At 40.3% G+C, this 57,010-nt stretch carries 60 protein-coding genes (1 of these 60 cut by a window edge); 41 read left to right on the top strand and 19 right to left on the bottom strand.

The annotated features are described in order from the left end of the window. On the bottom strand, positions 1-279 hold the start of the coding sequence (gene porW / locus DUT71_RS18250) for a type IX secretion system periplasmic lipoprotein PorW/SprE (protein WP_113663982.1). The gene continues 2,727 nt to the left of window position 1, outside the view; the window shows 279 of its 3,006 coding nt (coding positions 1-279); it begins with the start codon at positions 277-279; its stop codon lies off the left edge, out of view. 106 nt (positions 280-385) lie between these two features. Here porW and DUT71_RS18245 point away from each other — a divergent pair, with 106 nt between their 5' ends. From DUT71_RS18245 to DUT71_RS18185, 13 genes are all read left to right on the top strand, one after another. Continuing rightward, the gene (locus DUT71_RS18245; protein ID WP_113663981.1) at positions 386-604 is read left to right on the top strand and encodes an AtpZ/AtpI family protein; all 219 of its coding nucleotides are present in this window, start codon (positions 386-388) and stop codon (positions 602-604) included. Positions 605-645: 41 nt separating this feature from the next. Further along, positions 646-1,026 carry a hypothetical protein gene (locus DUT71_RS18240; RefSeq protein WP_113663980.1) on the top strand — a complete coding sequence of 127 codons (381 nt, stop codon included), beginning with the start codon at positions 646-648 and terminating at the stop codon, positions 1,024-1,026. A gap of 38 nt (positions 1,027-1,064) precedes the next feature. Next, positions 1,065-2,222 carry a F0F1 ATP synthase subunit A gene (gene atpB, locus DUT71_RS18235; RefSeq protein ID WP_317048856.1) on the top strand — a complete coding sequence of 386 codons (1,158 nt, stop codon included), beginning with the start codon at positions 1,065-1,067 and terminating at the stop codon, positions 2,220-2,222. 41 nt (positions 2,223-2,263) lie between these two features. Continuing rightward, positions 2,264-2,470, top strand: coding sequence for an ATP synthase F0 subunit C (atpE, locus tag DUT71_RS18230; RefSeq protein WP_010601523.1), 207 nt, complete (start codon positions 2,264-2,266; stop codon positions 2,468-2,470). Positions 2,471-2,567: 97 nt separating this feature from the next. Beyond that, positions 2,568-3,062, top strand: coding sequence for a F0F1 ATP synthase subunit B (locus tag DUT71_RS18225; RefSeq protein WP_113648462.1), 495 nt, complete (start codon positions 2,568-2,570; stop codon positions 3,060-3,062). Positions 3,063-3,153: 91 nt separating this feature from the next. Next, positions 3,154-3,690, top strand: a complete 537-nt coding sequence (gene atpH / locus DUT71_RS18220) for an ATP synthase F1 subunit delta (protein WP_113663978.1) — start codon at positions 3,154-3,156, stop codon at positions 3,688-3,690. Between the two features lie 223 nt (positions 3,691-3,913). Continuing rightward, positions 3,914-5,488, top strand: a complete 1,575-nt coding sequence (gene atpA / locus DUT71_RS18215; RefSeq protein WP_113663977.1) for a F0F1 ATP synthase subunit alpha — start codon at positions 3,914-3,916, stop codon at positions 5,486-5,488. Between the two features lie 140 nt (positions 5,489-5,628). Continuing rightward, complete coding sequence (atpG, locus tag DUT71_RS18210; RefSeq protein ID WP_113663976.1) at positions 5,629-6,510, top strand: ATP synthase F1 subunit gamma; 882 nt, start codon at positions 5,629-5,631, stop codon at positions 6,508-6,510. A gap of 160 nt (positions 6,511-6,670) precedes the next feature. After that, positions 6,671-7,447, top strand: coding sequence for a 5'-nucleotidase, lipoprotein e(P4) family (locus tag DUT71_RS18205; RefSeq protein ID WP_113663975.1), 777 nt, complete (start codon positions 6,671-6,673; stop codon positions 7,445-7,447). Positions 7,448-7,510: 63 nt separating this feature from the next. Continuing rightward, positions 7,511-7,723, top strand: coding sequence for a hypothetical protein (locus DUT71_RS18200; RefSeq protein ID WP_113663974.1), 213 nt, complete (start codon positions 7,511-7,513; stop codon positions 7,721-7,723). 242 nt (positions 7,724-7,965) lie between these two features. Continuing rightward, entirely contained in the window at positions 7,966-8,838 is an 873-nt protein-coding gene (locus DUT71_RS18195) for a DUF4349 domain-containing protein (protein ID WP_240186983.1), read from the top strand. A 639-nt stretch (positions 8,839-9,477) separates the two neighbouring features. Then, complete coding sequence (locus DUT71_RS18190) at positions 9,478-10,929, top strand: M28 family peptidase (protein WP_113663973.1); 1,452 nt, start codon at positions 9,478-9,480, stop codon at positions 10,927-10,929. An 85-nt stretch (positions 10,930-11,014) separates the two neighbouring features. Beyond that, entirely contained in the window at positions 11,015-11,404 is a 390-nt protein-coding gene (locus tag DUT71_RS18185) for a thiol-disulfide oxidoreductase DCC family protein (protein ID WP_162796111.1), read from the top strand. 2 nt (positions 11,405-11,406) lie between these two features. Here the strand turns inward: DUT71_RS18185 and DUT71_RS18180 are convergent, their stop codons facing one another. From DUT71_RS18180 to recJ, 4 genes are all read right to left on the bottom strand, one after another. After that, positions 11,407-11,835: a CBS domain-containing protein gene (locus DUT71_RS18180; protein WP_113663971.1), complete on the bottom strand. Its 429-nt coding sequence runs from the start codon at positions 11,833-11,835 to the stop codon at positions 11,407-11,409. A 69-nt stretch (positions 11,836-11,904) separates the two neighbouring features. Continuing rightward, the gene (locus tag DUT71_RS18175) at positions 11,905-13,413 is read right to left on the bottom strand and encodes a GH3 auxin-responsive promoter family protein (protein WP_113663970.1); all 1,509 of its coding nucleotides are present in this window, start codon (positions 13,411-13,413) and stop codon (positions 11,905-11,907) included. 9 nt (positions 13,414-13,422) lie between these two features. After that, the gene (gene lptB / locus DUT71_RS18170; protein ID WP_113663969.1) at positions 13,423-14,157 is read right to left on the bottom strand and encodes an LPS export ABC transporter ATP-binding protein; all 735 of its coding nucleotides are present in this window, start codon (positions 14,155-14,157) and stop codon (positions 13,423-13,425) included. Positions 14,158-14,232: 75 nt separating this feature from the next. Then, positions 14,233-15,936 (bottom strand): single-stranded-DNA-specific exonuclease RecJ, encoded by a 1,704-nt coding sequence (gene recJ, locus DUT71_RS18165; protein WP_113664008.1) that lies wholly within the window; start codon positions 15,934-15,936, stop codon positions 14,233-14,235. Positions 15,937-16,047: 111 nt separating this feature from the next. On the opposite strand from recJ, the gene DUT71_RS18160 reads away from it, so the two are divergent. Further along, the gene (locus DUT71_RS18160) at positions 16,048-16,818 is read left to right on the top strand and encodes an MBL fold metallo-hydrolase (protein ID WP_394341151.1); all 771 of its coding nucleotides are present in this window, start codon (positions 16,048-16,050) and stop codon (positions 16,816-16,818) included. Here DUT71_RS18160 and DUT71_RS18155 read toward each other — a convergent pair. Further along, complete coding sequence (locus tag DUT71_RS18155) at positions 16,815-17,222, bottom strand: response regulator (RefSeq protein ID WP_113663968.1); 408 nt, start codon at positions 17,220-17,222, stop codon at positions 16,815-16,817. The two genes, DUT71_RS18160 and DUT71_RS18155, sit on opposite strands and share 4 nt — an antisense overlap. 139 nt (positions 17,223-17,361) lie before the next feature. Continuing rightward, positions 17,362-17,958: a YceI family protein gene (locus DUT71_RS18150; RefSeq protein ID WP_113663967.1), complete on the bottom strand. Its 597-nt coding sequence runs from the start codon at positions 17,956-17,958 to the stop codon at positions 17,362-17,364. Between the two features lie 317 nt (positions 17,959-18,275). On the opposite strand from DUT71_RS18150, the gene mutL reads away from it, so the two are divergent. The 8 genes from mutL (at position 18,276) to DUT71_RS18110 (ending at position 27,450) form a co-directional block, all read left to right on the top strand. Beyond that, entirely contained in the window at positions 18,276-20,123 is a 1,848-nt protein-coding gene (gene mutL / locus DUT71_RS18145) for a DNA mismatch repair endonuclease MutL (RefSeq protein ID WP_113663966.1), read from the top strand. Between the two features lie 2 nt (positions 20,124-20,125). Next, the gene (locus tag DUT71_RS18140) at positions 20,126-20,857 is read left to right on the top strand and encodes a rhomboid family intramembrane serine protease (protein ID WP_113663965.1); all 732 of its coding nucleotides are present in this window, start codon (positions 20,126-20,128) and stop codon (positions 20,855-20,857) included. Beyond that, complete coding sequence (locus DUT71_RS18135; RefSeq protein ID WP_113663964.1) at positions 20,850-21,668, top strand: rhomboid family protein; 819 nt, start codon at positions 20,850-20,852, stop codon at positions 21,666-21,668. The genes DUT71_RS18140 and DUT71_RS18135 overlap by 8 nt, the downstream gene beginning before the upstream one ends. After that, entirely contained in the window at positions 21,668-22,801 is a 1,134-nt protein-coding gene (locus tag DUT71_RS18130; protein WP_113663963.1) for an endonuclease/exonuclease/phosphatase family protein, read from the top strand. Before DUT71_RS18135 ends, DUT71_RS18130 begins: the two co-directional genes overlap by 1 nt. Positions 22,802-22,827: 26 nt before the next feature. Next, complete coding sequence (cysS, locus tag DUT71_RS18125) at positions 22,828-24,288, top strand: cysteine--tRNA ligase (protein WP_113663962.1); 1,461 nt, start codon at positions 22,828-22,830, stop codon at positions 24,286-24,288. Between the two features lie 54 nt (positions 24,289-24,342). Next, positions 24,343-25,332 carry a M28 family peptidase gene (locus tag DUT71_RS18120; protein WP_113663961.1) on the top strand — a complete coding sequence of 330 codons (990 nt, stop codon included), beginning with the start codon at positions 24,343-24,345 and terminating at the stop codon, positions 25,330-25,332. A gap of 109 nt (positions 25,333-25,441) precedes the next feature. Further along, positions 25,442-26,302 (top strand): nuclear transport factor 2 family protein, encoded by an 861-nt coding sequence (locus DUT71_RS18115; protein WP_240186982.1) that lies wholly within the window; start codon positions 25,442-25,444, stop codon positions 26,300-26,302. Positions 26,303-26,562: 260 nt separating this feature from the next. After that, a complete protein-coding gene (locus DUT71_RS18110; RefSeq protein WP_113663959.1) occupies positions 26,563-27,450 on the top strand; it encodes a glycerophosphodiester phosphodiesterase family protein in 888 nt (295 codons plus the stop codon). A 119-nt stretch (positions 27,451-27,569) separates the two neighbouring features. Here the strand turns inward: DUT71_RS18110 and DUT71_RS18105 are convergent, their stop codons facing one another. Further along, the gene (locus tag DUT71_RS18105) at positions 27,570-27,779 is read right to left on the bottom strand and encodes a heavy-metal-associated domain-containing protein (protein ID WP_113663958.1); all 210 of its coding nucleotides are present in this window, start codon (positions 27,777-27,779) and stop codon (positions 27,570-27,572) included. A gap of 49 nt (positions 27,780-27,828) precedes the next feature. Continuing rightward, the gene (locus tag DUT71_RS18100; protein WP_113663957.1) at positions 27,829-30,252 is read right to left on the bottom strand and encodes a heavy metal translocating P-type ATPase; all 2,424 of its coding nucleotides are present in this window, start codon (positions 30,250-30,252) and stop codon (positions 27,829-27,831) included. A gap of 176 nt (positions 30,253-30,428) precedes the next feature. Here DUT71_RS18100 and DUT71_RS18095 point away from each other — a divergent pair, with 176 nt between their 5' ends. From DUT71_RS18095 to DUT71_RS18080, 4 genes are all read left to right on the top strand, one after another. Further along, entirely contained in the window at positions 30,429-30,539 is a 111-nt protein-coding gene (locus DUT71_RS18095) for a phenylalanyl-tRNA synthetase subunit alpha (RefSeq protein WP_113663956.1), read from the top strand. A 124-nt stretch (positions 30,540-30,663) separates the two neighbouring features. Then, positions 30,664-32,094, top strand: a complete 1,431-nt coding sequence (gene rlmD / locus DUT71_RS18090; RefSeq protein ID WP_113663955.1) for a 23S rRNA (uracil(1939)-C(5))-methyltransferase RlmD — start codon at positions 30,664-30,666, stop codon at positions 32,092-32,094. A 1-nt stretch (position 32,095) separates the two neighbouring features. After that, positions 32,096-32,644 carry a hypothetical protein gene (locus DUT71_RS18085; protein WP_113663954.1) on the top strand — a complete coding sequence of 183 codons (549 nt, stop codon included), beginning with the start codon at positions 32,096-32,098 and terminating at the stop codon, positions 32,642-32,644. A 3-nt stretch (positions 32,645-32,647) separates the two neighbouring features. Beyond that, positions 32,648-33,058, top strand: a complete 411-nt coding sequence (locus tag DUT71_RS18080; RefSeq protein ID WP_113663953.1) for a hypothetical protein — start codon at positions 32,648-32,650, stop codon at positions 33,056-33,058. Between the two features lie 116 nt (positions 33,059-33,174). Here the strand turns inward: DUT71_RS18080 and DUT71_RS18075 are convergent, their stop codons facing one another. After that, positions 33,175-33,897, bottom strand: a complete 723-nt coding sequence (locus tag DUT71_RS18075; protein ID WP_113663952.1) for a head GIN domain-containing protein — start codon at positions 33,895-33,897, stop codon at positions 33,175-33,177. A gap of 125 nt (positions 33,898-34,022) precedes the next feature. Between DUT71_RS18075 and DUT71_RS18070 the strand changes: the two genes are divergently transcribed. Then, positions 34,023-34,532, top strand: coding sequence for a phosphoribosyltransferase family protein (locus DUT71_RS18070; protein WP_113664006.1), 510 nt, complete (start codon positions 34,023-34,025; stop codon positions 34,530-34,532). Positions 34,533-34,786: 254 nt separating this feature from the next. On the opposite strand, the gene DUT71_RS18065 is transcribed toward DUT71_RS18070, so the two are convergent. Next, on the bottom strand, positions 34,787-35,743 hold the full coding sequence (locus tag DUT71_RS18065; protein ID WP_113663951.1) for a Fic family protein: 957 nt from the start codon (positions 35,741-35,743) through the stop codon (positions 34,787-34,789). A gap of 93 nt (positions 35,744-35,836) precedes the next feature. Here DUT71_RS18065 and DUT71_RS18060 point away from each other — a divergent pair, with 93 nt between their 5' ends. The 3 genes from DUT71_RS18060 to DUT71_RS18050 all read left to right on the top strand — a co-directional run bounded on the left by DUT71_RS18060 (position 35,837) and on the right by DUT71_RS18050 (position 38,479). Continuing rightward, the gene (locus tag DUT71_RS18060) at positions 35,837-36,685 is read left to right on the top strand and encodes a 4-hydroxy-3-methylbut-2-enyl diphosphate reductase (RefSeq protein WP_113663950.1); all 849 of its coding nucleotides are present in this window, start codon (positions 35,837-35,839) and stop codon (positions 36,683-36,685) included. Between the two features lie 172 nt (positions 36,686-36,857). Then, entirely contained in the window at positions 36,858-37,868 is a 1,011-nt protein-coding gene (gene hemH, locus DUT71_RS18055) for a ferrochelatase (protein WP_113663949.1), read from the top strand. Then, on the top strand, positions 37,868-38,479 hold the full coding sequence (locus DUT71_RS18050) for an HAD family hydrolase (protein WP_113663948.1): 612 nt from the start codon (positions 37,868-37,870) through the stop codon (positions 38,477-38,479). Before hemH ends, DUT71_RS18050 begins: the two co-directional genes overlap by 1 nt. Here DUT71_RS18050 and DUT71_RS18045 read toward each other — a convergent pair. Continuing rightward, positions 38,476-39,687 carry a 3-deoxy-D-manno-octulosonic acid transferase gene (locus DUT71_RS18045; RefSeq protein WP_113663947.1) on the bottom strand — a complete coding sequence of 404 codons (1,212 nt, stop codon included), beginning with the start codon at positions 39,685-39,687 and terminating at the stop codon, positions 38,476-38,478. The genes DUT71_RS18050 and DUT71_RS18045 overlap by 4 nt on opposite strands. Before the next feature lie 64 nt (positions 39,688-39,751). Between DUT71_RS18045 and DUT71_RS18040 the strand changes: the two genes are divergently transcribed. The 5 genes from DUT71_RS18040 (at position 39,752) to DUT71_RS18020 (ending at position 44,431) form a co-directional block, all read left to right on the top strand. Beyond that, a complete protein-coding gene (locus DUT71_RS18040; RefSeq protein ID WP_113663946.1) occupies positions 39,752-41,062 on the top strand; it encodes a UDP-glucose dehydrogenase family protein in 1,311 nt (436 codons plus the stop codon). Then, a complete protein-coding gene (locus tag DUT71_RS18035; protein WP_113663945.1) occupies positions 41,062-42,051 on the top strand; it encodes a UDP-glucuronic acid decarboxylase family protein in 990 nt (329 codons plus the stop codon). Before DUT71_RS18040 ends, DUT71_RS18035 begins: the two co-directional genes overlap by 1 nt. Positions 42,052-42,055: 4 nt before the next feature. Continuing rightward, complete coding sequence (gene galE, locus DUT71_RS18030; protein WP_113663944.1) at positions 42,056-43,072, top strand: UDP-glucose 4-epimerase GalE; 1,017 nt, start codon at positions 42,056-42,058, stop codon at positions 43,070-43,072. A gap of 5 nt (positions 43,073-43,077) precedes the next feature. Beyond that, positions 43,078-43,647, top strand: coding sequence for a hypothetical protein (locus tag DUT71_RS18025; RefSeq protein WP_113663943.1), 570 nt, complete (start codon positions 43,078-43,080; stop codon positions 43,645-43,647). Positions 43,648-43,723: 76 nt separating this feature from the next. Continuing rightward, complete coding sequence (locus DUT71_RS18020; protein WP_240186981.1) at positions 43,724-44,431, top strand: tyrosine-protein phosphatase; 708 nt, start codon at positions 43,724-43,726, stop codon at positions 44,429-44,431. Between the two features lie 129 nt (positions 44,432-44,560). Here the strand turns inward: DUT71_RS18020 and DUT71_RS18015 are convergent, their stop codons facing one another. Further along, on the bottom strand, positions 44,561-45,793 hold the full coding sequence (locus DUT71_RS18015; protein ID WP_113663941.1) for an ABC transporter permease: 1,233 nt from the start codon (positions 45,791-45,793) through the stop codon (positions 44,561-44,563). A 150-nt stretch (positions 45,794-45,943) separates the two neighbouring features. Beyond that, positions 45,944-46,297, bottom strand: coding sequence for a HesB/IscA family protein (locus DUT71_RS18010; protein WP_113663940.1), 354 nt, complete (start codon positions 46,295-46,297; stop codon positions 45,944-45,946). Positions 46,298-46,390: 93 nt separating this feature from the next. On the opposite strand from DUT71_RS18010, the gene DUT71_RS18005 reads away from it, so the two are divergent. From DUT71_RS18005 to dnaA, 3 genes are all read left to right on the top strand, one after another. Continuing rightward, complete coding sequence (locus DUT71_RS18005) at positions 46,391-46,924, top strand: DUF7935 family protein (protein ID WP_113663939.1); 534 nt, start codon at positions 46,391-46,393, stop codon at positions 46,922-46,924. A 101-nt stretch (positions 46,925-47,025) separates the two neighbouring features. Then, positions 47,026-48,570: an acyl-CoA mutase large subunit family protein gene (locus DUT71_RS18000; protein WP_113663938.1), complete on the top strand. Its 1,545-nt coding sequence runs from the start codon at positions 47,026-47,028 to the stop codon at positions 48,568-48,570. Positions 48,571-48,764: 194 nt separating this feature from the next. Next, on the top strand, positions 48,765-50,195 hold the full coding sequence (gene dnaA / locus DUT71_RS17995; RefSeq protein ID WP_113648507.1) for a chromosomal replication initiator protein DnaA: 1,431 nt from the start codon (positions 48,765-48,767) through the stop codon (positions 50,193-50,195). 180 nt (positions 50,196-50,375) lie between these two features. Here dnaA and DUT71_RS17990 read toward each other — a convergent pair whose 3' ends face one another. The 5 genes from DUT71_RS17990 to DUT71_RS17970 form a co-directional block, all read right to left on the bottom strand. Next, entirely contained in the window at positions 50,376-50,930 is a 555-nt protein-coding gene (locus DUT71_RS17990) for an NUDIX hydrolase (RefSeq protein WP_205313991.1), read from the bottom strand. Between the two features lie 114 nt (positions 50,931-51,044). After that, positions 51,045-51,431: a hypothetical protein gene (locus tag DUT71_RS17985; RefSeq protein WP_113663937.1), complete on the bottom strand. Its 387-nt coding sequence runs from the start codon at positions 51,429-51,431 to the stop codon at positions 51,045-51,047. Positions 51,432-51,508: 77 nt separating this feature from the next. Next, on the bottom strand, positions 51,509-52,285 hold the full coding sequence (locus DUT71_RS17980; protein ID WP_113663936.1) for a TPM domain-containing protein: 777 nt from the start codon (positions 52,283-52,285) through the stop codon (positions 51,509-51,511). 41 nt (positions 52,286-52,326) lie between these two features. Next, entirely contained in the window at positions 52,327-52,764 is a 438-nt protein-coding gene (locus DUT71_RS17975) for a TPM domain-containing protein (protein ID WP_113663935.1), read from the bottom strand. Between the two features lie 80 nt (positions 52,765-52,844). Next, a complete protein-coding gene (locus DUT71_RS17970; protein WP_113663934.1) occupies positions 52,845-53,426 on the bottom strand; it encodes a LemA family protein in 582 nt (193 codons plus the stop codon). 181 nt (positions 53,427-53,607) lie between these two features. Here DUT71_RS17970 and DUT71_RS17965 point away from each other — a divergent pair, with 181 nt between their 5' ends. Genes DUT71_RS17965 through DUT71_RS17955 form a run of 3 tightly spaced genes read left to right on the top strand, consistent with a single transcriptional unit; the run spans position 53,608 to position 56,510 of the window. Next, positions 53,608-55,155 (top strand): NAD(P)/FAD-dependent oxidoreductase, encoded by a 1,548-nt coding sequence (locus DUT71_RS17965; protein ID WP_113663933.1) that lies wholly within the window; start codon positions 53,608-53,610, stop codon positions 55,153-55,155. A gap of 54 nt (positions 55,156-55,209) precedes the next feature. Next, the gene (locus DUT71_RS17960; RefSeq protein WP_113664004.1) at positions 55,210-55,569 is read left to right on the top strand and encodes a CoA-binding protein; all 360 of its coding nucleotides are present in this window, start codon (positions 55,210-55,212) and stop codon (positions 55,567-55,569) included. A 5-nt stretch (positions 55,570-55,574) separates the two neighbouring features. Beyond that, entirely contained in the window at positions 55,575-56,510 is a 936-nt protein-coding gene (locus DUT71_RS17955) for a glycosyltransferase family 47 protein (protein ID WP_113663932.1), read from the top strand. Positions 56,511-57,010 lie beyond the last annotated feature (500 nt).

Here is a 57,010-nt window from a genome sequence, read left to right as displayed (position 1 = left end):
AAGCTCCTTAATTTTATTGCCGGCGGTAGTCGCATCGGCAACGGCCGGGGCATAATAAAGTGGTAAAAAACTACTGAAATTATCTGCCCTGCTCTGATTAATGCCTTCTAAATATTCTTCCAACAAAACATTAGAATTATAAATAAGGTTATATCTTGCAGACAGATTTTGGAGTTTTCTGTTGACAAGCGTGTCTTTTTGAGAAGAGCAGCTTATGATGAGTGCGAGCGTTAAACAGCCCAATAAGGCTCCGTAGCCATGTTTTTTGTAGGAGTTCAATTGGTTTTTGAGTTATTTATATTATAACAAAATATTCGCAAAAATATTTTATTCGGCAATATAATCTTAATATTTGAAATGTAATTTACCAAATGTTAGCCAAACTATGGGAGAGGAGAAAGATAAAACCGCATTTAGCTATGCCAAATATACAGGCCTGGCTTTCCAAATGATGGCCACCATTGGAGTGTTTGCTTTTGTTGGCTATAAAATAGATGAACATCAGGGCGAGGAAAATTTTCTTTTTACCGCCATACTGGGTATAGTTGGGGTTGCTGCTTCGCTATATCAAGTCGTGCGATCGTTAAATAAGAACAAATCGTAAATAATAAGGCCAATGATTAACTTTGTCCCAAAAGAAACATTTTGAGCTTAAGAAAATTTATTGTTGCCTACTTTATTTATACATCAGTACTTGCCGGAGTAGCGATATTGCTGAAGAGTTTGTTGCCGGGCATTATTGCTGGTCAGTTTTGGCTAGTTTTTGGATTTTTGGCCGGGCTAACCTTAATTGCCTATCTGTTGGCTCATTTTGGCATCGAAAGAAATCCGCAAATTGGTGTTTTTGCAATTTTAGGCTCCGTAATCCTCAAAATGTTATTCGCTATGGCTTTTGTGCTGATTTACAGCTTGAAACAAGCCAAGGGCGATCTGGCTTTTGCCCTCAATTTTTTTTCTTTATATTTATTGTTTAGCCTCTTTGAAATATTAGGTTTGTTACGTAACTTGCGCCACCAAAATAAATAGTAAAAATCTGCGAGTAAATGGATTATAACCGAGTTTTTGTGTCAAAAGTTAAGAGGCTAATTGTTGTTTTTACGCTTTTTTCTGTGTTTTTAGGTTTTAGAACTGCTGCTTTTGCACAAGCTGATAGCGTGGCCGCTCAAGGTCATGAAGTGAGTGCCCCTGCGGCACACGACCAGGCACATGGAAAAGAAGAAAAGGGATTTGATATTACTTCGTTTATTTTCCACCACATTAGTGATAGCCACTTTTTTACCATTTGGGGACATGGCGACCATGGTTTGACCCTTCACTTGCCCGTAATTCTTTGGACTGACAACGGTTTGGTAACCTTTAGCTCATCTGCTTTTCAATTTGATGATGCTGGTAAAGTTGTGGTTGAAAAAAATGGTCAGCGTTTTGCCATTGCCCATAATAAAATTTACTACGCAAATGCTACTGCAGATGCTCACGGTTCTTATGTTTCGCACGTAACGGATGAAAAAGGGGAAGAGAAAGTGACCAATGCACGTCCTTTGGATTTTTCGGTGACCAAAAATGTATTCAGTATGTTGCTGTCAATTGTAGTATTGGTAATCATTTTTACTACGGTTGCAGCAGGCTATAAAAAGAGAGCTGGCAAAGCGCCAAAAGGTATTCAGTCTTTCTTGGAGCCTATCATTCTTTTTGTACGGGATGATATCGCCAGGCCAAACTTAGGCCATAAATATGCTGCTTTCATGCCGTATTTATTGTCGGTGTTTTTCTTCATCTGGTTAAACAATATGTTAGGTTTGGTCCCTTTCTTTCCGGGAGGTGCCAACGTAACAGGTAACATTGCTTTAACTGTGGTTTTGGCTGCTGCTACCTTCTTAATCACTACCTTTAAAGCAAATAAATATTACTGGGGACACATTTTAAACCCTCCAGTGCCATGGTGGTTAAAACCATTGATGATCCCTGTAGAAATTTTCGGTATGTTTACTAAGCCTATCGCACTAGCGATTCGTTTGTTCGCAAACATTACAGCTGGGCATATCTTGGTAATGTCTTTACTATGCTTGATTTTTATCTTTAACTCAATCGCTGTAGCGCCAGCATCAATTTTCTTTGCGGTATTCATCGGTTTGATCGAGTTCTTGGTAGCATTTATCCAAGCATTTATATTCACTATTCTATCGGCGCTATTTATTGGTATGGCGGTAGAAGAGCACCATTAATTAGAACATAATTGTTAAACAATAATAAATAAATCAGAAAAATGACTGGAACATTAGCTGCAATCGGCGCAGGCTTAGCTGCAATTGGCGCTGGATTAGGTATCGGTAAAATCGGTGGATCTGCAATGGAATCAATTGCTCGTCAACCAGAAGCCGCTTCAAAAATTCAAACTGCTATGCTTATCGCTGCTGCTTTTATCGAGGCGGTTGCTTTATTCGCGGTAGTAGTTTCTTTGATCGCAAAATAATCAAAGAAAGATTTTAAGATAAGCACCTTTTCGGGGTTGCCGCTAAGGTGCTTATTTAAAAGAAAGTTTAACAAAGAAAAAATATTATATATATACAATGGATTTATTAGTTCCTGAAATTGGTTTATTGGCGTGGAATACTATTTCTTTCCTGGTGTTGGTGTTTTTATTGGGCAAGTTTGCCTGGAAACCAATCATGAAAGGTATTCACGATCGTGAAAAAAGCATTGATGAAGCTTTAAATAAAGCTGAACTAGCTAGACAAGAGATGGCTCGTTTAAGTTCTCAGAACGAAGAGTTGATGAAACAAGCTCGTGAAGAACGTGACCAAATTTTGAAAGAAGCTAAAACATTAAAAGATAGCATCGTTAACGAGGCAAAAACGCAAGCGCAAACTGAAGGGGCGAAATTGATCGAGAAAGCTCGTATCGAAATTGAAAACCAAAAGAAAGCCGCTTTGGCAGAATTGAAAGGCCAAGTTTCGGCATTGTCGTTGGATATTGCAGAGCGTGTATTGCGTAGCCAATTAGATGACAAAGCGAAGCAACAAGAGTTGGTGAACAATTTGTTAAAGGACGTTGAATTAAACTAAGTTATAAGTATAACGTTTTAAGTTTTAGGTTTTAGTGCTTAATGTTTTAAGCAACTTATAACTTACCACTTACAACTTACAACTACAATATATGTCAAGTAAAGCAGGAGCTAGATACGCGAAATCATTGTTAGACCTTTCTAAGGAGCAAAATGCCGTAGAAGAGGTGAAGAATGATATGGTGTTTTTTGAAAAAGTGGTGGATGACAATTCGGAGTTAGAGGCGATCCTTAAAAACCCGATTGTACCTTCGGATAAGAAGCAAGGCATTTTGGATGGTATTTTTGCTGGAAAAGTGCATGCCATTACCCAAAGCTTCTTTAAATTGGTAGTGAACAAAGGTCGTTCAGCGATCTTGTTTGATACGGCTAAACAGTTTGTACAACAATATAACACCATTAACGGTATTGTAACTGCTGAAGTGACTTCGGCAAGCCCACTTACTGATGCGAACAGAGCAGAGGTGGTTAGCCTTGTGAAAAAAGAATTGAATGCTAGCCAAGTGCTGATTAAGGAAAAGGTAAACGCTGATTTGATTGGGGGCTTTATCCTTAAAGTAGGTGACAAGCAATTTGATGCGAGCATTGCCAGTGGCTTAACCAAACTGAAAAAGGAGTTTGCTAATTAGATTTTAGTGTTCAATAGTTAGTATTTAGACAGGAAACTTTGAAGGATACTGAACTAAACTAAGAACTACAGCAGCATTAATATAAACCCGATTGAAACGAAAATCCTGTTTGTCATCCTGAGCTTGTCGAAGGATAAAACAGATTGAAGTGTAAAGCGGGACTGAAATAACAAAAGAGTAAGAGATTACATTTTACAAAAAGATATCAAAATAACATAAAATTATGGTAGAGGTAAGACCAGACGAAGTTTCGGCAATTATCAGACAGCAATTGGCCGGCTTCAAATCAGAAGCTGAACTTGAAGAAGTTGGTACTGTATTGCAAGTGGGCGATGGTATTGCTCGTGTTTACGGCTTAACTAAAGTTCAAAGTGGCGAGCTTGTTGAGTTTGCTAACGGCTTGCAAGGAATTGTATTGAACCTTGAGGAAGATAACGTGGGTGTGGTATTGTTAGGCCCATCAGACGAGATCAAAGAAGGTGATACCATTAAACGTACTAAAAAAATCGCGTCTATTAAAGTTGGCGAAGGCATGTTAGGTCGTGTGGTAAACACTTTAGGTGAGCCCATTGACGGTAAGGGACCTATTGCTGGCGAAACATTTGAGATGCCTTTAGAGCGTAAAGCTCCTGGGGTAATCTATCGTCAACCGGTAAACGAGCCTCTACAAACTGGTATCAAAGCTATCGATGCGATGATCCCAATTGGTCGTGGCCAGCGTGAGTTGGTGATTGGCGACCGTCAGATTGGTAAAACTGCGGTTTGTATCGATACCATCATCAACCAAAAAGAATTTTACGAAGCAGGTCAACCTGTATTTTGTATCTACGTAGCTTGCGGCCAAAAAGCAAGTACTGTAGCTAACATTGTACGTACTTTGGAAGAAAACGGTGCAATGCCATATACGGTAGTGGTTTCGGCTAGTGCATCTGAGCCAGCTCCATTGCAGTTCTATGCGCCTTTTGCTGGTGCTGCTATTGGCGAGTTCTTCCGTGATACTGGCCGTCCGGCGTTAATCGTTTATGATGATTTGTCTAAACAGGCCGTGGCTTACCGTGAGGTATCTTTATTGTTGAAACGCCCTCCGGGCCGTGAGGCTTACCCAGGTGACGTTTTCTACTTACACTCACGTTTGTTGGAGAGAGCTGCGAAAATCAACGCTAACGATGATATCGCTAAAAACATGAACGATTTGCCAGAATCAATTAAACACTTGGTAAAAGGTGGTGGTTCATTAACGGCATTGCCAATTATCGAAACTCAAGCTGGAGACGTTTCTGCATATATCCCTACTAACGTAATTTCAATTACCGATGGTCAGATTTTCTTGGAGTCGAACTTGTTCAACTCAGGTATCCGTCCGGCAATTAACGTAGGTATCTCGGTATCACGTGTAGGCGGTAACGCACAAATCAAATCCATGAAAAAGGTTGCTGGTACTTTGAAATTAGACCAAGCACAATACCGTGAGTTAGAGGCTTTCTCTAAATTCGGGTCTGATTTAGATGCGGCTACCAAATCTGTATTGGATAAAGGTGCTCGTAACGTAGAGATGTTGAAACAAGCTCAATTCTCTCCATTTACGGTAGAGAAACAAGTGGCTATTGTTTATGCAGGTACTAAAAACTTGATGCGTAACGTGCCGATCAACAAGGTAAAAGAATTTGAAGCCGATTATCTACAAGCATTGGAGTTACGTCATCCAGAAACTTTAGCAGCCTTAAAAGCTGGTAAATTTGATGACCAAATTACCGGTGTATTGGAAACGGTAGCAAAAGAAATTTCAAGTAAATATTAATTAGATATAAGTATTTAGTAGTTAGTATTTAGATTTTGGTCTATTGCTAATTACTAAGTAGCTAACTAAATTATAAGTGTTTGGGATTGGGATTTAGATTTCGGTCTAACTACTAATTACTAAGTACTAAATACTAACAAATGGCCAATTTAAAAGAAGTAAGAAATCGTATTGCCTCTGTGCAGTCAACCCAGCAGATTACCAAGGCAATGAAAATGGTATCGGCTGCGAAGTTGAAACGTGCTACTAATGCGATTATTCAATTACGTCCTTACGCAACTAAATTGAAAGAGATCTTGGGAAATCTTTCGGCAAGTTTGGAAGGTTCTACCTCTCCGTTTATCCAAGAAAGGGAACCAAACAAAGTTTTGATCGTTGCGGTATCTTCCAACAGAGGTTTAGCTGGTGCGTTTAACATGAACGTAATTAAAACCACTAACAACTTAATTGCTGAGAAATACAGCGAGCAACTGAAGAAAGGTAACGTAAGTATTGTTGCTATTGGTAAAAAAGCCCAGGATTTTTACGAAAAACGTAATTATAATGTAATTGGCAACAATAATGAAGTTTACGCTGATTTGTCTTTCGAGAACGTAACTAAAATTACTGAGGCGATTATGGCAGGTTTCGTAGCGGGTAAATATGACCGTGTAGAAGTAGTTTATAACAGGTTTAAAAATGCAGCTGTTCAGGTTTTAACTTCCGAACAATTACTACCTCTTCCAAAATCTGAAGAAGCAGCTAGCACTAAGGAAACTAACGTAGACTATATCTTGGAACCTAGCAAAGAAGAAATTGTAACCCAATTAATTCCTAAATCTATCAAAATCCAGTTGTATAAAGCGGTGTTAGATTCTCATGCTTCTGAGCATGGTGCTCGTATGACATCCATGGATAAAGCAACAGAAAACGCAGGTGATTTGCTGAAATCGTTGAAATTAGCTTACAACCAGGCACGTCAGGCCGCCATTACTACCGAGCTTACTGAGATTGTAAGTGGTGCGGCAGCATTAAACGGATAATTTTGGTTCATTAGTTCAATGGTTCATTGGACAAAGACCTATAATAAAAAAACCTCATCGCTTTCGGTGAGGTTTTTTTTATTGATATGATTGGTCACTTGTTAACAAGCTATGGCTTTTAACTTTTAACTTCCTACTTTTGACTTTTAACTTATGTGATATGAGATTGAGATTTTTAATCATTGCCCTATTTGCCTTTCCAGTATTGGTATCAGCACAAAAGGGAGTGGCACCTGAAAGAGATTGGACAAATGCGGTACTTTGGCAGCAATATAGTGGCGAGTATAGGGCTTTGGCCTTTCAAGCCTATAACTTCGCCAGATTGTCTTTAAAAGAGGCACTATGGGAAAACCAGAATGGCAAGCCTAACTGCGTTATTGTAGATGCAGATGAGACGATCATAGACAATTCCCGTTTTCAAGGCTATGAAATTCAACACGGGGTGAGTTATGTGCCCGCACACTGGACCGAATGGACCTCTAAAGCCATGGCAGATACCGTGCCCGGTGCACTGTCGTTCCTGAAATTTGCCGAGAGCAAAAACGTAGAGACTTTTTACATCACCAACCGTGATGAGGCTGACCGAAAAGCGACCATAGAGAATTTGAAAAGACTTGGTTTCCCTTACGTAGACGAGGCACATGTAATGACCAAAAGCACTACCTCTGATAAACAGGAAAGAAGAAATAAAGTATTGGAAAAATATAATGTTTTGCTATTGTGTGGTGATAATTTAAGCGATTTTTCGAATGTTTTTTATAGAGAAGGAAAGAATACCAAAGAGCAGGTAGATGCCCATCAGCACTTGTTTGGAACCAAGTTCATCGTACTCCCAAATCCGATGTACGGCGATTGGGAGAAACTGCTTTACAAAGAAGGAAAATTTACGGAGCAGGAAAAAGCGAAACAACGCTTAGAAAAACTTAAAAGTTACTAAACCATAGTAGTTTTTATAGAAGAAATATTATTTTTGCGCAGGACAAAATTAAAACGATAAAACATGGATGCTAAAGACAGAGAAAACAGCATGAAAACAGCCAATGATTCGGCTATTTATTCTTCACTTGCTTTATGGGCAGTGGTAACTGTAATTGGTGTATTTTTACGCTTCGCTTTTGATTCTTTAACGCTTTCACTAGTTTCTTGGGCTATTTTGGCCTTAGGTTTTGTAATGTGCTGTGTAACCACATTTAAAATTTTGAACGCGAAATAATTTAAGAAAATTATACATAACGAAATCCCTTCGTAGCGATGCTGTGAAGGGATTTTTTTGCTTACTACCACCTGCGAACTAAAAAACTGCAAACTGAAATGGGTTACCTTCAACCATTTTTAGCATTAAGCTAAAAAGAGATCAAATTACACCTCGAAACAAATTGTCGGCCTTAAGGAAATAGCATGCTTAAGACAATTTTGTGAAAGGATAAGTTCAAACACTTAAAACCTATTAACAAAATGAAAAGACATTTTGCCATCGTGGCATTGGCTGCAATTGTATTTGCGGGCTGTAATGCCGAACATAAAGCTGAAAGCGCCGATTATACCGCTACAGCAGCTTTAGATACCGTATCCAACAACCAATTGGTAGAAAAAATGACCAAAACCGCTGATATGCGTTTTAGGGTTAAAGATGTGCAGCGCACCAAAGCTGAACTGAGCAATACCATTAAAAAACAAGGTGGCTTGGTGATGGAGTTTTCCTTGAATAGCACGATCCAAAAAACGGATAAAGTGAAACTAAGTGCTGATTCACTCAAGGAAATCACTTCTTATCGTAAAGAGGGTTATCTGGTAGCCCGAATCCCATCTGCGGAATTGGATGAATTTACGGACCAAATTGCAGGTATGGCCGTGTTTGTAGATAACCAGTCGTTGAAAATGGAAGATAAAAGCTTAGCTTATCTGGAAAACTCCATGAAATCGGCCAATAGGCAAGAAGCGGTGGAGCAAATTAAAAAGGTAGCTACGAAAAAGGGAAGTAACGTAGAAAGCTCGCTTTACATTAAGGATGATTATGTGAACAAGAAAATCGAAAACCTGAGTATTGATAAGCAAGTTAAATTTAGCACCATTACGCTTAACTTTTATCAAGACAACACGGTTAAGACGATGACTGTAGCAAATGATAACTTGTACGATTATCAACCAGGGTTTTTTAACAGGTTGGCTTTGAATTTTGTAGATGGTTGGATGTATTTCAAAGAGTTTATTTTGTTCCTATCCAGGTTTTGGTTGTTCTTTGCAGTGGGTTTGGGCGCTTTCTTTGTGATCAGATACTATACCAAGAAACAAAGTGAGAAGACTTTCTTACCTCCACCGAGTAATTAAGCAACCTACTCTTTTATTCCAACCAACGTCGTATGTCAAATCAAATGGCGTGGCCACTAGTCTTCGGATGATCTGGAAGCCTTATGGAGATCGCCTCCGAGCCTTACCCAGTCATTTGGAAGCCTTATAGAGATCGCCTCCAAGCCTTATCCAGGTGATCAGGAAGCCTTATGGAGATCGCCTCCAAGCCTTATCCAGGTGATCAGGAAGCCTTATGGAGATCACCTCCAAGCCTTATCCTAGGTGATCTGGAAGCCTTATGGAGATCACCTCTAAGCCTTATCCAGGTCATCTGGAAGCCTTATGGAGATCGCCTCCGAGCCTTACCCAGTCATTTGGAAGCTGCATCCGCCATTTCAACCGTAGGGAGATAGAGTACGATGACGAAATTTGAATGAATGAGATTGCTTCGTCGTACCTTCTCGCAATGACGCTCCTATACACGTCATTGCGAGCTTTGCGAAGCAATCTACCAGGCAGATTTCTCCTCCTTCGGTCGTCGAAATGAAGATTTGGGTCTAATCAGTAAGAGACCAAAACTAACTGAGACAGCCAAGAGCAGATTGTAAAATTTAAACGATACACAATAGTTGTAATAATAAAATGGTAATTTCATTTAGCGAAATCTAAACAAACTCAATGAAAAAAATTACCCTTATTGCAGGTCTAGCTTGTGCTGTTTTAAGCGCAAGGGCTCAAGACTTTTCTACCGTTTTTAAGCAAATTAATACCGAAGTACAATCAAATTCCCAGGCCTACAAAAACCTAAAAAGTGCCACCGATAAAATTGGACATCGTCTAACAGGCTCTGCCAATGGGGCAAAGGCCGAAGAATTTGCCTTCAATCTTCTGAAATCATACGGTTTCGACGTACGTTACCAGCCATTTGAAGTAGAAAGCTGGGACAGAAAAACCTTATCGGTTAAAATTGGTGGCGATAGAACGAATTTGTCGCCAGTTAAAGCCGTTACCTTAGCACATTCGCCAGTAAGGGCAAATGTTACGGCGGAGATCATAGATGTAGGAAATGGTTTAGAGGCCGACTACGAATCTATAAAGGATAACGTAAGAGGTAAAATTGCCTTGATTTATATAGGCGTATTGCCAGGCTCTCCGGCAGGCACGGCTTCTTTACACCGCTCCGAAAAAACGGCTATTGCCACTAAATACGGTGCCGCTGGTGTCATCATCATCAACAAAGTAGAAGGTGGCGTATTGCTTACCGGAACGGCATCCGTTACAGGTAAATTAATCCCTATTCCGGCGGTTTGTATAGGGTTGGAGAGCGGAACGGCTTTAAAGGCAAAGCTGAAATCGGGACCACAGTTCGCACAAATTGCAATGACCAATTTTTCGGGAATGATCAAAGCCAGAAACGTCATCGCTACTTTAAAAGGCACTACTTTACCCCATGAAAAAATTGTGGTAGGTGGACATTTGGATAGCTGGGATTTGGCCACTGGTGCTATTGATAACGGGATTGGCTCTTTCTCTATCATTGATATGGCCAGAACTTTTAAAATGTTGAACCTACAAACTAAACGTACCGTTGAATTTGTGATGTTCATGGGCGAGGAGCAAGGTTTGCTAGGTTCAAAAGCCTATGTTGCCCAAGGCTTAAAAGATAAAACTTTGGGTCAGGTACGCTTTATGTTAAACTACGATATGACCAATGACCCTAAGGGATTTTCTACTTCGAGAAAAGAAATGGAACCTTTGTTTAAAAGCTGGGGAGCCGAAGTGGTGAAAATTGATACAGGCTTTAAAAATCTTTTCCACGCTGGAGCGGGCTTGCATAGCGACCATCAACCCTTTATGTTAGAAGGTATTCCAACGGGTGGAGGTGCTGGCGGTAAGTTGCCAAATAACTCAGGACCTTTTTATCATTCTGATGGTGATGGTTTTCACCTAGTGGATGAACAGGGCATGAAAAATACCGTGCGTTATTCGGCCATGTTAACTTATGCCTTGGCCAACACACCTACTATTCCGGTAACAAGGTTTTCTGATGCCGATTTGAAAGCATTCCTGGAAAGTCAAAAACTTAAAGAGCCACTAAAAATTGCTGGCGAATGGAAATGGGGAGATTAACTCCCCATTTTTTGTGGACAATCAAAATTGATGATTGCTTTATCTATTGCCCATAAGTGCCTCTATTTTGGCTTTTAGCTCTTTAATGAGAATTTCTTTGGCGATATTTTCTTTAATGAGCGCATGGATTATTATCAAATATGATACAACTGGTATTTTTAAGTTTGCATCTTTACAGAGTGAAACTGCCAAGCAAATGTTGGCTCCGTATGGTTTAGATGCTGATAAGCTTTCAAGCATTTTTTTGCTCCAAAATGGTCGGGTATATCATAAATCATCGGCGATCTTATATATTTCGAAGCAATTGGGATATTTTCGGTGGTTATATTTTTTCATTATTATCCCTAAGTTTTTCAGGGACTGGTTATATGATTTAATTGCCAAAAATCGCTATAGAATATGGGGCAAGCAGGAAATCTGCATGCTTCCTATGCCAGAAATTAGCGATAGGTTTATCGCCCCTGAAGAAGTGTAAGATTAACTGCTAATATAACTTTCCAGCTGCGAAATGGTCTGTTTTTGGTCAGCAATGATAAATTTAACCACATCGCCAATAGAAACCATGCCAACAGCCTTGTAATCAGCCACTACAGGTAAATGTCTAATATGCCTATCGGTCATGAGCTGCATGCAGGAGTCAATGCTATGGGCTAGGGTTACCGTAATTGGGTTTGCCGTCATCGCTTCGCTAATAGGCGTGTTTTTGGATGCCTTGCCCTGCAAAACAATTTTTCGAGCATAGTCACGCTCGGTGAAAATGCCAAGTAATTGTTCATCCTCCATAATTAACAATGCACTGATGTTTTTTTCGGTCATTAACTTTAGGGCATCTAAAACCGAAGTGTTAGCAGTAACGCTAAAAATCTGCAAGGGTTTATTGTCGAAAATTTGTTGAACTGTTTTCATGGTCTGTTTTTTTGGTTGTTCACTTAAATTTACCTAAAATAACAGTAATTCCAAATAGCTTGTTTTCAACTACATCATCTTCAAAATATCATCCACATACGCTCTGTTATTAGCCAGGCGTGGCACTTTGTGTTGCCCGCCCAGTTTACCACGGTTTTTCATCCAGTTATAAAAAGTGTCTTGCGGGGCATTGTGCACTTTGGGGCGTCGTAAGGCCATATCCTTAAAACGTTTGGCATCGTAATCAGAGTTTACCTCACGTAGGGTTTGGTCCAAAACATCTATAAACTGTTCGAAATTGGAAGGCTGCTGTTCAAATTCAATGATCCACTCGTGGCCTCCAGCCTCGTCGCCGTTAAAATAAATCGGACAGGCGGTATAATCCTTAATTTTGGCGTTGGTAGCAGCACAGGCTTTGGTGAGTGCGTTCTCGGCATTGTCGATAATCACTTCTTCTCCAAAGGCATTGATAAAATGCTTGGTGCGGCCACTAATCTTAATCCTAAAAGGATATAAAGAAGTAAAGTGTACGGTATCACCAATCATGTAGCGCCATAAACCTGCATTGGTACTGATGATAACGGCATAGTTTTTATGCAGTTCAACTTGCTCTAGCGACAGGGTTTTAGGGTTTTCGTCCTCCAGATTTTCCAAAGGAAGAAATTCATAGTAAACCCCGTAATCCAGCATCAGAAGCAGCTCTTCTGAATAGGATTGATCTTGTATGCCAAAGAAACCTTCAGATGCGTTGTAGGTTTCTAGATAATACATCTCGGGCGAAGGAATAAGCTCTTTAAACTGTTGGCGGTAAGGACCAAAGTTCACCGCGCCATGAAAATAAGCTTCCAAGTTGGGCCAAACTTCCATGAGGTTTTTAGCTCCGGTAAGTTCCATCACCTTTTTTGCCAGTACAATGGTCCAGGTAGGAACGCCAGAAATATTGGTGACGTTTTCCCTGATGGTAGCTTCGGCCATGCGGTCCATTTTTTCCTCATAGTTATCCATCAGGGCAATAGACATATCAGGCGTTCTGTAATATTCGGCCCAAATGGGCAGGTTTTTGATCAATACGGCCGATAAATCTCCGTAGTGAATATCTTCGCAAAGCTGGTTGATTTGATGGCTTCCGCCCAAAACCAAGCCTTTTCCGGTAAACATCTGTGTGTTTGGCCGGTTGTTGCAATAGATAGAGAGCATGTCTTTGCCACCTTTGAAATGACATTCTTCCAAAGCCTCTTCTGATACTGGGATAAACTTGCTTCGATCACTGGTTGTACCTGATGACTTGGCAAACCACTTAATTTCTGATGGCCAAAGGATATTTTGTTCCCCTTGGAGCATGCGCTCGATATAAGGTTTTAACGTATCGTAGTTTTGAATGGGTACCCGTTCCTTAAATTGTTGCACATTCAATATCGATCTGTAGTCGTACAGCTTGCCCCATTCTGTATTTTCGGCACTCGAGATCAAGGTATGCAGCCACTCATCCTGTACATCTAGGGGGTATTTCATAAAAAGCTCAATCTGATGGATGCGCTTTTTCATGTACCACGTAAAAATAGAATTTACTATCGCCATCAGTTTTACTTATAGATTTTTTTTGCGTAGAATGAAGTTCGAACCCAAATAAACCTTCCTTACCATTTCGTTGGCCGCCAATACCTCTGGCGTGCCTGATTCCAAGATTTTTCCTTCGAAAAGTAAATATGCTCTATCGGTAATGGAAAGTGTTTCCTGTACGTTATGGTCGGTAATTAAAATGCCAATATTTTTTTTCTTAAGTTTGGCCACAATGCTTTGGATTTCTTCCACGGCGATGGGGTCAACGCCGGCAAAGGGCTCATCCAACAGAATAAAATTAGGGCTTGCCGCCAATGCTCTGGCAATCTCTGTTCTACGGCGCTCCCCTCCCGAAAGTAAATCGCCACGGTTTTTGCGTACTTTATGTAAACTAAACTCGGTAAGCAGTTCTTCCAGTTTTTCCTTGCGTTCTTCCTTGTTGAGCTTGGTCATTTCCAAAATAGCCATAATGTTGTCCTCTACCGATAGCTTGCGGAAAACGCTGGCCTCTTGTGCTAAATAGCCAATTCCCTTTTGTGCCCTTCGGTACATGGGATCTTTGGTAATATCTTCGCCATCTAAAAAAATATGGCCTTCATTGGGCTTAATGAGCCCCACAATCATGTAAAATGAGGTGGTTTTTCCGGCACCATTTGGTCCAAGCAAACCTACAATCTCCCCTTGGCTTACTTCAAATGAAACATCGTTAACAACGGTACGCTGTTTATACTTTTTAATGAGATGCTCGGCTTTTAAAATCATTTATATTTACGATTTTAGATTTACGAATGAAGATTTAAGGCGGGAACTAAATCTTTGCTCCTTGTTCTTTCATCTTTACTCTTCAATCTTAATTCCTTTTATGTTTAGTTGCAAACGTTTTTTGTCTCTCCAATTATTTTCTTCTATCGTATAACAAATAGAAAATACTTGGTTTGGTTTTAACAATTTTTCAAATTCTCCAAGGTTAAAACCAATAGCTTCAAAAATAGTTGAATTTTGTTGTTTTACATGTATTTTTAGGTGATTTGTCCCTACAATTTGCGGGGTGCCTGCCAAAATTACCTGGTGGGTAGTAAATATTGGAGCCATGTTTTGTGGTCCAAAGGGCGCCATCTGATTTAGTATTCTAAAGAATTTGGCATTGATCTGTGCAAAATCAATCGTGGCATCAATATTAATTTCGGGGATGAGCAATGCTGGGTCAATGCTTTTAGAAACCACCTGCTCAAATCGCTCTGAAAATAAGGGCAAGTTCTCGGGGCTAATGGTCAGCCCAGCAGCATATTTATGCCCCCCAAATTGGATCAATAAATCACTGCATTCTACCAATGCTTCATATAAATCGTAGCCAACTACCGAACGTGCCGAGCCGGTATAATTTCCATTCGATTCGGTAAGTACAATGGTGGGGCGGTAATATTTTTCGGTAAGCCTAGATGCCACAATGCCAATCACTCCCTTGTTCCAGCTTTCTTGAAACACTACGGTTGTTTTTCGATTGATCAGTACTTCATCCTGTTCGATCATGGCCAAGGCCTCGTGGGTAATATGCTGATCAAAACTTTTACGTTCGGTATTTTGAACATTGATCAACGAACTCTGCTCGTCTGCAATAAAATCCTCTGCACTCAACAGCATCTTTACCGCTTCGTTGGCATGTCCCATCCTGCCGGCGGCGTTAATGCGTGGGGCCAACATAAACACCACGTCGGTAATGGAGTAATTTTCTGTTTTACCCGCAATCTGCATGAGCGATTTTAGTCCGGTAGAAGGATTTTCGTTGAGTTTCTTAAGGCCGTAATAAGCTAAAACCCGGTTCTCGTCAACAATGGGGACAATATCGGCAGCAATGCTTACCATGCATAAATCAAGATATTGCTCATACAGCGCATCCGGAAGGTTTTTAAGTGTGCAGTAGGCCTGGGCAAGCTTAAAACCAATGCCACAGCCTGAAAGCTCCTTAAACGGATATTCGCAGTCGTTGCGCTTGGGATCTAATATTGCTGCCGCATTGGGTAGTTCATCACCAGGTAAGTGGTGGTCGCAAATGATAAAGTCAATCCCCAGGCTATTGGCATAGGCAATTTTATCATTGGAACGGATGCCGCAATCCAGTGCAATTACCAAATTTACGCCATGGGCATGGGCATAATCAATCCCCTGTGTAGAGATACCATACCCTTCTACATGCCTGTCGGGGATGTAAAAATTGATATGGCTGGTGAAATGGCTGAAAAACTGGTAGGTAAGTGCTACTGCGGTAGTACCATCCACATCATAATCGCCATAAATTAAAATGTTTTGGTTAAGTTGGATGGCCTTTTCAATTCTATCTATAGCCCGTTCCATATCCTTCATCAAGAAAGGATCGTGCAAAAAGCCTAGTTGCGGCCTGAAAAAATATCGGGCTTCCTCAAAAGTGCGAATACCTCTTTTAACCAAGATCTCGGCCAAACTTTTATCTATCGTTAACTGATGGGAAAGTTCCTCAACTGTTTCCTGTTCAATATTATCCGTAATTACCCACCGTTTCTCCATTGATATTTGATCTTTTAACGAGCTTGTTTGCATTAATATTACAAAAAGCGTTGCCTTGTTCTCTATATTTGTAACCCGTAAATATATCATTAAATTTTCTTTCGTAAAAAGATGGCTATTCAAGTTTTCACGTTATCAGAGGGTTCATATTCGGTAGATGCCAGTAAAAAATTTATTCCATTTGATCCTGCCAAGGATAATCCAAAGGATAGGCCCGCATCGTTATTTATCCATGTACAGCCTTTTTTGGTTAAGCTCGAAAACAGTTTGTTGTTATTGGATACTGGTTTAGGGTATAGCAACGAAGAAGGCAAGCTGCATTTGCACGAAAATATTAAAAAGGCGGGTTTCGATCCGGATGATGTTGAGCTGGTGTTGATGTCACATTTGCATTTTGACCACTCGGGCGGCATGGTGCACCACCATCATGGCAAAATGGAATTGAGTTTTCCTAATGCCACTTATGTCATGCAAAGAGGAGAGTGGGAAACGGCGTTTAGCAGTAAGTCATCATCTTACCATACCGATATTTTTGATTTTGTACAGCGTAACGCCCAAATCCATTTGATCGAAGATAGTGGCAAGCTTACCAACGAAATCAACTATGAATTTACGGGAGCGCATTGCCCTTATCATCAGGTTTTTTTAATTGATGATGGGGATGACAAGGTGTTTTTTGGCGGCGATGTTTTGCCAGAGCCCGAGGAGCTTATCAGGAAATTTGTGGCCAAGTATGATTACGATGGCCGTAAAGCCATGGAATTAAGGGATGAGTTTGGCCATAGGGCCGCAGCCGATCATTGGAAGTGCCTTTTTTACCATTCCAAATCTAAAACGCAAGCTTTTGTAGAACTACAGGATGATAAGTTTATCATCGTTTAATCTATGGCGGCAAGCAGTTCTTTTAACCGGTCAATTGACAAGGGCTTTGAAATAAAGCCTTTCACTGATTTATAGCTTTTGGCCTTCTCAATATCGTTTTCGTAAACAGACGAGGAAAGCATATACATGTCATTGGTGGCTTTGAGTCCTAGCGCTTCAAAAGCTTCAATAAATTCCCACCCGTTAAGGATAGGCATATTGATGTCGATCAATACCAGTTGGGGCAGTGGTTGTTGGCTATCAACTAAATCCTTGATATAGTCAATGGCTAACTGGCCATTATGTTTGGCGCATATCTCTACATCATACCCGGTTTTCTCAACAATTTTACTGATGATAAAGATATTGATGTCATCATCATCAATGACAAGGAGGTTAATCTTAGAAGAGGGTGTTTGTTGCATCGGGCTTTAATGAAATACGTTGTTAACCGCTGCGAAGGTATATATTTCGTAAGTGGATTTACATAAAGTTACATTAATTTATTTAACAAAAAAAATCCGAGTAATACTCGGATTTTCTAAATATCTATTTAATAGGAGGTTATTTTTTTGCCACCAATTTTACGTCAATGGTAAACTCGTCGTAGATGAAGTTGTCGCCTATGCTGCTGAAGATAGACTTGGATTTGTACTCGATACCATATTTGGTTCTGTCTATAGCAACCTTCTCAGCCACTGCGGTAACCGTTTTATCCGCATTCCAGGTAAGTTTTGCTGGAAAAGTGATTGGATTGGTTTTTCCTTTAATGGTCAAATCGCCGGTAATTTTTACATCAGTGCCATTACCTTCTACTTTTTTGATTACAAAATTAGCTGCAGGGAATTTTTCAACACCAAAAAAGTCATCATTTTTCAGGTGCTTGTCTAAATTAGGACTTGGTTTACCGCCATCTAGGGTTTGGATAGTAGTCATATTTGCTATAAAACCACCTTCTACTAATTTTTTACCATTAAACCCCAAAGTTCCGGAAGTTAGGGCAACAGTACCTGTGTGTGAACCCGAGAATTTTTTACCTTCCCAGTTGATGGTAGATTTGGTAACGTCTACGGTGTAAACATCAGCCTTTGGCTTAAAGGCGAAAAAAGAAAAGCTAGCCACAAGAGCTAAGGCTAAAATAGAAGTGATTTTTAATTTCATTGTTGATTAATTTATAGTTAGTGTAAAGATATTTAATTTTAAACCGAGTTTGTATTGACCTATGTTAAGATTTTACAATTTTATGTAGATGGTTGGTTAGATGGTGAATTGTAGGGAATGGTTTAGCGAGCGGGCGAAATTTTTTATTTAACAAACTCAATGGTGTTAGCTAGCCATTTAATCCATCAAAAAAACTTTCCTTCCTCCATTATAGATCAAATCGTAAATATTAAGTCATTTAGTATCAGTTAACTGAAAACAGGCTCCTTTTGTAAGGCTTATTTTCGTTAAATTAGCGGCTTTACTTAACAAAATAGATGTCTGATATTATACAACTTTTACCCGATAGCGTAGCCAACCAAATAGCGGCAGGAGAGGTGGTGCAGAGGCCAGCCTCGGCAGTAAAAGAGTTATTGGAAAATGCCATGGATGCAGGGGCCGATAAGATACAGCTGATTGTTAAGGATGCCGGGAAGGCATTAATTCAAGTGATAGACAACGGCTGCGGGATGAGCGTAACAGATGCCCGTATGTGCTTTGAGCGCCATGCTACTTCAAAAGTGCGTAAAGCCGAGGATCTTTTCGCCATTCGCACCATGGGATTTAGGGGCGAAGCCATGGCTTCTATTGCGGCCATAGCGCAGGTGGAGATGAAAACCAAACGCCATGAAGACGAGGTGGGGACACTGGTGCAAATTGAGGGTTCAGAAGTTGTTGTACAGGAACCGGTAGGCACCCCAAACGGCACAAGTATTAGTGTTAAAAACTTGTTTTACAATACACCTGCAAGGCGTAATTTCTTGAAGAGCAATCCAACGGAGATGCGCTACATTATCGACGAATTTCAGCGTGTAGCCTTGGCCAAGCCACATATCTCTTTTAGCTTGCACCATGATGGGAATGAAATTTATAGATTACCGGTAGCAACCATCAAACAGCGCATTGTACACCTATTTGGCAACAATTATAATGAACGTTTAATTCCGGTAGAAGAAGAAACCACTATTATTAACCTTAAAGGCTATATTGGGAAACCTGAATTTGCGAAGAAAACCCGTGGCGAGCAGTTCTTTTTTGTGAACGACAGGTTTATTAAGGACAATTACCTAAACCATGCGGTAAATAAAGCTTATCAGGAGTTGTTGCCTGAGGATAACTTTCCGCTTTATGTGCTTTTTATTGATATAGACCCTGCTAAAATTGACGTAAACGTTCACCCTACCAAAACGGAGATTAAATATTTGGATGAAAAGTCCATCTATGCCATTATCCATTCGGCCGTGAAAAGATCATTGGGCCTATTCAACATCAGTCCCACCTTGGATTTTAACCAAGAGACGGCCTTCAGCAATATGATTACGCCAAAAGCTCCGGAAGATATCGTGCCGCCTAGTATTTCCTTTAATCCAAACTTTAATCCTTTTGGTGCCAGTAAGCCAGCGGTTAAGGAAACCTATTTCAAGGAACAGTACCATCCGAAAGAAAAAGCTCAGAATTGGGGTTCTTTGTATGAAATCGCCAATTTTCAGCAAGCCGAGCAAACCAGTATTGATTTGGGAGAGGCGGAAGAGGAGGAAACTTTGGCTGCTGCCCCAAGCAAGCAGTACATGCAGGTGCATAATCGTTACATTGTTTCGCAAATTAAATCAGGTGTAATGCTCATTGACCAACAAGCCGCTCACGAACGTATTTTGTATGAACGTTTTTTGCTGCACTTGGAAGATCGCAAGGGGGCATCGCAACAAAGCTTATTTCCGCAAACGGTTACTTTAAGCCCTGGTGATTTTGAATTGGCAAAAAGTTTGTTGGACGATATCAAGAGCTTAGGCTTTGATGTACGGGAATTTGGGAAAAATACATTAGTGATTGAAGGTATCCCTGTGGATTTGGGCAGTACAAATATTAACGAAACCCAGCTTTTTGAACACCTGATAGAAGGGTTTAAAAACTCTCAACAAGAATTAAAATTAACCAAAAGAGATGCTTTGGCAAGAAGCTTGGCCAGAAACAGTGCCATAAAGGCAGGTACAGCGTTAAGTCAGCAGGAAATGAACACCTTAATTGATGAACTTTTTGCCTGCAAAAGCCCTAACTTTAGTATCAGTGGTAAACCCGCAATTCAAACCATTACCTTGGCTGAGTTGGCACAAAAATTTGAAAAATAACCATGAATAACATTCATCTTCCACCAGTAGTCAAAAACCTGCTAATCATCAACGGAATTTTCTTTTTGGCTAAGCTGGTATTAGGCAATCAGGTTGATTTAGATGAACTTTTGGGGGCACACTATTTCGACTCTCCAAAGTTCCGTGTTTGGCAGCCCATTACCTACATGTTTATGCACGGCAATTTCATGCATCTATTTTTTAACATGTTCGGGCTATTTATGTTCGGCGGCATTTTGGAGCAGAAATGGGGACCAAAAAGGTTTATCAATTTTTACCTGGTTACTGGGCTAGGTGCTTTGGCCCTGCAATGGGTTGTTCAGGGGATTGAGCTGTACCAAATTACAGGTTCAATAGTAAATCCCGGAAATTTGCCGCTTGAATCACTGTCAGAAGGCAGGTTTAACCCAGCTCAATATACCGAAAGTACCGCTTCTACATTGTTCTCTATCTATTTTGGAACAATGATTGGCGCATCAGGGGCAGTTTTTGGCGTGATGACAGCTTTTGCAGTGCTGTATCCAAACGTAGAGCTAATGCTCATGTTTATTCCTTTTCCTATAAAAGCAAAATATTTTATCCCCATTTATATCGTTATAGAATTATTCTTGGGCGTGGCACGCATACAAGGCGATTCGGTAGCTCATTTTGCCCATTTGGGCGGAGCGCTCATCGGTTTTATTTTGGTTAAACTATGGAAAGATAAAGACAGGTTTTACGACTATTATGAATAACAGTAGCTTCAAGGATTTATCTTCGGGTAATCCCGCCATGTTTTACATTGGCGTAAACGTGGCCATATTCCTCTTATTGGGCCTTGCCAATTTATTTACCCGAGGAGTGGTGGATTCTCTGGTGGCACAATATCTGGCATTCCCATCTGATATGGGCCAGTGGCCTACCCGTTTTTATACTTTGGTCAGCTATGCTTTCCTGCATCAAAATATTTTCCATATCCTTTTTAACATGCTGTGGTTATACTGGATGGGAAATTTGTTTCTTGATTTTTTAAAGCCAAGGCAGTTTCAGGTGGTATATTGGGGCGGAGCCGTTTTGGGCGCTTTAGCTTTTGCCCTCATTTATAACCTAAGTCCGCAGCTAAATCCAAACGGCTCCATTTTAATTGGAGCTTCTGCGGCGGTAATGGCCATTTTTAGTGCAATAACTACCCTTGTTCCCAATTACAGTGTCCGATTGATATTATTTGGGGACGTGAAATTGAAATATCTGCTTTTAGTATATATCATTATAGATGTGATAGGGACCACTCCGGGCTCGGGCAATATAGGCGGGAACTTGGCCCATTTAGGTGGCGCTCTTTTTGGGTTTGCCTATGTTAAACTTTTGCAGAATGGTACCGATTTGAGTGCTTTCTTGATAAAAAAGCCCAAATTAAAAGTGGTAAAAAACGAAGCTCCAAAAAGAAAAGCAAACCCGGTGAATCAGGCGGAGATAGACGCCATATTAGACAAGATTTCCAAAAGCGGTTACGAAAATCTTACCGCTAAAGAAAAACAAACTTTATTTGATGCAAGTAAAAGCTGATGCCTAAACTACAACTTTCCGTTTTCGACAAATTTATGCTCTTTTTTGCCATACTATCAGTAATGGGGCTGGCGTTGGGGATGGTTGCCGGGCAAACTGATCCAAAAAATGATATCTGGATAGCCTTTGCAGGCTTGGCATATCCTTTCTTTTTGGTTGCTAACTTGGTTTTTGCTGTTTTTTGGGCCTTCCGTCGCAGGCTCATCTTCAGCTTGGTTACCTTGGCCATTATGGGCCTTGGATGGAAACCTTTGAATGCTACGTATCAGTTTTTTGGAGAAGAAGGAACCTCCGTAAAAGAAAGTGAACACTACGTGAGGCTAATGACCTACAACGTACACCAGTTTAAAAAGTATGGCGAAAACAATAATCTCTCTACCAGAGATCAGATCCTAAAACTTATCGAAGACCAAAATCCCGATGTAATTTGCTTTCAGGAGTTTTTTACTCGGCGCAGGGGCGAATTTGATTTGATAGACAGCATTAAAAAAAGAGTTAAGCTGAGATATTATTATTTTGTGCCTTCTGTGGACAATAATTACGAAGCGGCTGGCTTGGCCATTTTTTCCCGTTATCCTATCGACAATAAAGGCGAAGTACCCTTTAGCCAAATACCAGGCAATGGAAGTATTTATGCCGACATTAAAGTGGCAGGACAGCTTTTTAGGGTTTACAATGTGCATTTTCAGTCCATTTCTTTCCAAAAGGAAGATTACGATTACATTGACAAGGTTACCTCCAAAATGAATACGGAATATAAATCGTCCAGAAGAATTGCCAGTATGCTCAAATCTGCATTTGAAAGAAGGAGCGAACAGGTGAAAATCATGAAGGCCGAAATGCAGCAGTGTAAGCTCCCTTTTGTAATTGCTGGAGATTTTAACGATACCCCAGCTTCCTATTGCGTTACCCAAATTACCAGCGCCCTAAAAAATGCTTTTATCGAAAAGGGCAGTGGCTTTGGTAAAACCTATAATGGTGCATTCCCTAATTTCCAGATAGACTATATTGCCACTACCAAAGATTTTGATGTCATCAATCACCATGTTTCCAGGGAAAAGCTTTCAGACCATTTCCCGGTAAGAAGCGATTTGAGATTAAATTTTTCATTAGAAAGTGATGATGAATATTAAGCTCTAAAAACTTTACATTTGCAACCATGATACAAGCTTTACAGTTATACAATACGCTTACCCGTAAAAAGGAAGTTTTTGAACCCCTAAATGCGCCACACGTAGGCATGTACGTTTGTGGGCCAACCGTTTATAGTGATGTGCATTTGGGTAACTGTCGTACTTTTATCTCGTTCGATCTGATTTTCCGTTACCTTGCCTATAGTGGTTACAAGGTGCGGTATGTGCGCAACATTACCGATGCCGGCCACCTGGAAGGCGATCGAGATGAAGGCGATGATAAATTTGCAAAACGTGCAAAATTGGAGCAGCTGGAGCCTATGGAAATTGTGCAGAAATATACTTTGGGTTTCCACGAGGTGATGAGGATGTTTAACACCCTGCCACCAAGTATTGAGCCAACAGCTACGGGGCATATTATTGAGCAAATTGAAATGATAAAAACCATTTTGGCCAACGGTTATGCTTATGAAATAGACGGAACGATTTATTTTGATGTAGAAAAATATAGTGAAAAATATAATTACACGATATTAACTAACCGCAAGTTGGAAGAGCTGTTGGAAAATACACGTGAATTAAGTGGTCAGAACGATAAAAAAGGCCGGTTGGATTTTGCCCTTTGGATAAAAGCAAAACCAGAAACATTAATGCAATGGCAATCGCCTTGGGGCATGGGCTTCCCGGGCTGGCATATCGAATGTTCGGCCATGAGCGCTAAATATCTGGGCAACGAATTTGACATTCACGGTGGCGGAATGGATTTGGCGGCTACGCACCATACCAATGAAATCGCACAATCAGAAGCGTGTGCTAACCATCAACCTGCTAAATACTGGATGCATACCAATATGCTAACCGTAAACGGTACCCGTATGTCCAAGTCGGCCGGCAATGGTTTTTTACCACATGAGCTTTTCACGGGCAGCCATCCGCTGTTGCGTAAGGGCTACAGTCCAATGACCGTAAAGTTCTTTATGCTACAGGCCCATTATCGTAGTACCCTTGATTTTAGTAACGATGCTTTGGACGCTTCGGAAAAAGGCTTTAGGAGGCTGATGAACGCCGTTGCCTTGCTGCCAAAATTAACGGCTTCGGCCAACGGGAATGTTGCTATAGCCCCAATTAGAGAAAAATGTGTGAATGCGATGAACGACGACTTTAACAGTCCGGTGGCGATTGCAGAATTATTCGAAGCAGCTCGAATCATCAATACCGTTTATGATGGCGGAGCAAAAATCAGCACAGCTGAATTGGAAGAGTTAAAAGCCTTGATCAATGATTTCGTGTTTGATATTTTTGGCCTGAAAGATGAGGAAAGCAGTAATACTGATATGAATGAAGTGCTTGAAATGATCATCGCTTTGCGTAAGGAAGCCAAAGAGAATAAGGACTACGCTACCTCGGATTCTATTCGTGTCGGATTACAAAACATCGGGATACAATTAAAAGACAGCAAAGAGGGCACCACTTGGAGTAAAATGTAATTGCCCCGGGTAGTCCAAATGCGGGAGTAAACCAAGTACAGTTATAAAAATAACATGAAAGTAAATCAAATATTAGCAGTATTATTTTTGGCCATGGTTGGTTTACAATCTTGTCAGCAAAATAAACCCACAGATACCGAAACTTCTGTAGAACAGGCTAAGTTATCTTCGCCAGAATTTAATGCCGATAGCGCCTACGCTTACACAAAGGCTCAGGTAGATTTTGGGCCGCGTATTCCATCAACTCCGGCCCATGCCAAGTGTGCAGCGTACTTGGTGGCAAAGTTTAAATATTTTGGTGGCCAGGTATCCGTTCAACAGGCACCAGCTAAAACCTACGATGGTAAAACACACCAGTTGAAAAATATTATTGCAGCCTTTTATCCTGAAAAAACGCAAAGAGTTTTAATTACGGCCCATTGGGATGCCCGCCCTTTTTCGGATCAAGATCCTGATGAAGCCATGAAGGATAAAGCATTTGAAGCGGCTAATGATGGCGCCAGTGGCGTTGCTGTAATTTTGGAAATGGCCCGTCAAATTAAGGAGCAACAGCCCGAAGTAGGCGTTGATTTTATTTTGTGGGATATTGAAGATTATGGCAGTGCCAATGATCAAACTCCTAATGAAACTACTTGGTGCATTGGCTCGCAATATTGGGCTAAAAATCCCCATGTAAAAGGCTACAAACCGCTATATGCCATTAACTTGGATATGGTTGGGGGTAGTAATGCGCAGTTTACGCAAGACGAACTTTCTCGAAAGTATGCTCCAAATGTGGTGAACAAAGTGTGGAATATCGCTGCCGAAATTGGCTACGGTAATTATTTCATCAACGTAAGTTCGGGCAGTTTGGTTGATGATCATTTTTGGATTAATCAAGCCGGCATTCCAGCCATTGATGTAGTTCACTACTCAGATGCTGCAGGTTTTTATAGTAATTGGCATACTCAGCTGGATAACCTCAATAATATCGATAGGAACACCTTGAAGGCCGTGGGACAAACGATATTGGAAACCATTTACAGGGAAAAGCCATCAGCTTAACTTACCTTGGCCAAAATTTTTGATTTTTCAAAATGTGCAATTGTTAATTACTTTTTTGTTAACTAAATAAAGCAACATTTAAATTCGTACACTACAACAATAAATTGTTATGAAAAAAATATATCTGTCAGTTTTAGCCCTAGCCATAGGTGCCAATGTATATGCACAAAAATCGGATGGCACCGTAAAATCATTAGTTAACGCAGAAAAAGCTTTTGCACAAAAGGCAGTCAAAGATGGCGTGAATGCCGCTTTTACAGCTTTCGCCGCTCCTGACGCAATCGTTTTTCGCCCAAATCCAATTAATGCTAAAAAGTTTTATGCTACAGCGGTAGATACTAAAAATTTAACCTGGGAACCTAACTATGCCCGCCTATCAAAAAGTAGAGATTGGGGCTTTACCTCTGGAACCTACGTAGCAGGTGCCGATAAAAAAACTTATGGACACTACCTTTCTGTTTGGAGAGGAAAAGATGGCGAATGGCAATTTGTAATTGACCTAGGAGCTGAGGCCATGAAACCAATTAAAGGTAAAGAACCCAAAAATACTTTTGTAGAGCCAACAGGAACACACAGCCCTAAATTTGCAACCTCAAAAGATCTGAAAGCCGCAACGGAAATTATCAGTAACACCGAGAAAACTCTGAACACCATGTTGAAAACCCACGGCATTCAAGCTTTTTCAGGCTTCATTAACCCAGATGCCCGCTTAATGTTCCCTGGAACAGATGTGATTATTGGGAAAGATGATATCTTGGCATTTAATAACAGGGTAATTGATAAAATCAACTTAAAAACCACACAAGCCGATAAAGCTTTGGGAGGTGATTTTGCCTACACTTATGGTATTGCGACTATTGATTACAAGGCTAATCTTCGTGAAAGTTTTAACTATGTATTTATTTGGGAGCGCCAGGCTGATGCAAACTGGAACATCATTGCCCAAATTTTTACGGTTGCAGAGCGATAAGGATTAAACCAAATCCCAAATATAAACCAAGGATTTTAACGATAAGTTGAAATCCTTTTTTGTTGAACAATATAGCCGTTAAGAAAATAGAACTTTAGCTTTGAAAACTGCTTCGTGCCTTCCAGCCTGTTCACGTTTTTTGCCGCAAACGAAGCAATGCCATAGCTGATGATATTTTTGATTGGACACGGACAGTTTCTTAAACAGAAAAACTTTATACTTGCAATTCTCCGAAAGTTTAGCCGTTAACTAAATATCATATGAAAAAGATTTCATTCTCCATTTTGTTTTGCCTTTTTGCCATTACCATTACACATGCCCAGAAAAAAGTAGCCTTTGAGATACAGGGAAATCGTGGAGCAAGAGGCCTGATGCCGGAAAATACGGTCCCGTCAATGATAAAGGCATTGGAAATCGGCGCAACCACCTTAAAAATAGAAGTCGTAATTTCTAAGGATAAACAAGTGGTAGTATCGCAAGAGCCTTATTTTAACCATGTCATCAGTACTTCGCCAACTGGCGAAGAAATTACGCTCAAAAATGAAAAGAAGTTCAATATTTATAAAATGGACTACGAGGACGTAAAACAATTTGATGTGGGGTCTAAACCACATCCGCGTTTCCCGCAACAAGAAAAATTCAGGGTAGAAAAGCCCCTTTTAAAAGATTTGATTGATAAAGTGGAGTTTTTTGTATCCAAAAGAAAAATGGCGAAACCCCATTATAACATCGAAACCAAATTGATTAGAAAAGGCGATGGGGAATTTCAACCTAGTCCTGAAGAATTTGTAGAACTGATCATGGCCGTAGTAAAAGCCAAAAAGTTAGAAAAAAGAATGACGATCCATTCCTTTGACATGAGAAGTTTGCAATATGTTCACGAAAAATATCCTGAAATTCCAACCTCACTAGGAATAGACGAAAAAGAAGATTTTGAAAATAATGTCAAAGCATTGGGTTTTACACCTACCATTTATAGTCCTTATTTACCCTTGGTAGGAAAGGGCTTGGTGGATAAATGTCACGCTGCGGGCGTAAAAATTATTCCTTGGACGGTAAATACCCTTAAAGAGATGCAGTATCTTAAAAATTTAGGGGTAGATGGTATCGTCACAGATTATCCAGATATAATGACTGGAAAGAAATAGAGGTTTGGTATCATTGGTTCATTATTTAAGGCCTTCATTGCGAGACAAGAAGCAATCCCATTACGTGATGATACCGTTGATAATGGAAATTGCTTCATGCTTGCAACGATATACTACCTTTAAATCTTTTCCGCTTTGAAGCCAATTTTCTGTAGAGATTTGATTACATGCTCTTCATCAATATTTTGCCCTTCTACAGTTAAGATTTTATCTGGATTTTCGGTATTCACTTCCCAGTTCTGAATATCTTCTTGTGCATTAAGTACTGGGGTAACCTTGGCTACGCAAGAGCTACAGTTGATGCTAGTTTTAAATTTTAAAGTGTTCATTTGATATCAATTAATGTTGTTTTTGAAAATTGGAGCATTAAATTTAGGTTTAGATTTTTTTCCATTTTAAGCGAAGGCTGTTGGCCACCACGCTTACCGAACTGAAAGCCATTGCGGCACCGGCCCACATTGGGTCAAGTAAAAAGCCGTTAATAGGAAATAAAGCTCCGGCAGCTATTGGAATACCGATTACATTGTAAATAAATGCCCAAAACAAATTCTGCTTAATGGCCTTTACCGTATATTTTGATAAATGTATGGCATCGGGTATTTTGGACAGATCAGAGGAGATGATGGTCATTTTGGCCACATCCATGGCAATATCACTTCCTTTGCCCATGGCAATACTTACGTCGGCCTGTGCAAGTGCGTTGCTGTCGTTGATTCCGTCACCAACCATGGCCACTATTTTGCCTTCGTGTTGTAGTTTCTTGGTGAATTTGCCTTTGTCGGCAGGTAGCACGTTGGCATGATATTCATCAATCCCCAAGCTGGAGGCTACTGCCTTTGCGGTTTGTTCATTGTCGCCGGTAAGCATGTAAACCTTAATGCCGTCTTTTTGCAGCTCTTTTATGGCTTGCGCCGAAGTGGCCTTAATTTGATCAGCAATGGCAATGATGGCCAACAGAGAAGTTTCATCACAAAAGAATACCACTGTTTGTGCGTTTTCAAGTTGTGTTGAAGCCCATTGCCTGGCTTGTCCGGTAAGCGGGATGTTTCTTTCTTTAACCAATAATTCGTTACCTATAAAGTAAGTACGGTTGTTATGCTTGCCTTCAATGCCCTGTCCACTGATATTTTCAATGGTAAGGTCGTTTAAAAAAGTTGCATCGTGAGCCAAATGTTCGATAATGGCGTCAGCCAAAGGATGCTCAGATGATTTTTCGATGCTGTAAAGAATATCTTGCTGAAGCTGATGAAAATCTCCAAGCCATTGTATGGCGGTTACTTTGGGCTTTCCTTCAGTAATAGTGCCTGTTTTATCTAAAATAATAGCGTTTACTTTTTTAGCCAGTTCCAAACTCTCCGCATCTTTAATCAAAATGCCCTGTTCGGCACCTTTTCCTACACCAACCATAATGGCAGTAGGGGTGGCCAGGCCCAAAGCACAGGGGCAGGCAATCACCAATACGGTTACAAACGCAACAATTCCTTGTGCAAGGCCGTTTTCGCCACCAAAAACTACCCAAAGCAATAAACTTAAAATAGCGATACCAATTACAACCGGTACAAAAATAGCGGCAATTTTGTCTACCAATTTTTGCACGGGAGCCTTACTGCCCTGCGCATCTTCAACCATTTTGATGATATGTGCCAAAACGGTGTCGCTACCTACTTTATCCGCTTTAAACTGGAAACTCCCTTTTTGATTAATGGTACCTGCAAATACTGTGCTTTCAGCGGCTTTTGCTACAGGAATTGGCTCGCCGCTAATCATGCTCTCATCTACATAAGAGCTGCCATTTACCACCGTCCCGTCTACGGCTATACGTTCACCCGGCTTCACCAATAATACATCGCCTACTTTAACCTGGCCAATTTCAACTTGCATTTGATGCCCTCCTTCGTGTATAATGGTAACATGTTTTGGCTGTAGGCCCATTAATTTCTTGATTGCCGAAGAGGTATTTCCTTTGGCTTTTTCTTCCAAAAGCTTGCCCAGTAATATAAAGGCAATTACAATGCCAGCGGCTTCAAAATAAACATGTGAGTGAATGCCAAAACGATGCATCAGATCGGGAAACAGGGTAATCAGAACACTATAAAGATAAGCTGTTCCGGTACTTATGGCCACCAGGGTATCCATGTTGGCAGAGCGATGTTTAGCCTGTTTCCATGCACCTACAAAAAACTGTCGGCCAAAAACAAGTAGCATGGGCGTTGATAAAACCCACATGAGGTAATTGGCATAGGGCATGTCCATCAAAAACATCCCAATAACAAACAGTGGAATGGCTAAAATCAGGGCGCCAACTGCTTTTTTTCTTAGTTTTTGATATTGGTTGGCTTTAATTTCATTCAATGATTCCTTAGCCTCATTGCCCTCGGCTATCAATAGGTCATAGCCGCCCGCTTGCACTGCTTGCCTAAGCTCTTGCGCAGTAACCAAGCTAGGGATGTATTCTATTTTTGCAGCAGTGTTGGCATAGTTTACCTCGGCCTTCACCACGCCTACCTGGCCGTTTAAAATGGCTTCTGTATTGGCAGCACACGAAGCGCAAGACATGTCCGTTACGGGAAAGGTTTGTTTCACGGTAGTTACCTCATAGCCCAAATCCCTAATTTGTTTTACGGCTTCCTGAACAGCTTCTTCGGGGTATTTTTTAGCCGTAATAACAGCTCTTTGGTTGTTAAGTTCTACTTGGTGGCTGCTAATTTCTTTAACATTTTCTAATCCCTTATCAACAATTAAAGCACAATGTTCGCTTTCTACGTTTTCTAATGGGATATATATAGCGTCTGTAGTTTTCATCTTCCTAAAATTTCTACACAAAATTAGTGTGGGTGCCCTGGTTAAACGTTATAGGATTTTGATAAACTGTTATATCATTTTCTGTTCTGATGTTAAAATTTAATATAAAATTAACATTATACCAATTTGGTATTTGGTTCATTTAGTTTATATTTGTAATTATAGAAATAGAATTTATGAGTCAAGAAGTGTTAGAGATTTCAGTGATGGTTGACGAAAAATTTGAGGTGAATTTTAATCTTGCTGGCGGTATTTTAGGGGTAATTCTAAGTATTTTTGAAGATTAAGGCATATCATTGATTTCGATTTTACCAAAGCGGGCAGTCCTGCCTGTTGGATATTCTTGTGCCTAATTTATTTGCCGCTTTCTTTTCGCATCACTCACTAAAGAGTTTCCGTATATTTGCGGCAATGAGCAGAAAAAGAAAAAATACTGAACCTGTCAGAATTTCGGGTTTAAGTATTATTGACATTGCCGAAGAAGGCAAGGGAGTGGGCAAAGCCGATGAACTCGTAATTTTTGTGGATAAAGCCGTGCCCGGCGATGTAGTTGATGTACGTTTGGTAAAGAAAAAGAAAAACTTTGCCGAGGCGGTGATCGAGACTTTGCACACGCCATCTAACTTGCGCCAACAACCGTTCTGTAGCCATTTTGGTACTTGTGGTGGTTGTAAATGGCAGCACATGCAGTATAGCGCCCAAATGGCCTATAAGCAAAAAAGTGTTGAATCTGCTTTGCAGCGTTTAGGTAAAATAGACGTGAGCGGTATCGAGCCCATTTTAGGTTCCGCCGAAAATCAATACTATCGCAATAAGCTTGAATTCACCTTTTCTAACAAGCGCTGGCTGGATAGCAAAGACATGGCTGAAGAAGCAGAAGGAAGGGAAATGAATGCGCTTGGCTTTCACGTGCCTGGCAGGTTCGACAAAATTTTGGGCATTGAGCATTGCTATCTGCAGGCAGATCCAAGTAATGATATCCGTTTAAAGGTGAGGGACTATGCACTGCAACATCAGCTGAGTTTTTACGATTTGCGTAACCACGAAGGAGCTTTGCGCAACCTGATTATCCGTACATCAAGCACAGGCGAAGTAATGGTAGGCGTGGTTTTTGCTTACGCTACACCTGAACAAATTGATGGTTTGATGGCCTATCTTAAAACTACTTTTCCGGCAATTACCTCGTTGCAATACCTCGTCAATCATAAAAAGAACGATACGATCTTTGACCAGGAAGTGGTAACCTATGCCGGGCGTGACCATATTTTCGAGGAAATGGCTTTGGGGAACGGCAAAAGCGTAAAATACAAGATCGGAATCAAATCGTTTTACCAAACCAATTCAGCGCAAGCCTATGAACTTTATCGTATCACCAAAGAATTTGCCAATTTAAAAGGTGATGAATTGGTTTACGATTTATATACCGGCGCAGGAACCATCGCTAACTTTGTGGCGCATAATGCCAGGCAGGTAGTGGGCGTCGAGTATGTGCCGTCGGCAATTGAAGATGCGAAATTCAATTCAGAATTAAACGGCATCAACAATACAATTTTCTACGCAGGAGATATGAAAGATATCCTTACCAGAGAATTTATTGCTGAGCATGGCAAGCCTGACGTGGTAATTACCGATCCGCCTAGAGCCGGCATGCATGCGGATGTTGTAGAGCGTTTGCTGGAAATGGAAGCGGAAAAAATTGTCTACGTAAGCTGTAACGCGGCAACACAAGCCAGGGATTTGGCACTGCTCACCGAAAAGTACGAGGTGGTTAGAATTAAACCTGTAGATATGTTCCCCCATACGCAACATGTAGAGAACGTGGTTTTACTTCAACTTAAATAAGATGAAAAATTGCTGTTTTTTATTATTGTCGGTAACGGTTTTGCTGGCCTGCCAAAATAAGGAAACCAAAAAAATGGCGGTAACAAGTAAAACCTTTGTCATGGATGCCGATAAACAGCAGTTGGACACCGTGATACTCGGCCAGAAAGATACGGCGATCATTATAAAAGATAAACTGGATACGGCTGACACAGGAGGCCAAAAAGAGCGATATGAAATCAATATCATGTTCAGCAACAAAAAATGGCCAACGTTAAAATTTAGCAATGCTATTGGCGCAGATCTGTTTGTTGTTGACGATATTGACGGCGATGAAAAACCCGAATTATTGCTCAGGCCCGAATGGTTTAGCAGTTGCTGGGCAAGCATTAATCTTTTTAGTTTAAAAGAAGGTGCGTGGAAGCTCGTTAAAAAAGGCAGCATGTATTTCTGCGCAAATGAATATCCTTTATCCAGGAGAATAGAAAAGCAAGATGACAAATATTATCTGTTAACCGATACCTTGGCAGATGATCAATTTGTAATACAAAAAAAAGAAATTAAGTTTTAGTATATGGAATCTGAAGAGTTGTTGGGGAACTTAAATGCCAACGGTAATGAACCTAAACAAGAGAAAAAGCAAAGCCCATTGGTGAGTTTAGAAAAAGATTTGGCTTTTTATGCCGATTCTATCAAGGAAGTGTCGGTAGAAATTATGGTGGAAGGCATTTCCCAAGCGCCTATTTTTATTGCTCATCAACATGAAGTGAAAATTGGCGAAATGATTTTAAATAGGGAAGAGCTTAATACCAACTGGACAATCCAGGCTTCCACCCTCGAAGAATTTATTGAAAAAGGGATTGTTCATCCCGATAAAAAAGAGCATTTCCTGAAGAATTATAAAAAGCCCGAAGATTTTATGTGCGTTTTTGTAATAGTGCCCGAAGGAGCAAATTTTGTGTATTACCCTTATCCAAAAAAATAACGAACCCAATGCCGCATCCACGGCATTGGTTCTACTATTAACCAAACTAAAGTAGTTTGCTCTTGTAATAAAGGCCGGATTCTGTTATAGCACTATAGCCTGTTTTTGCGTGAATACTAATTGGCGTGGATAATATCTCCGCTTTTTGAATTAGATGTTTTTTTCAAAGAAGCGTTGCCTTTATAGGTGATGTCGCTACCACCGCTTGCTGCTGCGGTAAGCCCTTTGTTTACATAGATATCAACATCGGCCCCGCCGCTGCTGTTTACTTGCGCATAGTCTACTCTAAAGTCAAAAGCACTGATGTCACTGCCGCCACTAGCACTAATGCTCATGTTTTCGGCCGAACCTTTAAGCTCGATATCAGCGCCGCCGCTTACCGCGATTTTAATGTCCTTACAAACAAGGTTTAGTTTTACATCTGAACCACCACTTGCTGCTAGGGAAAATTTGTCGGTTTTTAACTGTCCATCAATATACACGTCGCTACCACCGCTGGCGGCCAAGGCGTTCAAATTTTTAAAGGTAACGTACACGTCTATGGACCTTCCTTTAAACAAACGCGACCAATTCACGCCCTCTTTGTATTTGATAGAAATGCTTCGGTCGTTTTTTTCAACCACCACATCCTTAATCACTTCTTCATCGCCTTTAATCACCAGGCTTTCAGTATTGCCCTGTTTCAAATGAAGGTTAATGCCACTGCTTACGCCTATACTGCTAAAATCGTTGACAGAAACCTGTCTGCTGCTTTGAGCAAATACTTTGGCACAGGTAAAACTGCTGAAAAGGAATAGGATAAATGTTAGATTGTTTTTAAGTGCTCGTAAATTTTTCATTGTTCAAGTGGTTTTGTATATAAGACGCTGTCAAATTACCAAACGTTGCGCCACAACTAAAAAAAAATGAATATTTGATATTGAGGCTTAAAATCGTTCTTTTGTAAATGCTAAAGCACCATAACATGCCCCAAAATCAAGTCCTTATTTTAGACAAAAAACAGATTCAGCAAAAAATCAATAGAATTGCTTACCAAATCCTAGAAGATAACCTAGATGAAAAGGAAATTATACTTGCTGGAATTTGGGACAGAGGCTATAAATTGGCCGTTAGACTACAACAAACCCTAAATGAAATTTCCGAATTTAAAACTACGCTGCTGCGTATAGATTTGGAAAAGCAGAGCAGTAAACTTGTTGCAAAAACCGATTTGCCCGAAAGTAACTGGAAAAATAAAGTCATTATCCTGGTAGATGATGTATTGAACAGCGGTAAAACCCTGGCCTACGGATTGGGCGTTTTCCTAAATACTCCCCATAAAAAAATCAGAACCGTGGTTTTGGTAGATAGAAGCCATAAGATATTCCCTATTGCTACGGATTTTGTTGGCTTAGAGCTGGCCACCATTTTAAAAGAGCATGTGGATGTGATTATGGATGTAGAAGGGGAAGAGGATAGGGTTTATTTAAGCTAGTTAATGAGGATTTGCGCCAAGCTTTTAGTGATTTTTCATGATCTCCACAGCCCTGGCAAAGTATCTTCAGTTCTACTGAAACCGGCCTTGGCCTGCCCGGGGTGTACAAATTAATCTCACTTGTTCCTTAAAAAAATATCCGCTATAATTTAAAACATAATGTAGCTGTGTGGTTATTTGCTTTTTAATAAATACAAACACATAGGAGCATAACCCTGTTCATTAATTAATGAAAGTTAGTCTTCCATCGAGGCCTACCTTTTTCTTTTTCGGTTAACCACATATTCTTTTACCGCTTCCTTGGTGGTAAGCCAGTTTTTGCCTTCTTTATAAGCATCTATTTTGCCTTGCCTTGCCAATAAGCTAACATATTCCTGGCCGTAAGGAAAGCTTGGCTCAGAAACAATACTTGAAATCGGTTCATAATCATCGTAGCTTTTACCTGGTAGTGAATTGACGTACATGTTTAAAGATCGTTCAGTTGCCTGAAGCATCAGCAAGCAAAGCTTATGGTAGCTTCCTTTGTTTGCCTGATTAAGCGCCTCATAGTACTTCTTCCTGTCATTTTTAAGGATAATTGCGGGCGGAAATCCCTTTCGCATCAATAAAAGGTTCATCGCTAAACGAACCGTGCGGCCGTTCCCATCAAAAAAAGGATGTATCCAAACTAATTTGTGATGAAACAAGGTAGCTAAAACAAGCTCGTTTGCATTGATAGGATTGGTATTGACAAAAGAAACCAATTCATCAAAAAGATCTGGAACTATTTTAGCATTTGGAGGTGTGAAGTTTGCGCCAACAATACGAACACCACCGTTTCTCAACCTGCCGGCAAATTCATCTTCAATATTTTTTAAGATATAGCCATGCAGGTTTAAGATATCAATGCTTCTCAAAGTATAGGCGGGGTTTACTAAGCCATATAAATAATCTATCGCTTTTTCGTGATTAACTACCTCAAAATGCTCTCTTAAAGATTTGCCTCCAACAGTAATTCCTTCTTCCAAAATAAGCTGGGTTTCTCGAAGGTTGAGGGTATTGCCTTCAATACTGTTCGAGTTATAGGTCCATTCAAGGTTAAGTTGATCCTTTATTTTTTGCAATACTGTGTTAGGCAAAGGCCTCGATTGGTCAATCTTTGCCTTTTTTTCATATAACCGTTCTATTTGCGGCTTTAGTTCTTCTAAATCGTCTAGGTTAAAGTCCCACATCTCCGTAATATCGTTAACAAATATATGACTATTATCCGATATTAAAAATTTTATATAATTTAAACTTCTTCTGCGTACCTTTGTATATTCATGATGAGCTATAATTTAAAAGTTACCATAGATAAGTCTTCGGGTTTTTGTTTCGGGGTAGTTTATGCCATTGATATGGCCGAGGATATTCTGGACACGGAAAACTACCTGTACTGTTTGGGTGATATTGTTCATAATGATGAAGAGGTAGAACGTTTGAAAGCTAAGGGGCTGAGGATCATCGATCATGAAAAGCTTAAGGAACTGCACAACGAAAAAGTGTTGATCAGGGCTCATGGCGAAGCACCATCTACCTACGAACTGGCTTTGGCAAATAATTTAACCTTAATTGATGCTTCTTGTCCCGTGGTGCTCAAATTACAGAACCGTATCAAAAACTCTCACGACGATGACGAGCAGATTTTGATTTTTGGTAAGCACGGCCATGCAGAGGTAATTGGCTTGCAGGGGCAAACCGATGGCAAGGCATTGGTTTTTATGGATATCGCTGAGCTAGACAATGTAGCGCTTCCAAATAAATTCACGCTGTATAGCCAAACCACTAAAAGCGTAGACAAGTTTTATCAGATCAAAGATGAGCTGATCAAAAGAGGTTACGAAGTAAAGGCCAATGACACGATCTGCAGGCAAGTTTCCAATCGTTATGAGGAACTGGAGCAATTTGTGAAGCACTTTGATAAGATCATATTCGTTTCAGGGAAAAAATCCTCCAACGGAAAAGTGTTGTACGACGTATGTAGGAAATACAACAACCAGTCTTATTTTATTTCAAATGTTGAGGAACTGGATAAAGAATGGTTTCAGCCAAATGACCGTGTGGGCATTTGTGGAGCAACATCAACACCCATGTGGCTCATGGAAAAAGTAAAAGCCCAAATTGAATCTTATTAAATGTTCCAGCTGAAATGTTGTTTCAACGCTGTAAAGTTTAAAATCTGAAACGCATGATCAGCTGAAAACTGCCAACTGAAAACTTTTTTGTGTCTCTTCTGTGTCTTAAAATCTAAAATCGTACGGCTAAAATCCCAAATCAAGTTATATTTGCGGCAAAATAGAAAAATTAATGGCCAAGAAAGGAATATTGCTAGTTAACCTGGGCACACCAGATAGTCCTGAAGTTAAAGATGTCAGAAAATATCTTGATCAATTTTTGATGGATGAACGTGTAATTGATATTCCTAAACTGAATAGGATACTATTGGTTAAAGGAATAATCGTGCCTTTCCGCAGTCCAAAAACTTCAAAACTCTATCAAAAAATATGGGATGAAAAAGGCTCGCCTTTGTTGTATTATAGTGAGCAGCAAGCCAAAATGCTACAAGATAAACTTGGTAGCGAATATCAGGTAGAACTGGCCATGCGCTATCAAAGCCCTTCCATCGAAAGCGCCCTAGAAAATTTAAAGAAGGGCTTGGTGAGCAGCATTAAAGTTATTCCGCTATTTCCCCAGTATGCCTCAGCAAGTACGGGTTCTGTAATACAACTGGTGATGGAGCTATTGAGCAAATGGCCTACCATACCACCGGTGTCTTTTGTAAACTCATTTCACGACAATGATCTCATGTTGGAGATATTTGCCGACAATGCCAGAAAACACGGTGTGGAGAACTATGATCACATATTGTTCAGCTTCCATGGTTTGCCACAAAGGCAAATGACCAAATCAGACCATACAGGAAAGTATTGTTTAAAGGTAAATAACTGCTGCGAAAATTATAATAATGCCAATAAATTCTGCTATTCGGCCCAATGCCATAATACCGCAAAACTATTGGCAGAAAAACTGGGCCTGGCACGTGAAAACTATTCAGTTTGCTATCAGTCGCGTTTGGGAAAAGAACCTTGGATACAGCCCTATACTACAGATGTGTTGAAGAAATTGGCCGCTGAAGGCAAAAAGCGCCTTTTGGTGTTCAGCCCGGCTTTTGTGGCCGATTGCTTGGAAACCATTTACGAGATTACCGTGGAGTATAACGAAGAATTTAAAGAGCTTGGTGGGGAGCACGTACAGCTGGTAGAAAGCTTAAATACAGATGAAAGATTTATTGAAGTTTTAGCCGAAATGTCGATGTAATGGATAGTAAACATTTAGAAAAACTTGAATTTTTAACCAAAAGAACCGAAGGCGAATATCAGGCTTTCTTATATGATTGCGATGGTACTTTAGCTGATAATATGTTGGCACATAAATTAGCTTACGAAGAAGTTGCCGCAAATTATGGCGTGGGTTTAGATTTGAACATGGTAGATGAATTTGCCGGTATGCCAACCGTGCTTTTTGCCCAAGAAATTACCAAGAGATATGGCGTGCCATTACCCGACACTTTTGCAAGCGAAAAATCTCAGATTTTTATCGATAAATATATTGAACAAACCCAACCTATTTCATACGTTGCAGAACACCTGAAAAACCATGTGGGCAAAGTTAAAATTGCCGTGGTTTCTGGAGGAAGCAGAAAAACGGTTACCAAAACGCTAACCGTGCTTGGACTGGTTGATTTGATAGACGTAATGGTCTGTGCAGGGGAAACCCCCAAAGGAAAACCTGCGCCCGATCCGTTTTTAGCAGCTGCGGAGGCGCTTGGGGTAGATCCTAAAAAATGTATCGTTTTTGAAGATGCAGAGCTAGGGGTACAAGGTGCCATTGCCGCCGGGATGGACTGGGTACGTGTAGACCAAATCTAATCCCCAAAAATTTTTTTGATAATCATTTCGGTGGCGCCCTTTTTGCTAGCTACGAAATTCTTGGCCAACATTCCGCTTTCCTGTTGTACGTAATGATCAAAGGCGGTGGAAAGTTCTTCGGTATTGCTGATGCTTTTTGCAGCACCAATTTCGATCAAATCCTTAGCTTCTTGGAATTTATGGTAATTTGGCCCAAATATCACCGGAAGGCCAAATGCCGCGGCTTCCAAGGTGTTGTGTATGCCTACCCCAAAACCACCACCGATATAAGCAATTTTACCATATTGATATAATGAAGAAAGCATCCCGATATTGTCAATAACCAATATTTGGGATTTAAGCTCCATATTTGAATTGATTGCAGAGAATTTCAGGGCATTTGGAAACAAATCAAAAATGGTGTTCAGGTGCCCTTCGTGGATTTCATGCGGCGCAATAACGATCTTCCAATTGGGGTTTTTTGCCGCCAAGCCAACCAACAATTTTTCGTCTTCTGGCCAGGTGCTACCGGCAATTAGCACAGGCGATTTGCCGCAAAATGCTTCAATAATTGGTAGCTTTTTCGGCGCTTGCGCATTTTCGTAAACACGGTCAAATCTGGTATCTCCGCTAATAGCAACATTGTTGATGCCAATACCCTTTAATAAAGCCGCACTTTCTTCGTTTTGTACAAAAAAATGCGTCACGCATCCTAGCACATTTCTGTAAAAACCACCATACTCTTTAAAGAAAACCTGGTTAGGCCTAAAAATGCCGGATATAATATAAAGTGGGATGTTCGCGTTGGCCAAGGTGCGAAAGTAGTTTGGCCAAAATTCATATTTGGTAAAGATGGCCATTCTAGGATTTACCAAAGCAATGAACTTTTTAGCATTGGATATGGTATCCAAGGGCAGATAATAGATGCCGTCGGCCAATGTGTAGTTTTTCCTGATCTCATATCCAGATGGGGAAAAGAAGGTTACGATTATTTTTTCGTTAGGTTTTAGCACTTTGATGTTTTCAAGTACCGGGCGCCCCTGTTCAAACTCACCTAACGAGGCAAAATGAAACCAGATGGGTTGGTCGTTGGGGTTAAACTTGGCCGAAATATGCCTGAAAATTTGTTTTCGCCCATTTACAAAAAGTTTAGCTTTAGCATTAAAAAGCGATGCCAATCTTACCAGAAGGCCATAAATTAACATACTAATGTTGTAAAGCCAATACATATTGCTGCATAATTTATTATCTTCGTCGAAGATAGATATTAATGTTAAAAACACTCCAAAATATATGAAGATAGCTGTAATTGGTACGGGTTACGTAGGTTTGGTAACGGGTACTTGTTTGGCCGAAACAGGTAACAATGTGATTTGTGTAGATATTGTTGAAGAAAAAGTAAACAAGATGAAAGCAGGGCAGTTACCTATTTACGAACCTGGCCTAGATGTACTTTTCCATCGTAATATTGCACAAAATCGATTGTCTTTTACAACCAATTTAGCTGAAGCGATAAAAGACGCTCAAATTATTTTTATGGCTTTGCCTACTCCTCCGGGAGGTGATGGCGCAGCAGACCTTTCTTACATCTTAGGAGCCGCTAAAGATATTTCCAAGTTAATTACCGATTATAAGGTCATTGTGAATAAATCTACCGTGCCAGTAGGTACAGCGGATAAGGTAGCGGCTGTTTTTGCGGCAAATACCAACGTAGAGGTTGATGTAGTGTCCAATCCGGAGTTTTTGCGAGAAGGTGTTGCCGTAGACGATTTTATGAAACCAGATCGTGTAGTGATTGGAACTACCAGCGAAAAGGCAAAAAAGCTAATGGGCGAATTATATGCGCCGTACGTTCGCCAGGGAAACCCAATTTATTACATGGACGAACGCTCTTCGGAACTAACTAAATACGCAGCCAACTCATTTTTAGCGACCAAAATCACTTTCATGAACGAAATTGCCAACCTGTGCGAAATTGTAGGTGCCGATGTGGACATGGTGCGTAAGGGGATTGGTTCCGACGATAGAATTGGCAAAAGATTTCTGTTCCCTGGAATTGGCTACGGCGGTAGCTGTTTCCCTAAGGACGTACAGGCTTTAGAAAAAGCAGCTGTTGAGCATCAATACGATTTTAAGATTTTAAAAGCCGTAATGGATGTGAACGAAAAGCAGAAAACTGTTTTAACAGAAAAAGTGCTGAAATATTTTAAAGGCGATGTAAAAGGCAAAAAATTTGCACTTTGGGGCTTGGCTTTTAAGCCAGAAACGGATGATATCCGCGAAGCGCCGGCGCTGTATATTATTAATGATCTGTTGGCTGCAGGAGCAGAAGTTACCGCTTTTGATCCAGAAGCAATAGCGAATGTTAAAGCATTGATTGGTGATAAAATCAACTACGCAAACGATCAATATGAAGCTTTAGAAGGGGCAGACGCGTTATTGATCGCTACAGAGTGGTCGGTATTCCGTAATCCGGATTTCGAAAAAATGGAAGACACCCTAAAAAATAAAGTAGTTTTTGATGGACGTAATTTATTTGACCTCCAAAAGATGATAGATCTGGGATATTATTACAACAGTATTGGCCGCAAAATTATTAGCTAATGGAACGTAAAAGAGTATTAATTACCGGCGCCGCTGGGTTTTTAGGTTCGCACTTGTGTGATAGATTTATCAAAGAAGGTTGTCACGTGATTGGGATGGATAACCTGATCACAGGTGACTTGCAAAATATCGAACACCTGTTCAAGCTGGAAAATTTCGAATTCTACCATCACGATGTTTCCAAGTTTGTCCATGTTCCGGGAAAACTAGATTACATCCTGCATTTTGCCTCGCCCGCAAGCCCTATCGACTATTTAAAAATTCCAATTCAAACCTTAAAAGTAGGCTCGTTGGGTACGCATAACTTGTTGGGATTGGCCCGAGCCAAGGGAGCCAGAATGCTCATTGCCTCCACATCTGAAGTTTACGGTGATCCAAATGTAAATCCTCAGCCTGAAGAGTATTGGGGCAATGTAAACCCAGTTGGCCCCCGAGGGGTGTACGATGAGGCCAAGCGTTTCCAAGAAGCTATTACCATGGCCTATCATACATTTCATGGTGTAGAAACGCGTATCGTACGTATTTTCAATACTTATGGTCCTCGCATGCGCCTCAACGACGGAAGAGTTTTGCCCGCATTTATTGGCCAGGCATTGAGGGGCGAAGATTTGACAGTTTTTGGAGATGGCAGCCAAACACGTTCATTCTGTTATGTCGATGATTTGATCGAAGGTATTTATCGCTTGCTGCAATCTGATTATGCCAGTCCGGTGAATATTGGAAACCCCGACGAGATTACCATCAAACAGTTTTGTGAGGAAATCATCAAATTAACCGGAACTGATCAAAAAATTATTTATAAACCCTTGCCACAGGATGATCCGAAGCAGCGCAGGCCAGATATCACCAAGGCCAAACAACTGCTGAACTGGGAGCCGAAAATCAATAGGGCAGAAGGTTTGAAAATTACCTATGAGTATTTCAAATCACTTTCGGCAGAGGCATTAGCCAAAATAGAACACAAAGACTTTACCACTTACAATAAATAGGCACATGGCAAAAATATTGGTTACTGGAGGCATAGGTTACATCGGTTCACATACAGTAGTAGAATTGCATAACGCAGGCTATGAAGTGTTGATTGTGGATAACCTATCGAACTCTAGCATCAAGATACTTGATCAATTACATAAGATTACCGGCAAATATCATGAATTTGTTGAGTTGGATTTACAGGATACTTTTGCGGTAAACAACTTTGCTGAGCAACATTCCGATATTGATGGGATTATCCATTTTGCGGCATATAAGGCAGTTGGCGAATCGGTGCGAGAGCCTTTAAAATACTACAAAAACAACTTCTATAGCTTAATCAATCTCCTAACTGCATACCCAAAGACTAATTTTGTTTTTTCGTCTTCCTGTACGGTTTATGGTCAGCCTGATCACTTGCCGGTAACAGAGGACAGCCCAGTTAAAAAAGCAGAGTCTCCGTACGGAAACACCAAGCAAATAGCTGAGGAAATTTTGGAGGAAACGGCAAAAGTAACCCCTGGGCTGAATGTCATCGCCCTGCGTTATTTTAATCCTGTAGGTGCGCATAAAACGGCTTTAATTGGCGAGTTGCCAAATGGTGTTCCACAAAACTTAGTCCCTTTTATTACCCAATCTGCTATTGGAAAAAGAGGGGCAATCCAAGTTTTTGGAGATGATTACGATACTCCAGACGGCTCTGCCGTTCGTGATTATATCCACGTGGTTGATTTGGCAAAAGCACACGTAGCTGCCGTGAAAAGGTTAGAAGACGGAAAAGTAAATGGTTACGATGTTTTCAATTTGGGAACGGGAAAAGGTTCGTCGGTTTTGGAAATCATCCACGCATTTGAACAATCTACCGGTGAGAAATTAGATTATCAAATTGCTCCCAGAAGGGAGGGCGACGTAGAAAAAACCTATGGCGACGTTACCAAGTCTAAAAATGTTTTAGGCTGGCAAACAGAGCTAGATTTAAACGAAATGATGCGTTCTGCTTGGGAATGGGAAAAATACCTTCGAGATAATCCGTTTTAGATAAAATGAAACTTAGCGAGCACAAAGATCTGAAGAAAGAAATCTTGGCCTTGCCTGTAAAGGAGAAAGACAAACTACTTTTACGCTTGGTGGCCAAGGATAAGGTGCTTACTGAGCATTTACATTTTTTGTTGTTAGAAGATGAAAGCAACCTTAAAGATAGGGTTGCTTTTATTAAAAATGAAATCAATGTGGTACTGGATGAGCTAAATATTACGCCAAAAACCAGTGCAAAGGACACCCTGATACTGCTTCGCAAACTCGCTAAGCAAATAAATCATTTTTATAAGGTTACCAAGGCCGATTTCGAGGAGTTGGAATTGAAACTTTTGATGTTTAACCTCGCTCCTATGACTTTTAGATATAAGGTTTACGCTTTGTCTAAAAATCATGAACAATTACTGGCAAATTATGTGGTAAAAGCCATTTTGATGTTGCTGCGTAAGTTCGAAAAACTACACGAAGACTTACAATTTGATCTGAAAGAAGAATTAAACACGCTGCTCGGCAAAGTGTACAAAAGCTATATTTCGAAAACGGCCGCTGATTTAGGCCTGCCCAAGAATATCTATTAATGACTTTGACCATTTATTTTTAACTTTTTACTTTTAACTTCACAACGTGTTTGGTCTGTTTAAAAAGCGAAATAAATTGCCCGAAATCGATTTTTCTTCGATAGGGACTGACATGCATTCTCATCTTATTCCTGGAATTGATGATGGAGCACCTAATTTGGAGGCTTCATTGGCAATGGCAAGAAAGTATGTGGAAATGGGTTTCAGGAAAGTAATCGCTACCCCGCACGTCATGGCCGATTTTTATAGGAACACTCCTGATAGCATCCTTAAAGGCCTGGATATTTTAAGGGAGGGCCTGTTGCAAAGCCAAATTGATTTGGAGGTAGAAGCTGCAGCAGAATACTATTTGGATGAAACCTTTTTCAATAAGCTGGCCAAGAAACAGGTATTGGGTTTCGGGAACAATTACCTGCTGTTTGAACTATCGTACATTAATCAGCCCCCTAATCTAATTGAGGTGCTTTTTAAGATCCAAGATGCAGGTTTTTATCCCGTGTTGGCTCACCCTGAGCGCTATCCCTATTATCACGGGAGTATCGAAAATTACCAGCAAATAAAAGATAGTGGCTGTTTTTTACAGCTTAACACCATTTCGCTAACAGGTTATTACGGTAAAAACGTAAAAAAAGCAGCAGATAATTTGGTTGATCAGCGCTGTATTTCATTTTTGGGCAGCGATATGCACCATTTAAGACATGCAAAAGCGTTAGAAGAAAGCCTCGGTTTGTCGAGAGTGGAAGAGATGCTGAAACAAGGCCAGCTGAACAACCTGCTGTTATAATTTTGACGGGAGCACTAGCTTAATGCTTTGCGTTAAAAAAATAGCTGCAAAGGAAATAAGAGCATCGCAAAGTAAGCATTTACCGCTAACGATTATTTTTACTGGAGATGCTCTGAAAATCTTAAAAGATTACTCGTAACGTAAAGCCTCTACCGGATCAAGTTTTGAGGCCTTTTGTGCCGGATAATAACCAGAAATCACGCCCACCAAAACGCATAAGGCCAAGCCTAATCCTATAAAAAGCCAGGGGATAATAAAGCCACCTCCCATTACTAAGGAAATGATATTGCCTATGGCAATGCCCAATAATATGCCAAGTACACCACCTAATAAACAAATTACCACAGCCTCAATAAGAAACTGTCTCCTAATTACGGCAGGATTTGCACCAATGGCTTTCCGGATACCTATTTCCCGGGTACGCTCTGTAACGGATACCAACATGATATTCATTAGTGCAATAGAGGCGCCCAGTAGTGTAATTACCCCAATGGCTACACCTCCAATAACTACAACCTGTAGGTTTTCCATTAAAGTTTGGGCAACGGCATCGCTTTTGGTAATTTCGAAATTATTGGCTTCGCCGATCTTTATTTTTCTGATACTTCTAAAAGTAGAGGTAGATTCGCCAATTACATTGTCCACCAGATCTGCGTTGGGAACCAACACCGTAATGGTATAAGAAGGGTTGGCATTGGCATTAATTACCTTGGCCTTAAATAATGGTACGTAAACTGCCCTATCTACATTGGCGCCCATACTGGAACCTTTGGCAGCCAATACGCCCACAACCCTTAATCGATTGTTGCCGGCATTAATTACCTTATCTAGCGGATCACTGTCCTTAAATAGAGTTTTGGCAATTTCCGAGCCTATTACACAAATATTAGGCCCACTTAAAGATTCGGCGTTATTGAAATTTCTGCCTTGGCCCAATTCTAAACCTTGTGCAGCAAGCCCATTTTCATCAATACCACGGATGTTGATATTAGGATTGGTTTTTTCCTGCCCATATTTTACGGTAGCTCCGTTACTGGCAAAAACGCTAATGGATACGCTTGCCGGTGCGTTTAATCTCTCCTTAAACTTTAAGGCATCTTCATACCTGATGGGCTTGTAACTTTTGGGTCTTTGCCCAGGCCCGCCAATGCGGATGTTGGTCCCGCGGTTTCTGATGGTGAATGCATTAGCGCCCATACTAGAAAAAGCATCAGTCATTTTTTTCTCTATCGCATCAATGGTGGTTAATATGCCCACTAAGGCCGAGATACCAATGGCAATGATAAGTGCGGTAAGAAAAGTACGCAAACGGTTACTTTTAATGGATTGCATCGCTAGTCGTACGTTTTCTCTATAATTCATCTTGATATTTAGATAGTTTGATCAGATATAAGTAATGGCTTATTACAATATTACAACCTTGGGGCTTATGTCGTTCATCTTTAATCGTAAAAATAAAAAGTCCCGCTGTTAAGACAACGAGACCTTTTAAAATGTTACAATATTTTTTGTTTATACAGAAAAGCTTGTGCCACAACCACAAGTGCTAGCTGCATTAGGGTTGTTAAAAGTAAAGCCTCTGGCATTTAAGCCATCTTGCCAGTCTATTTGCATGCCCAAAAGGTACATTTGGTGGGCCTTGTGCATAAACACTTTAATGCCCTCAATGATAAACTCTTGGTCACCTTCTTTTTTTTGGTCAAAACCTAAAACGTAGTTCATGCCGGAGCAGCCGCCGCCCTCAACGCCAACTCTCAATCCAAAATCATCCGCAATTTCTTGTTGGTCTTTTAGTTTTATCAGTTCTTTAACAGCTCCTTCGGTAAAGGTAACAGGTGCAAAGCTAGTTTCAACGGTATTACTCATCTTATTTACAATTATGACAGACAAATATAAATATTTATGTACATTTTTGCCTGTCGTAAGGGCTAATATTACGATGCATAAACAAAACTTAGAATGGACTTAAGTAAATTTCTTTTAAACTCGGCAAGCTTAGCGGCAGGTGGGACATTTATCGTAATAGTGGCCTATTACATGGTGAGGAATGACATCGTGAAATTTTTGGCTCAGAGAAGGAATGTAGCTGTGCCAACCGATGATAAAGGTAATGTATTGAATTTGCGTTTACAGGCGCATGAACGGATGATCATTTTTGTAGATCGAATCAATCCTTCTAATCTGCTCTTGAGGTTGCATCAGCAAGGCATAGAGGTAGGCGCACTACAAGTAATGGCCATCAATGAAATCAAGACCGAGTTTCAACATAACATTACGCAACAGCTTTACATAGAGGCAACTACCTGGGATGCCGTCCGTAAATTGAAAGACGATACGATTGCGATGATAAACAATGCCGTGAAAAAATTGCCCGCCGAAGCATCAGGCAGGGAATTGAGCAAAAAGGTACTCAACTATATGAGCGAGATCGAAGAGAACCCTTACGAATTGGCTATTGGCTTAATTAAGCAAGATATACACCAATTGTTTTAACAGGATATCGATCGTTTGAATGGGCATTTGGTTAATTGAAGCCGTTCCAACGATGATTTGACAAACCGTCAATTAACCACTAACCAAATACCATTTAAACCATGGACAAAAAACATACCACCACATCTGGAATAGCAATAAAGGATGTGTATACTACTGCGCCAAAAAATGAGGAGCTGCCAGGCCAGTTTCCCTTCACCAGGGGTATACAGAAAGACATGTACCGCGGCAGGTTGTGGACCATGCGCCAATATGCTGGCTTTTCTACCGCCGAAGAATCCAATAAACGGTACCATTATTTGTTAGCGCAAGGAACCATGGGGCTATCGGTAGCTTTTGATTTGCCTACCCAAATTGGTTACGATTCTGATGATGACATGGCCGAGGGAGAGGTAGGGAAGGTTGGCGTAGCCATTGATTCGTTAAAGGATATTGAAATTCTGTTTGATGGGATAACGCTACAACAGATCACCACTTCCATGACCATTAATGCCACGGCATCTATCTTATTGGCCATGTATATTGCTTTGGCAAAAAAACAAGGTGCCGACTTGAAACAAATATCGGGAACAATACAGAATGATATATTAAAGGAATATGCGGCCAGGGGCACTTATATCTATCCGCCCAAAGCATCCATGCGTATCATTACCGATATTTTTGAATATTGTAGTAAAGAACTGCCAAAGTGGAATACCATCTCCATTTCCGGATATCATATTCGCGAAGCAGGTTCTACAGCAGTACAGGAATTGGCGTTTACCTTGGCTAACGGCAAGGCCTATTTAAATGCCGCACTTCAAAAGGGATTGGACATTAATGTGTTTGCCAAGCGCCTGTCTTTCTTTTTCAATTGCCATAATAACTTTTTCGAAGAGATTGCAAAGTTTAGGGCAGCCAGGCGCATGTGGGCCCATATTACCAAAAACCTGGGCGCTACTGATGAAAAGGCCATGATGCTACGTTTCCACACGCAAACCGGGGGATCAACACTTACAGCGCAGCAGCCTTTAAATAATGTCATCAGGGTTTCTAATCAAGCTTTGGCGGCCGTTTTAGGAGGCACACAATCTTTGCATACCAACGGTTATGATGAAGCTTTGTCTTTGCCAACAGAAGCCGCTGCTAAAATCGCCTTGCGCACTCAACAGGTTATAGCCTTTGAAAGTGGCGTTACAGATACGGTAGATCCGTTGGCAGGCTCCTATTTTATTGAAACCTTAACTGACGAGATCGAAGCGGCCGCCAAGACCTATATTGATAAGATAGATGTGATGGGCGGCTCGGTAAATGCCATCGAAAATGGTTATATCCAACAGGAAATTGCCAATGCTTCCTATGAGTATCAAAAAGAGGTGGAGAATGGCGAGCGCATTATTGTTGGGGTAAATAAATTCACTCAAAAGGAAGAGCGTTTTGACGAGGTGTTTAATATCGACGAATCCATCAGGACGATACAGATAGAGAAGCTGAAAAAGCTAAAAGCCGAACGAAATAATGAAGCCGTAGCCAAGGCGCTTTTGGATTTGAAAAATGCTGCGGCTGGAAATGAAAATTTGATGCCTTTTATCTTGCTTGCTGTCGAAGAATATGCTACCTTAGGAGAAATAGCTAATTGCCTCAGAGAAGTGTTCGGAGAGTACTAAAAAGGGTGTGGAAAAATAGTTATTAACATTAATGATTGAGGTGGGCTCGTATATGCTGTTGCAGTTGAAGTAGTTACAAAATAATTCAAAAAAATATTCGGAATGTTGATAATTTTTTCAATATTCGAAGTCTCGAAAGTGCGCATTCAAAACGCACCTATTAGGACTGAAAACCAATAAATTATAGAAACGATATGGAAAAAACTTGTACAGAAGTGTGGAATAGCTGTCTCCAAATTATTAAGGATAATATCCCGAATCAAAGTTTCAAAACTTGGTTCGAACCGATATCAGCCCTTAAGTTAGAAGGCAAGGTTTTGACCATACAAGTACCTAGTTTATTTTTCTACGAATGGCTTGAGGAACATTATGTTGGTTTGCTCAGAAAAACGGTAAAGAAGCAGTTGGGAGATGAGGGTAGGTTGGAGTATAACATCGTGGTTGATAAATCGTCGAACACAGGTTCCCCATATACTACGAATATGCCGTCAAACGGGAATGGTGCAGAGGCAAAAACACAGTCGATGCCAATCCCAGTATCTATCAATAAGGACATTAAAAATCCGTTCATTATCCCTGGATTAAAAAAGCTGAACGTAGACCCTCAGCTAAATCCTAATTATACTTTTGATAATTACATCGAAGGAGATTGCAACCGTCTTGCCCGCTCGGCAGGTTATGCGGTAGCCGCAAAACCAGGGGGCACCTCCTTTAATCCTTTAATGATTTATGGCGGTGTGGGTTTAGGCAAAACGCACTTGGCCCAAGCTATTGGTAACGAAATTAAACGTAGCGTACCCGATAAACTGGTGATTTATGTTTCTTGTGAAAAATTCTGCCAGCAATTTGTTGACTCCCTAAAAAATAATACCATCAACGACTTTGTGAACTTTTACCAGGCCATGGATGTAATTATCATGGACGATGTGCACAACTTTGCAGGTAAGGAAAAAACGCAGGATATTTTCTTTCATATCTTCAACCACTTACATCAGTCAGGAAAACAGATCATTTTAACTTCTGATAAAGCGCCTAAAGATTTGGCCGGTTTAGAGGAAAGATTGTTGAGCCGTTTTAAGTGGGGGCTATCAGCAGATTTGCAAGTGCCAGATTTGGAAACCCGTGTGGCCATCCTTAAAAAGAAAATGTATGCCGATGGTATCGAACTTCCAGGAGAGGTAATTGAATACGTAGCGCACAATATCGACAATAACGTACGTGAGCTAGAAGGAGCAATGGTTTCATTGTTGGCACAATCTACCTTGAATAAGAAAGACATTGATTTAGCGTTAGCTAAACAGATGCTGAAGAACTTTATTAAAAATACCTCAAAAGAAATTTCGATGGAATACATACAGAAATTGGTTTGCGAGTATTTTGAAGTACCTGTAGAAATGGTGAAATCGCAAACACGTAAACGCGAAATCGTGCAGGCTCGCCAAATATCGATGTACCTGTCTAAAAGCCATACTAAATCCTCTCTAAAAACCATTGGCGCTTTCTTTGGCGGTAGAGACCACTCTACTGTAATTTACGCTTGCCAAACCGTTGAAGATTTGATTGAAACAGACAAGAAATTTAAAGCTTACGTGAACGATATTCAGAAAAAACTGAAAATGAGCTAAGCCTTAAGATATCCCTGAAAAAGTCCCGAACGTTCGGGACTTTTTTATTTAATGCTTGGTCGTTATCAATTGATAAAAGCCATCTTTCAGAAAGCAAAGAAGACGCCTATTTTAAAAAGGCCATTGAAGTCGTTAATAAAAAACGAAGCGCTCCTTAGCGGGATAAGGAGTGCTTAATGGTTAGGCATATTGCTCTTGTAAAGCTGCCAATCCGTAAAATAAAGCGGCAGTATGTAAAGATTGATCAATTTTGTTGTCTTTTAGTAATTGCTTTACTTCATCAATGCTATAAAGCTCAACATTTAAAATTTCATGTTCATCTAAATGCTGTTCGTGGGTTTTTACACCACCTTTTAACAAATATGTAAAGGTTTTATTGGTTGATGTTGCTGGATTGGGGTATAAGGTTGCAATCAATTCGCAAGTTTCAAAACTATAACCAGTTTCCTCTAACAACTCCCTTTTGATAGCTACTTCTGGTGCCTCGCCATCATCAATTACACCTCCAGGTATTTCTAAGGAAATAATATCTGCCGCAAAGCGATATTGGCGAACGAAGATCATCTGATTATCTTTGGTAAGTGCCACGGCATTTACCCAATTAGGATACTCCAATACGTAGTAATCATCTTTAATCGTTCCGTTTTGAAGTTTACAGGTATCCACCCTAAGGGTAGCCCATTTTTCCTGCACTAAATATTTTGAGGCAAGCTTTTGCCATTTTTGTATTTCCATGTTGTATAATTCAAAAGTTAAAGGTAAAAATTAAAAAACTTGGGTTGGTTCTAAAAGCATCAGAACCAGCATTAACTTTGGCGTCTTGAATTTTTACTTTTGAATTTTGCCTTTTTAGAGGTATCGTCGGATAATTTCCTGCCTGTGAAAATTAACCAAATGCACAATCTTATGTTTTTCGGCCAAAACTTTATAGATGAGATTCAATCGCGGAGCAATCATGGCATTTCGTTCAGGGCTAATGCCAAGGTCATAATAAAGGAACTCACTAAGAGAATCCAGTTTTTCGGCAGGAAGGTCCGCATCGTTCAGCCAATTTTCAAACACCGCAAGGTTACTGTCTTCTAAAATAGCGGGCGATAGTTTAAATGAATGTTCCATCGTTTCGTTAAAAAGCTCATTAGCCTTTGCTAAATCTCCTTCAAGTTTCAGTCCCATAATCTTGGCTAAAACTTGGGCAAGCTTTTCTATCTCAGCAGTAATTAAATCTTTTCTGTACATTTCCTAGTTTAAAATGTTTGAAGGTTGTCATATTAGGGGCAGTGTTAAATCGTAAAAACTAAAATCGTAATTCAGTTTTACCAGCTCCCGCTACTTCCGCCACCGCCAAAGCTTCCGCCTCCAAACCCACCAAAGCCGCCACCTCCGCTTCCGCCACCGAAACCACCGCCAAAGCCCCCGCCAGAATTACCACGGCCACTGCCAAACAATAAGCCCCAGAAAAGTGCTTCAGAAACACCACGGCCACCAATCACTTGACCACCGCCGCCGCCGCCCCCTCGTTTAAGAAGTAGGATAACCACTACGATGATAATTAATACAATGATGCCCGATCCCGCACCGCCAACACCTTTTTTGCTTTTGGGCCTGTCGTTTTTGTACTCACCTTTAATCAGTGAAATGATTGAATTTGTGCCAGCTTCAATACCTTGATAATAGTTGCCTTCTTTAAAAAAGGGCTTGATATCGTTCTCTATGATCCTTTTGGTATAGATGTCGGGTAGTGCGCCCTCTAGTCCATAACCTGTTTGGATGGACATTTTACGGTCGCCAAGAGCAATCAACAATACAACACCGTTGTTTTTTTGTTTTCCACCCACACCCCATTTTCGGCCAAGTTGGTAAGCATATTCGTTAATATCGTAATCTCCAACGGATTTAAGGATAACTACGGCAATTTGGTTCGAGGTCGAATCGTCAAACGCCACCAACTTTCTTTCCAAGTTGGCAATTTCGCCAGCAGATAAGGTGTTGGTATAATCGTTAACCAATGTGCCCGGTTTTTGAGGAAACTCCTGGGAAAAACCAAATGCAGCCGATAAAAGCAAGGTTATTAAAAGAAATATTCTTTTCATACTTATTGTAAGTAGGTGATGATGGATAAGTTCAAAACGCCCTAAGGCTGTTGGTCTATAAAGACAATTTCATTAGGCAATTCGTTTACATCATCATTTTTATGAGGGAAAAATGTAGATAGTTTTTCGCCAGCCAGTGCAATTCCTGCAATAATGCCATCACAAAGATTGCCCGACATAAAATGAGCTTTCATCGCTGTTTTGGTAGTTTCCCAAAAATCGGAAGGAACCAGGTTGTTGATTCCACTATCGCCAATAATGGCAAATTTATGATCTTCGGTTGCGAGATAAATCAGCACACCGTTATGCTGCGAAGTTTGGTCCATCCCCAATTCGTGGAAATAAACCGTAGCCCTTTCATAAGCATCGCCTTTGCAATGTTTCTCCACGGCAATTCTTATCTCGCCAGAAGTAGCTTTTTCTGCTTCTGTAATAGCGTTAGCAATTAGTTCCTGTTCTTTGGTAGTGAAAATAGACATCGGATTAAATAAAAATTAAGGGTAATGTATGCTTAAACAATGTAAGATATACATTACCCTATAAAATGGTTGCTTTATAACTAAAATTCTACTTTTGGAGCATTTTGAGCACCAGCATCAGCTTTGAAAGGTGCCTTTTGCGAAAAGCCGAACAATCCAGCTGTAAGGTTATTAGGGAACGACCTAACTTTGGTATTGTAAACCTGTACGGCATCGTTATAATCTTTACGGGCAACGGTAATTCTGTTTTCAGTGCCTTCCAGCTGTGCGGATAAGTCTCTGAATTGATCAGTAGCTTTTAATTGAGGATAATTTTCAGTAAGTACCATTAAGCGGCCCAAAGCTTGTGTGATTTGTCCTTGTGCAGCTTGGTATTTTTGGATATTGTCTTCATTCAGCTTATCGGGATCTATAGTAATCTGACTCGCTTTGCTGCGTGCTTCAATTACCGCAGTTAAGGTTGATTCTTCAAATTTAGCAGCACCTTTAACCGTATTTACCAAATTGGGAATTAAATCAGCCCTGCGTTGATATTGTGTTTCAACATTGCTCCAGCTTGTTTTTACGGTTTCATCAAGTTTTACCAAACTGTTGTAGCCACAGCCGCTAAACAAAGCCAGCAAAAGCACAATCGCAACAATTCCAATGATAACTTTTTTCATGTTATTTCTTTTTTAGGTTTTCTATTTATGCTTAGATATCAATCTTCGTTCCTTGTTACCAAAACAAACAAAAAACTGACAACTTGCCATATTTTACAACAAGATAAGCATAAAAACAATCTTACCATCAAGCTAATTTGCTAATTTTGCAGTGTTCGGGATAAAAACTCGACTCACCCTTATGCAAAAAGATATTGAAATAACCCTTCCTCCCCATGAGGTTGCCAATGAAAAAGCAATTTTCGAAACGCTTTCAAAAAGCCTGAAAATAAGTCGCGATCAAATTAAAGACTTTAAAGTCCTTAAAAGATCCATTGATGCCCGCTCCCGAAAAGTGGTTTACCGCATGCAGGTGAGAGTTTTCATCAATGAAAATTACATTCCAGAAGAAATTTCTTTTAAATATCCCAAAATAGGCGATGATAGAAAGGTCATCATTGTTGGGGCGGGGCCAGCGGGCTTGTTCGCAGCTTTGCAGTGTATCGAGAATGGCTTGAAGCCAATTGTGGTAGAAAGAGGAAAAGATGTAAAGCAACGGCGTAGAGATTTGGCCGCCATCAATAAGCAGGGCCTGGTAAATACCGAGTCTAATTATTGTTACGGTGAAGGTGGAGCGGGAACCTACTCAGATGGTAAATTGTATACCAGATCTAACAAACGCGGCGATATTAATAAAGTATTGCAAATTTTTGTGCAACACGGTGCCGATGAAGACATCATGATTGATGCCCGCCCGCATATTGGCACCAATAAATTGCCACATATTATTACAGCCATTAGGGAAACCATTTTGGAAGCAGGAGGAGAAGTGCTTTTCGACTCAAAACTCACTGACTTGGTCATTAGAGATGGTGCAGTCCGGGGAATCATCGTCAACCACGAACAAGAAATAGTTGCCAACTCGGTTATCTTGGCCACTGGGCACTCGGCAAGAGATATTTATGAGTTGTTAAATAGCAAGAATATCCTAATTGAAGCCAAGCCCTTCGCTTTGGGAGTTAGGATAGAGCATCCACAAAATGTGATAGATCAAGCGCAATATCACTGCGACGTGAGAAGCGAGTACTTGCCGCCAGCTTATTATAGCCTGGTAGAGCAGGTTAAAAACCGGGGAGTCTTTTCATTTTGTATGTGTCCAGGCGGGATTATTGCCCCCTGTGCAACTGGATTGGATGAAATCGTGGTCAATGGTTGGTCGCCCTCAAAACGAAATAACCCCTATGCCAATTCAGGGACTGTGGTTCAGGTTACCTTAGAAGATGTTCAAGGCTATGATCCTTTAAGGATGCTCAACTTTCAGTCCGAGATTGAACAACTGGCATTTGAAGCTGGGGGAGGAAATTTGGTGGCACCCGCACAGCGGATGATCGATTTCGTAGAAAATAGATTATCTATTGACTTGCCAAAAAACTCGTACCTGCCAGGAACAAAAAGCGTAATGCTCGACAATGTCCTGCCAGAATTTGTTTCCAAAAGCTTACGTTCTGCACTGCCATTGTTTGGCAGGAAGATGAAAGGTTATTACACCAATGAAGCCATTTTGGTGGGTGTCGAAAGCAGAACCTCCTCTCCAGTTCGCATACCACGAGATAAAGAGACATTTCAGCACCCGCAAATAAAAGGACTTTATCCTTGTGCCGAAGGCGCAGGATATGCCGGGGGAATTGTTTCAGCAGCTATAGATGGCGTCAACTGTGCTAATGCCATTTTAAATCAAGATAAACATTAACCCGGGCAAAGTCGTTATCAATGCAGTTCTAAAACCTGCTGTACAATGAAAAGAATGAAAAAGACATTAATTATAGGAGCAAGTCCAGATCCAAACAGATATGCTTATAAAGCGGCTCACATGTTAACCAGTAAAGGCCATCAAATTGTTAATATTGGAATAAAAAATGGGGCAGTGGCTGGAGCGGAAATAGAAAAACCAGGTGCCATCTATCATGATATAGATACCATTACATTATATATAGGACCGGCAACCCAACCACAATATTTTGATTATATTGTTGCCACAAAGCCAAAAAGAGTGATTTTTAATCCAGGAACTGAAAATGAGGCCCTGGAAGAATTGCTAGAACAGCATCAAATTAAATATACAGAAGCTTGCACCTTGGTACTATTAAGCACAGGACAATACTAACATAAATGGAAACCATCACACCTATTAAAATATATCATGCCGAACCATTACACGGTACACTCTTTTTTATTGCTCAAAGCAGTACCTACCAGCCCGCATCCTTAGAAGACTGTGAATTGGTCCTATATCATGATCTCTATAAAGATGCCAGACAAGTTGGGAAATTTCTTAGGCAGATTTCCGAAAAATACAAGCCCTCAGGGAAAAGAGTGCTCATCTTTATCATGCTCGATGATGAAAACGATTACGGACATTTCGATAATTTGATTTTACTACGGGTAAGCGCAAGAGCAAGCAAATTGAGAAGTCATGAAATTATGCTGCCTTATCTATGGGAAGGGAAGGAGGAACCCTATCCCTTGTCTCCAAAAAGTCAATTGCCTGTTGTTGGCTTTTGTGGATTGCTTTCTAAACACAGAAAGAAACTGGTCAACGTATTCCTAAAAAACAAACAAATTACCAGTGATTTTTTAGTGAGAGAAAAGTTTTGGGGAGGCAAGCCACACGATCAATCTTTGATCAACGAGTTTTTTGATAATATAGAGCATACCCAATTTACATTATCTAATAGGGGGGCAGGTAATTTTTCGATGCGATTTTACCAAGTACTTTCCTGTGGGAGGATACCCGTGCTGGTAAACACCAATATGCTATTGCCTTTTTCGGATAAAATTGCTTGGAATGAAATCCTCGTTTTTGAAGATGATGAGGAAACATGTTTGCAACGTACCTTGCAAATACATAAACAAGACCTAACACAAAAGCTACAACTAAAATGTAGGCAAGTTTATGACGATTTTCTATCGCCAAAAGTATATTTTTCGCAATTGATCGCAGAAATCAGACAAAAATCATTGCTTCAGGTACATCAAGAGCAAAAAAACAAGGCGCCCTTTAGTGGCCTAGCCAATCAGTTATATAAGAAACTATTTAAAGCCTAGGTAGTTTTAACTTGGTTTCAAGCTCCTTATTTATATACTGATATACGCACGGCTATCAGGAATTTTCCAAATAATAAGATAACCACCCGCCTCGATGATGTAACAATACGTGCCAACGAGCTTTCCGTTCATTCCCTGTTTTTAGCTTAAATTGGATAAATAAACTAATGTAAAAGCGGCAATATAAATACCATTCTTAAGGGTTTTAAACGCTATTTTAAATAGAACACTTTTTTTTCTGGTTGTTTTACAGTGCTTTGTGTGTTTTTATGCAAGAAAAGTTAGTTTTTGTATTGTGGATGCAGAAGTATTTCCTACCTTTGCACTCCGCTACGGAGGTAACGAACAAAGGAAAGAAAGAAAAGAGAGGTTGATTTTTGAAATAAGGGAAACAAAGTCTGCAAACGTTTCGAAGTCTTTTAAGAAGTCTGAAAAAAAATAAAAAAAAGTTTGCACAGAAGAAAAAGTTTCCTACCTTTGCATTCCCAAACGAAACGGGA

The sequence above is a fragment of the Pedobacter nanyangensis genome, from assembly GCF_003313505.1.
GTDB lineage: Bacteria > Bacteroidota > Bacteroidia > Sphingobacteriales > Sphingobacteriaceae > Pedobacter > Pedobacter nanyangensis.
Note: the sequence above shows the minus strand (reverse complement) of the source record. Positions and strands in the feature narration are given on the sequence as shown.

Bases quoted from the DNA above. Each gene is read 5' to 3' on its own strand.
- DUT71_RS17980 (WP_113663936.1), bottom strand. From the start codon at position 52,285: ATGAAAAGAATATTTCTTTTAATAACCTTGCTTTTATCGGCTGCATTT.
- DUT71_RS18000 (WP_113663938.1), top strand. From the start codon at position 47,026: ATGGACAAAAAACATACCACCACATCTGGAATAGCAATAAAGGATGTG.
- DUT71_RS18110 (WP_113663959.1), top strand. From the start codon at position 26,563: ATGAAAAAGATTTCATTCTCCATTTTGTTTTGCCTTTTTGCCATTACC.
- DUT71_RS18015 (WP_113663941.1), bottom strand. From the start codon at position 45,793: ATGAATTATAGAGAAAACGTACGACTAGCGATGCAATCCATTAAAAGT.
- DUT71_RS18120 (WP_113663961.1), top strand. From the start codon at position 24,343: ATGAAAGTAAATCAAATATTAGCAGTATTATTTTTGGCCATGGTTGGT.
- atpE (WP_010601523.1), top strand. From the start codon at position 2,264: ATGACTGGAACATTAGCTGCAATCGGCGCAGGCTTAGCTGCAATTGGC.
- DUT71_RS17990 (WP_205313991.1), bottom strand. From the start codon at position 50,930: ATGGAAATACAAAAATGGCAAAAGCTTGCCTCAAAATATTTAGTGCAG.
- DUT71_RS18195 (WP_240186983.1), top strand. From the start codon at position 7,966: ATGAAAAGACATTTTGCCATCGTGGCATTGGCTGCAATTGTATTTGCG.
- DUT71_RS18115 (WP_240186982.1), top strand. From the start codon at position 25,442: ATGAAAAAAATATATCTGTCAGTTTTAGCCCTAGCCATAGGTGCCAAT.
- DUT71_RS18155 (WP_113663968.1), bottom strand. From the start codon at position 17,222: ATGCAACAAACACCCTCTTCTAAGATTAACCTCCTTGTCATTGATGAT.
- atpH (WP_113663978.1), top strand. From the start codon at position 3,154: ATGTCAAGTAAAGCAGGAGCTAGATACGCGAAATCATTGTTAGACCTT.
- DUT71_RS18225 (WP_113648462.1), top strand. From the start codon at position 2,568: ATGGATTTATTAGTTCCTGAAATTGGTTTATTGGCGTGGAATACTATT.
- DUT71_RS17955 (WP_113663932.1), top strand. From the start codon at position 55,575: ATGGAAACCATCACACCTATTAAAATATATCATGCCGAACCATTACAC.
- DUT71_RS18205 (WP_113663975.1), top strand. From the start codon at position 6,671: ATGAGATTGAGATTTTTAATCATTGCCCTATTTGCCTTTCCAGTATTG.
- DUT71_RS18095 (WP_113663956.1), top strand. From the start codon at position 30,429: ATGAGTCAAGAAGTGTTAGAGATTTCAGTGATGGTTGACGAAAAATTT.
- DUT71_RS18070 (WP_113664006.1), top strand. From the start codon at position 34,023: ATGCCCCAAAATCAAGTCCTTATTTTAGACAAAAAACAGATTCAGCAA.
- DUT71_RS18005 (WP_113663939.1), top strand. From the start codon at position 46,391: ATGGACTTAAGTAAATTTCTTTTAAACTCGGCAAGCTTAGCGGCAGGT.
- cysS (WP_113663962.1), top strand. From the start codon at position 22,828: ATGATACAAGCTTTACAGTTATACAATACGCTTACCCGTAAAAAGGAA.
- DUT71_RS18200 (WP_113663974.1), top strand. From the start codon at position 7,511: ATGGATGCTAAAGACAGAGAAAACAGCATGAAAACAGCCAATGATTCG.
- lptB (WP_113663969.1), bottom strand. From the start codon at position 14,157: ATGATTTTAAAAGCCGAGCATCTCATTAAAAAGTATAAACAGCGTACC.
- DUT71_RS17965 (WP_113663933.1), top strand. From the start codon at position 53,608: ATGCAAAAAGATATTGAAATAACCCTTCCTCCCCATGAGGTTGCCAAT.
- DUT71_RS18040 (WP_113663946.1), top strand. From the start codon at position 39,752: ATGAAGATAGCTGTAATTGGTACGGGTTACGTAGGTTTGGTAACGGGT.
- DUT71_RS18035 (WP_113663945.1), top strand. From the start codon at position 41,062: ATGGAACGTAAAAGAGTATTAATTACCGGCGCCGCTGGGTTTTTAGGT.
- DUT71_RS18075 (WP_113663952.1), bottom strand. From the start codon at position 33,897: ATGAAAAATTTACGAGCACTTAAAAACAATCTAACATTTATCCTATTC.
- DUT71_RS17970 (WP_113663934.1), bottom strand. From the start codon at position 53,426: ATGAAAAAAGTTATCATTGGAATTGTTGCGATTGTGCTTTTGCTGGCT.
- DUT71_RS18140 (WP_113663965.1), top strand. From the start codon at position 20,126: ATGAATAACATTCATCTTCCACCAGTAGTCAAAAACCTGCTAATCATC.
- DUT71_RS17960 (WP_113664004.1), top strand. From the start codon at position 55,210: ATGAAAAAGACATTAATTATAGGAGCAAGTCCAGATCCAAACAGATAT.
- DUT71_RS18050 (WP_113663948.1), top strand. From the start codon at position 37,868: ATGGATAGTAAACATTTAGAAAAACTTGAATTTTTAACCAAAAGAACC.
- recJ (WP_113664008.1), bottom strand. From the start codon at position 15,936: ATGGAGAAACGGTGGGTAATTACGGATAATATTGAACAGGAAACAGTT.
- DUT71_RS18065 (WP_113663951.1), bottom strand. From the start codon at position 35,743: ATGTGGGACTTTAACCTAGACGATTTAGAAGAACTAAAGCCGCAAATA.
- mutL (WP_113663966.1), top strand. From the start codon at position 18,276: ATGTCTGATATTATACAACTTTTACCCGATAGCGTAGCCAACCAAATA.
- DUT71_RS18190 (WP_113663973.1), top strand. From the start codon at position 9,478: ATGAAAAAAATTACCCTTATTGCAGGTCTAGCTTGTGCTGTTTTAAGC.
- DUT71_RS18175 (WP_113663970.1), bottom strand. From the start codon at position 13,413: ATGGCGATAGTAAATTCTATTTTTACGTGGTACATGAAAAAGCGCATC.
- atpA (WP_113663977.1), top strand. From the start codon at position 3,914: ATGGTAGAGGTAAGACCAGACGAAGTTTCGGCAATTATCAGACAGCAA.
- DUT71_RS18100 (WP_113663957.1), bottom strand. From the start codon at position 30,252: ATGAAAACTACAGACGCTATATATATCCCATTAGAAAACGTAGAAAGC.
- DUT71_RS18010 (WP_113663940.1), bottom strand. From the start codon at position 46,297: ATGAGTAATACCGTTGAAACTAGCTTTGCACCTGTTACCTTTACCGAA.
- DUT71_RS18245 (WP_113663981.1), top strand. From the start codon at position 386: ATGGGAGAGGAGAAAGATAAAACCGCATTTAGCTATGCCAAATATACA.
- DUT71_RS18080 (WP_113663953.1), top strand. From the start codon at position 32,648: ATGGAATCTGAAGAGTTGTTGGGGAACTTAAATGCCAACGGTAATGAA.
- DUT71_RS18135 (WP_113663964.1), top strand. From the start codon at position 20,850: ATGAATAACAGTAGCTTCAAGGATTTATCTTCGGGTAATCCCGCCATG.
- DUT71_RS18060 (WP_113663950.1), top strand. From the start codon at position 35,837: ATGAGCTATAATTTAAAAGTTACCATAGATAAGTCTTCGGGTTTTTGT.
- atpG (WP_113663976.1), top strand. From the start codon at position 5,629: ATGGCCAATTTAAAAGAAGTAAGAAATCGTATTGCCTCTGTGCAGTCA.
- DUT71_RS18105 (WP_113663958.1), bottom strand. From the start codon at position 27,779: ATGAACACTTTAAAATTTAAAACTAGCATCAACTGTAGCTCTTGCGTA.
- DUT71_RS18085 (WP_113663954.1), top strand. From the start codon at position 32,096: ATGAAAAATTGCTGTTTTTTATTATTGTCGGTAACGGTTTTGCTGGCC.
- hemH (WP_113663949.1), top strand. From the start codon at position 36,858: ATGGCCAAGAAAGGAATATTGCTAGTTAACCTGGGCACACCAGATAGT.
- DUT71_RS17975 (WP_113663935.1), bottom strand. From the start codon at position 52,764: ATGTCTATTTTCACTACCAAAGAACAGGAACTAATTGCTAACGCTATT.
- DUT71_RS18025 (WP_113663943.1), top strand. From the start codon at position 43,078: ATGAAACTTAGCGAGCACAAAGATCTGAAGAAAGAAATCTTGGCCTTG.
- DUT71_RS18150 (WP_113663967.1), bottom strand. From the start codon at position 17,958: ATGAAATTAAAAATCACTTCTATTTTAGCCTTAGCTCTTGTGGCTAGC.
- DUT71_RS18160 (WP_394341151.1), top strand. From the start codon at position 16,048: ATGGCTATTCAAGTTTTCACGTTATCAGAGGGTTCATATTCGGTAGAT.
- DUT71_RS18180 (WP_113663971.1), bottom strand. From the start codon at position 11,835: ATGAAAACAGTTCAACAAATTTTCGACAATAAACCCTTGCAGATTTTT.
- DUT71_RS18130 (WP_113663963.1), top strand. From the start codon at position 21,668: ATGCCTAAACTACAACTTTCCGTTTTCGACAAATTTATGCTCTTTTTT.
- DUT71_RS18185 (WP_162796111.1), top strand. From the start codon at position 11,015: ATGAGAATTTCTTTGGCGATATTTTCTTTAATGAGCGCATGGATTATT.
- rlmD (WP_113663955.1), top strand. From the start codon at position 30,664: ATGAGCAGAAAAAGAAAAAATACTGAACCTGTCAGAATTTCGGGTTTA.
- DUT71_RS17985 (WP_113663937.1), bottom strand. From the start codon at position 51,431: ATGTACAGAAAAGATTTAATTACTGCTGAGATAGAAAAGCTTGCCCAA.
- DUT71_RS18045 (WP_113663947.1), bottom strand. From the start codon at position 39,687: ATGTATTGGCTTTACAACATTAGTATGTTAATTTATGGCCTTCTGGTA.
- dnaA (WP_113648507.1), top strand. From the start codon at position 48,765: ATGGAAAAAACTTGTACAGAAGTGTGGAATAGCTGTCTCCAAATTATT.
- galE (WP_113663944.1), top strand. From the start codon at position 42,056: ATGGCAAAAATATTGGTTACTGGAGGCATAGGTTACATCGGTTCACAT.